Genomic DNA, 56909 nt, shown 5'->3' with positions numbered 1-56909 from the left:
TTCAGGAGGGCCTCGAACCACACGTAGACGACGTGCTCCTCATCCCACGGGATGGTGATGCCCCAGTCGAAGCTCGAGCGCGACACCGAGAGGTCTTGCAGGCCCGATCGCACAAACGAGATGATCTCGTTGCGCACGCTCTCGGGCTGGATGAAATCGGGCTGCGACTCGTAGAGGTCGAGCAGACGCTGCTGGAAGTCGCTCATCCGGAAGAAGTAGTTCTTCTCCTTAAGGATCTCGACCGGCCGCGTGTGGATCTTGCACACGAGCTGACCGGCGTAGTCGCCCGTCTCGGTCTCCATGAGATCGTCGAGTTGCTTGTACTCCTCGCAACCGACGCAGTAGTAGCCCTCGTATTCGCCCGAATAGATGAAGCCGTCGTCGTAGAGCTTCTGCAGAAAGATCGTCGCCGCGGTCTCGTGGCGCTCGTCCGTCGTGCGGATGAAGTCGTCGTTCTGGATGTTGATGGTCTCGAGCAGGGGAAGCCACGACTCCTCGACGAGCTTGTCTGCCCAGGCCTTCGGCGTCGTGTCGTTAGCGACGGCGGTGCGCAGGATCTTCTGGCCGTGCTCGTCGGTTCCCGTGAGCAACCAGGTGTCGTCACCGCTCTGGCGGTGCCACCTGGCCAACACGTCTGCCGCCACCTCGGTGTACGCGTGCCCGATGTGGGGAACGTCGTTGACGTAGAAGATGGGGGTCGCGATATAGAAAGAGTCTCCGGCGGCCATTCGACCATCCTAAAGCCGCCGAGGGGTCCGTGACGGCGGCGCCGGCGGCGGGCCGCGCCCGGGCTCGACGCGCCCCGGCTCGGCGCGCCTAGGCTCGACGCCATGAGATACCGCCGCATCGGAGACACCAAGGTCAGCGCCATCGGGCTCGGAGCGATGCCGCTCTCGACCCCCGGGAGGCCCGACCGCGACGACGCGATCGCCGTCATCCACGCGGCGCTCGACGCGGGCATCACCCTCATCGACACGGCCGACGCCTACACGAGCGCGGCCGACGGGCCCGGGCACAACGAGCGACTCATCGCCGAGGCACTCCGGGGCCGGTCGGAGACGGTGCTCGTCGCGACCAAGGGCGGCCACATCTACGCCGAGAACGGCCCGTGGGGTCAGAACGGCGATCCCGCCTACCTCGCCGACGCCGCGCGAGCCTCCGCGGCTGCGCTCGAGGTCGACACGATCGACCTCTACCAGTTTCATCGCCCCGACCCCGCCGTGCCCTACGCCGACTCGATCGGTGCGCTGAGCGACCTGCTCGACGACGGCGTCATCCGCATGGCCGGCATCTCGAACGCCGACATCGCGCAGATCGAGACCGCCCGCGGCATCCTCGGCGAGCGTCTCGTGTCGGTGCAGAACCAGTTCTCGCCCGCGTTCCGCTCGAGCGAGGGCGAATTCGACCACTGCGCCGAACACGACATCGCCTTCCTCCCGTGGAGCCCGCTCGGCGGCGCCGCGAAGGCAGCGGATGCCGGCACCGACCACTCCGCGTTCGCGACGGTCGCCGCGGAGCTCGGGGTGAGCCCGCAGCGCGTGGTGCTCGCGTGGGAGCTCGCGCTGCAGCACGTGGCCGTGCCGATCCCCGGAAGTCGCCGCCCCGCGAGCATCCGCGACTCGGCCGCCGCCGCCGACCTCGTGCTCACGGCCGACCAGCTCGAGGCGCTCTCCGTCTGACCCGCGCGGCCCCACCCCCCAAGTACCCGGTTTCCGCGAGCGTATGCCGGATCTGGCGGCCCCTCGCGGAAACCGCGGACTCTCGGGCCCGGGTCGGGGCAGGGCCGGGGCGGCGCGGGCCCGGGTCGGGGCAGAGCCGGGGCGGGCGCCGGTCAGTGCGAACTCGAGGGCTGCGGGTCGGGGTCGGCGGTGTCGTCGGCGACGGTGTCGGTGTCGGTGTCGAGGGCCTCGTCGGGCGCCTCGTCGGGGATGTCGTGGGCGTCGTCGTAATCGACAGACAGACTCGATCCCATCGCGGTCGAGAGGGGACTGTAGGCGTGCCACCCGTCCGCGGGGAACACCCGACCCTCGGCCGGCGCGCTGTACCCGCCCTCGAAAGAGGTGTGATCGTCGGAGGGAGTCGCAGTCGACTCCGGTGCCCGCCCTCCCGACCCGAGGAGTTTGCGCGTGAGGGTGGCGCGAGACGACAGCAGCTCGGCAAGGGCGGTCTCGAGGTCGGCGTCGCCCACCTCGGCGTCGCGCACGGCCGCCCGCAGCACGGCGCGGCGGATGAGCTCCTTCGCGAACGACCCGGTCACGCCGTCGGCCTCGTCGGCCGCGGCGTCGAGCGCAACGGCACTGAAGGGGAGGTCGCCCGCGTAGCGACGGAACAGACGTCGGCGCTCGGCGTCGCCGGGAAGACCGATCTCGACCGCGAGGTCGACGCGCCCCGGACGCTCGGCGAGGGCACGCTCGAGAACCTCGACGCGGTTCGTCGTCATGACGAAGGCACGTCGGCATCCCCGTCCAGACCGTCGAGGGCATCGAGGACCTCGAACAGCAGAGGCTGCGGTGACGAGTGCCGCTGCATCGCGACGAGGTCGATGTCTTCGAGCACGACGATCGAGGGCTCGAACGTGCGGGCGATCTCGGCCGCCGCACCGATGTGCGCGATGCTCGATCCCGTGAGCAGCACCGCCGTGACACCGGGCGTCAGGCCGAGCAGGTGGCGGACGGTGAGGGTCTTGCCGGTTCCGGGCGGGCCGAACAGCAGCACTCCCCTCTTGAGGTGCTGCCCGGAGCGGAGGAGAACGTCGCGATGCTCGCCGATCCCGACCACGTGGTCGACGACGGTGGCGAGCACACCCTCGGGAAGGATGATCGCGTCGGCGGGCACTTCGGGACGAGGAAGGAAGGTCACGCCCGCGCTCCCTCCGAAAGTGGACGGCTCGAAGGAGAGCACCTGCCCGCGCAAGACGCTCAGCGCGATCATCCGCCGCTTGACCTCACCGAGCACACGCTGCGTCGCCTCGGGGCTCGCCCCCATGACCTCGAGGGTGGCCGCTTCGCGCCCGAACTGCGGGTTGGCCGACCTCTGGACGATCGCGACCGGCGCCCCCTCGAAAGCGAAGAGGCGGAGCCCGAACGCGACGACCTGCCGAGTGGTCGACGGACCGGTCGCGCGCGAGACGTAGTCGACCGGACCGAGGCCGAAACTCACGTGCGGGCTCGACACGAGTTCGGGCAGGGGGGTGTGGAACTTCTGCTGCCCGCCGCCGACGCCGACCAGCTCACCTGCGCCGTCGTCCGACATCGCGTCGAGGGCGAGGTCGACGTCGACCAACCGGTGGTCGGCGATCGTCTCACTCACGACGGGCACGGTCTCGGCATCGACCCCGAGGTGGTGGGAGATGCGGTCCCCGAGCGGAGTGCGGGTGGATGTCTCCCCCGCGTCGACCGACGCGACCGCGCGGTCGAGAAATCTCTTGAACGACCGGACGAGCTGCCGATCGTTCTCCTCGTCTGTCGGCATGGGGTTCCGTTCGTGTCGGTGCTGGTGAGCGGCTGCGGAGCGGTAGCGGGTGCCGCGGGTGCCGCAGGTGATCGCGCGCCCAGCCAAGCACACGTCCCCCGAGACTGTCTCGTTTCCGCGAAAGGCCGCCGGATCCGGCATCCGCTCGCGGAAACGACGGACAGTCGGGAGCGGGAAGAGAGGCGGGCGATCTGTGTTTGTGTTGGTTTTTCTTTGAATGACTTGTTTTTGGGGGCGGGGCGGCGTAGCGTGAGCGGATCGCGAGCGGGAGCCGCGACGAGTCGAAGGAGACCGGGTGTACGCGGAAGAGCGCCAAGCGCACATCGAGGCCGTGCTCGCCTCGAGCGGACGCGTCGTGGTCGCTGAGATCGCCCGCCACCTCGACGTCACGAGCGAGACCGTTCGCCGCGACCTCGATCAGCTCGAGACCCGCGGCATCCTGCGTCGGGTTCACGGCGGGGCCGTCGCCCCCTCGCGAGCGAGCCGCGTCGAAGCGTCGCTCATCGAGCGCCGCGACCGCAACACCGCGGCGAAAGACCGCATCGCCCTCGCCGCGATGCAACTCGTTCCGCCGAGTTTCACGGGGTCGATCGCAATCGACGCCGGCACGACGACGGGTCTCCTCGCGCAGCGCCTCGTGCGCTGGACACCGGACACCCCGGGCCGCTCCCTCGTCGTCATCACCCACTCGACTCTCGTGGCCACGACCGTGAGCGAGAACCCCGCGATCGAGGTGCTCCTCCTCGGCGGCCGCCTGCGCGGCATCACGGGCGCCGCGGTCGGCGCGACGACCCTCGCCCAGCTCGCGACCGTGCGGCCGGATATCGCATTCATCGGCACGAACGGTCTGCACGCCGAGTTCGGGCTGAGCACCCCCGACACCGACGAAGCCGCGGTCAAGGGCGCGCTCACGACGGGCGCCCGCCGGGCGGTCGCCCTCGCCGACGCGTCGAAGCTCGGCGAAGCCACCCTCGTGCGGTTCGCGACCCTCACCGACATCGACACCCTCATCACCGAGGCGACCCCCGACACCGAACTGCACACCGCCCTCGACCTCGCCGACGTGGAGGTACTCGTCGCATGATCGTCACCCTCACCACCAACCCGAGCCTCGACCGCACGATCGAGCTCGCCCGCGCGCTCGACCGCGGCGAAGTGCAGCGGGCATCCGCCACCCACGAACAGCCCGGAGGCAAGGGTGTCAACGTCTCGCGGGCGCTCCTCGCCTCGGGGCTGCCGACCCTCGCGGTGCTCCCCGGCGCGACGGACGACCCCTTCGTCGTCGCGCTGCTGGCCGAGCGCATTCCGACAGCCGCCCTCCCGATCGCCGGCCGCGTGCGCTCGAACGTGACCCTCACCGAGCCCGACGGCACGACGACGAAGATCAACGAGCCCGGGCCGACGCTCGACGCCGCCGACGAGGCCGCGCTCGTCGAACTCGTCGTGACCCGAAGCGCCGGAGCCGACTGGCTCGTGCTCGCCGGGTCGCTGCCGCCCGGCCTCTCCCCCGACTTCTACGCGACGGTCGTGCGCGCCGTGCGGGCGGCCGCCGCGATCGGAACGGATGCCGCGCGCGCACCCCGCATCGCCGTCGACTCCTCCGGCCTGCCGATGGCCGCCCTCATCGCGTCGGGTAGCGGTGTGGATCTCGTGAAGCCCAACGCCGAGGAGCTCGCCGAGCTGACCGGACACACCGACCCCGCCGCGCTCGAAGCCGACCCCGCTGCGACCCTCCTCGCGGCGCAGACGCTCCTCGATGCGGGGTGCGGCGCCGTGCTCGCGACCCTCGGATCGAAGGGCGCCGTTCTCGCCACGCGAGACGGCGCCTGGCTCGCGACGATGCCCCCGATCGTGCCGCGCAGCACTGTCGGCGCCGGGGATTCGTCGCTCGCCGGCTACCTCCACGCCGACACCCACGGCGCGACGGCACCCGAGCGCCTCGCCCAGGCCGTCGCGCACGGTGCCGCCGCGGCATCCCTCCCCGGCAGCACCATGCCGTCGGCCGACCAGACCCACCCCGAGGCGGCCGACATCCGACCGCTCTCGCCGATCACCGCCGATCACTGAACACCGCACTGAACACCCTCGCCAGTCAGGAGAACACAATGTCGTCACTCATCACCCCCGGCCTCGTCTTACTCGACGTCGACCTCGGCACCGATCGCGCGGGAGTCATCCGCACGCTCGCCGAGAAGGTCGCCGAAAACGGTCGCGCGACCGACGCGTCCGCCCTGTTCGACGACGCGTGGGCGCGCGAGCAGAAAACCGACACGGGCATCCCCGGCGGTATCGCCATCCCCCACTGCCGCTCTACGGCGGTGACCGAAGCCACCCTCGTGATGGCACGACCCACCCCCGCGGTCGACTTCGGTGCGACGGATGCTCCCGCCGACCTCATCTTCTTCATCGCGGCGCCCGACGGGGCCGACCAGGTGCACCTGAAACTGCTCTCGAAGCTCGCGCGCTCGCTCATCAAACCCGAGTTCGTCGGCGCGTTGCGCGCGGCGGGCAGTCGCGAGGAGATCGTGTCACTCGTCGAGGGCGCGGTCGCGGATGAGCCGGCGCCGACAGAAGCCGCACCGGCCCCGGCCGCCGCCGATGCCCCGGCCGCGAACGCCGACCGCCCCGTGCTCGTCGCCGTCACCGCGTGCCCCACCGGAATCGCCCACACCTATATGGCTGCCGACTCGCTCGTCGCCGCCGCTGAGCGAGCGGGCGTCACCCTGCACGTCGAAACCCAGGGATCGTCGGGCGCCAAGCCCCTCGACCCCGCGATCATCGCGAGCGCTGCCGCGGTCATCTTCGCCGTCGACGTGGATGTCCGCGACAAGGGCCGATTCGCCGGCAAACCCGTGATCCAAGCCCCCGTGAAGCGCGGCATCGACGCGCCGGACGCCATGGTGTCCGAGGCGCTCGCGGCCGCGAACGACCCGAACGCGCCGAAGGTCGCCGCGGCGAGCGGCGCAGGGTCGACCGCATCCGCCGACACGTCATCGACGGGGGCGAAGGAGAGCTTCGGCGGCAAGCTCAAGAAGTGGCTTCTCACGGGAGTCAGCTACATGATCCCGTTCGTCGCCGGAGGCGGGCTGCTCATCGCCCTCGGTTTCCTGTTCGGAGGGTTCGAGATCGTCAACGACGGACTCAACACCCAGATCGTCCTCGGCAACAGCCTGCTCAACCTGCCGGACGCGACAGGCCGGTCGTGGTTCAACTTCGCCGACGGAACGAGCCTCGGCGCCTACCTCGGCGCCGTGTTCGTGACGATCGGGCAAGCGTCGATCGGGTTCCTCGTTCCCGCCCTCGCGGGATACATCGCCTACGCGATCGCCGACCGCCCCGGAATCGCGCCCGGCTTCACCGCCGGTGCCGTCGCGCTCATCATGAACGCGGGCTTCCTCGGCGGACTCGTCGGTGGACTCATCGCGGGTGGTATCGCCTTCGCGATCGGTCGCCTGAGCGTTCCCACATGGCTGCGCGGGCTCATGCCCGTCGTCATCATTCCGCTCGGCGCGTCGATCGCGGCATCCGGCCTCATGATCGTGCTGCTCGGCGGACCGATCGCGCTGCTCACGACGGGCCTCAACGACTTCCTCTCCGGTCTCGACGGGGCGTCGGCCATTCTGCTCGGTGTCATCCTCGGCACCATGATGGCGATCGACCTCGGTGGCCCCGTCAACAAGGTCGCCTACGCGTTCGCTGTCGCCGGCCTCGGTGCCGGTTCGTTCGACAACCAGGCGCCGTGGGCCATCATGGCCGCCGTCATGGCCGCAGGAATGGTGCCGCCGCTCGCCATGGCTCTCGCCTCGACCGTGCTCGCGCGTCGCCTGTTCACCCCGGTGGAGCGCGAGAACGGCAAGTCGGCGTGGTTGCTCGGTTCGGCGTTCATCTCGGAGGGAGCGATCCCGTTCGCCGCGGTCGACCCGCTGCGCGTCATCCCCGCGGGCATCGTCGGCGGAGCCCTCACGGGAGCCATCACGATGGCGGCGGGGGTCACCTCGCAAGCGCCGCACGGAGGCTTCTTCGTGTTCTTCGCGATCGGCAACTTCCTGATGTTCGCCGTCGCCGTCGCCGCGGGCACGATCGTCTCCGCCCTCATCGTCGTCGCCCTCAAGCGCTGGACGGTGCGCACACCGCGAGCGGACGACGCCGGCCGCGCGGCCGAGGCGCGCGACGCGGACGTCGTCACGCCGGTCAGCGCGTCCGCATGAGCCGGCCATAACCTGACCTGACCTGACCTGACCACGAGAGAAGGAGAACACCATGGCCGAACGCCACGCCACCATCGCGAGCAGTGTCGGGCTGCACGCCCGCCCCGCAGGACTCTTCATCGACGCCGTAAACAAGCAACCCGTGAGCGTGACGATCAGCAAAGACGGAAGCGCGCCGCTCAATGCGGCGAGCATCCTCTCGATCATGAGCCTCGGCGCGGCGCACGGCGACGTCGTGACCCTCGCGGCCGAGGGTGACGGAGCCGAAGCGGCGCTCGACGAGCTCGTGGCCCTGCTCGAGACCGACCTCGACGCCGAATAACGCCCCCCGAAGTACCTCGATTCCGCGAGCGTGCGTCAGATCCGACGTACGCTCGCGGAAACGGGATACAGGCGGCGTGGGGTTTGCGCGCTGTCGCGGGTGGCCTCAGGGTGCGGGCGGGGCCCCGTCGGAGGTCGGCCCGGGGCGGCCCGCGGCGCGCACCGCGGGGTGAGACCCGTCGGGGCTCGGCTGGCGAGCAGCCCCCTGGCTCTTCGCGGCGAGCGCGCCCTCGTAGAGGTCGCGTCGCCCGAGCCCCGTCGCCTCGGCGACCTCGACGGATGCCTGCCTGAGCTTGGTGCCCGCGGCCACGAGTGACAGCACCTCGGTGATCCCTGCCGCGAGATCCATCGCGGGTGCCACCGCGCCTTCGACGACGATGCAGATCTCACCCCGCACCCCGCTCGACGCCCACTCCCCGAGTTCGCCCGCCGTGCCGCGCTTGACCTCCTCGTAGAGTTTGGTCAGTTCGCGGCACACGGCGATGCGGCGGTCGTCTCCGAGCGCGAGTGCGATGTCGCGCACGGTGTCTCCGAGCCGGTGCGGTGACTCGAAGAACACCATCGTGCGGGGCTCCCGAGCGAGTCGCGCGAGGGCGGCGACGCGACCTTTGCGCGGCATGAAGCCTTCGAAGGTGAACCGATCGGTCGCGAGCCCCGAGAGCGCGAGGGCGGTGATGACGGCCGACGGTCCTGGCAGCGCCGTGACGGTGACTCCGGCAGCGGCGGCGGCCGCCACGAGGGGGAACCCGGGGTCGCTGATGGCGGGCATTCCGGCGTCGGTGAGCACGAGAACATCCGAGTCTCGGGCGAGCTCGACGAGTTCGACGGCTTTCTCGTGCTCGTTGTGTTCGTGCATGGCGATGAGCTGGGGGCGGTTCTCGACCCCGAGGGCGCGCATGAGGTGGATGGTCACGCGCGTGTCTTCCGACGCGATCACGTCGACACGGCCGAGCGCCTCGACGAGGCGGGTGGAGGCGTCGCCGAGGTTGCCGATGGGCGTCGCCGCGAGGATGATCACGCCCCATTGTCTCAGCCGGTCGGCCCGTGACCCGCGGCTACCATTGCCCGTGTGACCCGCGCCGCCCCCCAGCATCCCCCGGTGGTGGGCCCTCGCCCCGTGCCCGCAGCATCGCGGCGGTCGCTCTCTCGACTGCGTCCGGCGCTCCCGTGGCTCGGCCCCCTCGGCGTCGTCGTCCTCGCGGCCGTGCTGCGCCTCTGGAATCTCGGGTCGCCGCGCTCCCTCGTCTTCGACGAGACCTACTACGTGAAAGACGCCTTCTCTCTTCTGCAGTTCGGCTACGAGGGCCAGTGGGGCGAGTCGGCAGGGGGCGAGGGGGCGGATGCCGCGTTCGCGACCGGTGACACCTCGTCGCTGTCGAGCGACGCGGCGTTCATCGCGCACCCTCCCCTCGGCAAATGGATCATCGCCCTCGGTGTGCGGGTGTTCGCGGTCGACGATCCGTTCGGGTGGCGGGTGAGCACGGCCGTCGTCGGTGTGCTCGCGGTCGCCCTCGTGTGTGTGCTCGCGTTCGCGCTCTTCCGCTCGGTCGCGCTCGCGACCCTCGCGGGCGGGCTTCTCGCGATCGACGGTCTCGCGATCGTGATGTCGCGCACGGCCCTGCTCGACAACTCGCTCATGCTCGTGACTCTCGCGGGGTTCGGAGCCGTGCTCCTCGATCGACGGCAGAGCGCGCGACGCCTCGACGCGTGGGTCGCGAGTCGGGTCGATCGCGGGCTCCGCATCGATTGGGGTCCGTCGCTGTGGTGGCGACCGTGGCTCGTCGCAGCGGGGGTGCTGTTCGGTCTCGCGACGGCGGTCAAGTGGAGCGGGCTCTACTTTCTCGCCGTCTTCGCGGTCTACACTCTCGTCGTCGATGCCGTGGCGCGGCGCCGGGCGGGCGTGGCGTTCTGGGCGAGCTCGGTGGTGTTCCGCCAGGCCCCGGTCAGTTTCGTGCTCACGGTGCCCACGGCCGCGGTCGCCTACGTCTCGACCTGGGCGGGGTGGCTGCTCTCGTCAGACGCCTACGGGCGCGGCTGGGCCGACGACGAGGATGCCCTCGGCGGCGCGGCGAGCGACCGACCGTTCGCGTGGCTCCCGAACGCCCTCGAGAGTCTGTGGCGCTACCACGTCTCGATGTACAACACGAACGTGGGCCTCGAGACTCCGCACAGCTACGAGGCCAACCCGCTCACGTGGTTCCTGCTCGTGCGCCCGACGGCGTTCTTCTACGCGGGCTCGAGCGAGGGCGAGGGCGGATGCGCGGCGCCGACGTGTTCGGAGTACATCACGTCGATCGCGAACCCCGTGCTGTGGTGGCTGCTCATTGTGGCTCTCGGATACCTCGTCTACCGCCTCGCGCGCTACCGCGAGTGGCGCGTCGGCCTCATCCTCACGGGTGTCGCCGCCGGGTATCTCCCGTGGTTGCTCTACCTCGACCGCACCGTGTTCCAGTTCTACACGATCGTGTTCCTCCCCTATCTCGTGCTCGGGGCGACTCTCGTCGTGAAGCTCCTCGTCGACGGAGCGCGCGACGCGAGCGGGCGCATCCGGTGGTCTTCCCCGCCTCTCGTCGCACTGGGGGTCGCGCTGCTGCTCGTCGTCGCGACGAGCGTGTTCTTCTGGTCGGCGTGGTCGGGCATCTCGGTGTCCGGCACCTACCAGCGGTGGCACTACTGGTTGCCCACCTGGCGCTGAGAACGTCGTCGTCCTTCTCCGCCAGCGAACGGATCGAGAGACCGGGGAGTGACCGGGAGAGACCGGGTTCGCTACGCGCCGGCCGTCGCCCGCACGCGGAACCACAGGCTGAGCTCCCGCACGGCGCGCATGGTCGAGTCGAGGTCGGTGGGATCGTCGAGATCGTGGAAGGTGCTGCGGAACCCCGGGGGCGCTTCGCCCGCCGGCTCGCTCACGCGCGCGTGCCCCATCGTCCATTCGGCGAAGTGACGCTCGGTGAGCGCTTCTTCGAAGAGCACCCGCATTCCGCGGTGACGCGAGTCTTCGCCGATCGTTGCGAGGAGGCTGCGAACGGCGTCACGCGGACCCTCGAGCACTTGAAGAAACCGGCCGCCGCGATACAGGAGCATGCCCGTGATTCCGGACTCGGCGTTGTTGCGTCGACTCTGGCGCAGGAGCCCGCCCAGCTGCTCCTCGTCGAACTCGTGGTCGCCGAAGCTCGTGTAGACGACGGACAGGAGCTCGGGTGCGCCTTCGGGGAGCGCGTCGACGGCGGTCATGCCGTCTCGCCCGCTCGACCTCGGCCCGCTGGCTCGAGCTGCTCGAGCGCACGCATTGCGGTGTCGAGTTCGGCGAAGTGACCGACACCGCGCGAGAACGGGTCGCTCACGAGGTACCGGCCGTCGTCTTGCCTGTCGATGTAGCCGAGGAAGTTGCCGTCGACGCTACCGACGTAGAAGTCGTCTTCTACCTGTGCCCAGACGACATCGGCGTCGTCGCGCACCTCGTTGAGCGTGGTGTCTGTGGTCATTCTCTCTGTCTCCAACGGCCCCCGGTTGCTGGGGCCTCGCCAAGACTAGGTGACCGCCTCGGGAGAAGCTGGGTGCCTGGACATCGGGCGAGTGGGCGTGTAACGCGGCGTCACCCGAGCTCCGCGTTCGCGGCGCTCGGGTAGCGTGAGCGGATGGCTGACGCGACACCCGACTCACCCGCGAACACCGCGAACACCGCGACCTCCGACCACGAGTGGGGTTTCCGCACCCGGGCGATCCACGCGGGCAACATCCCCGACGCCGTCACGGGCAGCCGCGCACTCCCGATCTACCAGTCGTCGGCGTTCGTCTTCGACGACACCGCGGATGCCGCGGCCCGCTTCGCCCTGCAGAAGTACGGCAACGTCTACAGCCGTCTGAGCAACCCGACGGTCGCGTCGTTCGAGGAACGGGTCGCGAGTCTCGAGGGCGCGCTCGGCGCCGTGGCGACGGCATCCGGTCTCTCGGCGCAGTTCATCACGTTCGCCTCTCTCGCGGGGGCGGGCGATCACATCGTCGCGTCGGCGAACCTCTACGGCGGGTCGATCACGCAGCTCGACGTCACCCTGCGCCGCTTCGGCGTCGAGACGACGTTCGTGCAGAGCTCCGACCCCGCCGACTACGCCGCGGCCATCACCGATCGCACCAAGCTCGTCTACGCCGAGACGGTCGCGAACCCCTCGGGCGAGGTCGCCGACATCGCCGGGCTCGCGGATGTCGCGCACGCCCACGATCTGCCCCTCATCATCGATTCGACGATCGCGACGCCCTATCTCAACCGGCCCATCGAGTGGGGAGCCGACGTCGTCGTGCACTCGGCCACGAAGTTCCTCGGGGGCCACGGCACGACCCTCGGCGGTGTCGTCGTCGAGAGCGGGCGCTTCCCGTGGGCCAACGAGCACTTCCCCCTCTTCGATCAGCCCGTGCCGAGCTACGGCGGTCTCAACTGGAGCGGCAACTTCGGCGAGTACGCCTTCCTCACCCGGTTGCGCGCCGAGCAGTTGCGCGACATCGGGCCGGCCCTCGCGCCGCACTCGGCGTTCCTGCTCGCGCAGGGTGTCGAAACCCTTCCGTTCCGGATGCAGGCCCACGTCGACAACGCGCGGGCCGTCGCCGAGTGGCTCGACGCCGACGACCGCATCGAGGCCGTGTTCTGGGCCGGGCTCCCCGACCACCCGCACCACGATCGGGCACGCAAGTATCTGCCGAAGGGACCGGGTTCGGTCTTCAGCTTCGTGGTCCGCGCCACCGCGACCCAGGGGGGCCGCGAGGTGGGTCAGTCGTTCATCGAGTCGGTCGACCTCGCGAGCCACCTCGCCAACATCGGCGACGCGAAGACCCTCGTGATCCACCCCGCCTCGACGACCCACGCCCAGCTCAACGAGCAGCAGCTCGTCGACGCGGGTGTGCTCCCGGGAGTCGTGCGCATCAGTGTCGGAATCGAAGACCCCGACGACATCATCTACGACCTCGACCAGGCGCTCACCACGGCGACGAAGGGCCGCTCATGAGTTTCGACACCGGCGGAACAGCCCCGGGCATCCCCACGACGCCGCCCGCTGCCGCCCCGCGAGACACAGCCGAGGACTCGATCGACGAGAGCCAGCCGACGGATGCCGCGCCCGCCACGAATCCGAACGCCACCGTGCAGACGCAGCTCGCCAACGGGCTCACATGCGCGCTCCCGGCGAGCAGTCCCCTCGCCAAACTGCTCGCGTCGCAGCGCACGTGGGTGGGGCCGACCGCGAAACAGCGTCTCGGCATCCTCCGCCGTGCGAAGTCGATCGCGATCGTGGGCGCCTCGCCCAACCCCGCCCGCTCGAGTTACTTCGTGGGCACCTATCTGCTGCAGTCGAGCGACTACCGCGTCTACTTCATCAACCCGATGGCCGACACCGTGCTGGGCCACAAGGCCTACCCTGATCTGGCGTCGCTCCCCGAGGTGCCCGACATCGTCGACGTGTTCCGCAAGGCGAGCGACATCCCCTCGGTCATCGACGATGCGATCGCGGTCGGCGCGACGACCGTGTGGGTGCAGCTCGGCATCTGGAACCAGGAGGCGGCCGAGTACGGCGAGTCGAAGGGGCTCACGGTCGTCATGGACCGCTGCATCAAGGTCGAGCACGCCCGGTTCCACGGCGGACTGCATCTGCTCGGTTTCGACACGGGAGTGATCTCGGCGCGCAAGGTCGTGCGCTGAGCCGAGGCGCACTCCTGATCGACGCTCACATCTGCACAAACGTGCAGGCCGTTCGGCGCGGTGGGGGTCCGAGCGCTGGGTAGTGTCGATCGGGGCGCCCGGCGGGCGGCCCGAATCCCCCTCTTCACCACTCTGAGGTCTGTCACCGTGGACACGCTCGAGCGTCTCCCCGCGCAGCCGCTATCGAACGGAACGACCGTGAACCGCGCTCTCCTCACGAGAAACAGCTTCTGGCTGGCTCTCTCGCTCATCTTCTGCCTCATCTCCGGAATCGGTGCGTCACTCGTTCAGACGTCGGGCGGGTCGACCGAGGTCACCGAGCTCCGTCTCGAGACGTCGACGGGTCAAGCTCTCAGCGCTCTGCTCTTCGTGCCCGAGACGGCGACCGCCGACACCCCCGCACCCGGGATCGTCGTGAGCCACGGGTGGTGGAACAACAAGGAGATGCAGGACGCCAACTTCGTCGAACTCTCCCGGCGCGGTTTCGTCGTCATGTCGATCGACATGTACGGCCACGGCGACTCCGACCCGCTCACCTTCGGGCAGGAGCCCGTCGACGGCACAGGCATGTACAGCGCCGTCGAAGCACTCGCCGCCCTGCCATACGTCGACACCGAGCGCATCGGCGTCGAGGGCCACTCGAACGGCGCTCGCGCCGCGAACTTCTCGATGCCCATCGACAACGAGCGTGACGAACCCCTCATCTCCTCGGTCCTCCTCGTCGACAACGACGGGGTCTACCGCGACGAGACGGCGGACGGCGCCTACTTCAACCTCTACGGCGCGCGCGACGTCGGCATCGTCGCCGACCAGTACGACGAGTTCTTCTTCCGCAGCTACGACGCCGACGGCAACGCCGTGACCGCCCCGCGCGACTACATCACGACCGACAACGCCCAATCGTTCCTCGCGTTCGGCGCCGACCCGGCGGAGCTCGACGAGGAGCGTGTGGCATCGCAGTTCTACACCGACGACGTCGACGGCACCGAGGCGTTGCGCATCGTCTACACCCCGGCCGAGACCCATCCGTGGGGGCCGTTCTCGAAGACCACCACGGGGAGCGTCATAGAGTTCTTCGAGGAGTCGCTCGGCGCCCCCGCTCCCCTCGCCTCCGACGCCCAGGTCTGGCAGGTGAAGGCGTTCTTCAACGCCCTCGGACTCGTCGGCTTCGGCATCTTCCTCGTCGCCTTCACCCGGGCGATGCTCACGACTCGTGCCTTCGCCTCCCTCGCCGGCACCCCCGCGCCGCGCGCCGTCGCGAACCGCGGTCTCGGTCTCGTCTGGTTCTGGGGTGGCCTCGCCGTCTCGGCCGTGATCTCCGCGACGAGCTGGATCCTGCTGAGCCAGAACACCGCGGTCTCGGCTCTCGCCTTCAACACCGTGCCCTCGATCTTCACTCAGGGCGCAGTCACCTTCGTCGCCTTCTGGGCGCTCGTCAACGGTCTCGCCGCGATCGTCATCATGGGCCTCTCCTTCGTGCTCTTCGGTCGACGTCACGGCCTCGATCTGCGCGCGACTGGCGTGCTGCCGGGGTGGCGCAAGGGCCTCCTCGGCACGCTCCTCGGGGTGATCACGGTCGTCGCGGCGTTCGGTCTCGTCTTCGTCGTCGACTACCTCTTCACGACCGACTTCCGCCTCTGGGTTCTCGCGGTCAAGGCGTTCACGCCAGACAAGATCGGCATCGCGCTGCTCTACCTGCCTTTCTTCCTGCTGTTCTACGTCGCGAGCTCGGTGGCCGTGAACTCGTTCAACAGGTCGACGATCGCGGGGCGCGAGTGGCTCAACACGGCTGTCGTCGCCCTCGCGACAGCACTCGGTGCACTCGTGCTCGTCATCGCGCAGTACACGACGTTCGCCGCGACCGGCGAGCTCATCCCCGGCTTCGGCGGCATCTTCAGCATCTGGCTCATCCCGATCATCGTGATCCTCGCGGCGAGCGTCGTGATCACCCGCAAGATCTACCGCGCGACGGGAAACCCCTACATCGGTGGCGTCATCAACGCGGGAGTCGCGACGGTCATCTCCGTGACCAACACGCTCACGTTCACCTGATGCGGCCGGGGAGTCTCTCGTGCGCCAGCCGCACGAGGGACTCCCCGCCCGCTGGGGCGATCAGTCGTTCTCGCGCACGTCGTTGCGCTCGCCCGCGCTGTCGATCGAGCGGATCGCGTCATCGGCGACCACGTCGTTGTCTGATCCCTCGATCATGACGGTCCCGATGCTCCCATCGACCTCGACACTGTTGCGTTCGCCTCGCACCGTGACCTCGCCGAGGTCGCCGTCGACATCCACCTCGTTGTCCTGGCCCTCGATCTCGATCGACCCGACCGTCTCCGCGTCGACCTGGGTCCGCGCGCCGCGTATGACGAGCGTCTCGATGCTCTCGGCGTCGACCTCGATGTCTTCGCCCTGAACGGTCACCGTGCCGCACACACCCTCGAGTTCGAACTCCCGACCCTCGCCGGTCAGATCGATCGATTCTCCGTCGCACCGGATGTCGTCGCCGTCACGCTCGGGGTCCGACCCTCGGTCATCGTCTCGACTCGACCCACGATCCGGGCGGTCCCGGTCGTCCACGGGCGTGAGCGAGGAGGGGAGCGTGACGCACGCGGAGAGGAGGAGGGCCGTCGAGGCGGCGACGACAGCGCCGGCGAACGTTCTGCGGGTTCTCATCCCCTCACCGTACGCCGAGAGCGTTACGGTTCTTTGCAGATTCCCGACCACTGTCGGTGGCCTCTTGCTACCGTGTGCTCGTGACGACCGGACCCCTTCTCATCTCGCCTCTGGTGTCGACGCAGTGGCTCGCCGACCACCTCGGAGCCGACAAATTCGTCATCATCGATGCGACGGTGTCGTGGTCGACGGGCGTGCTCGGAGAGTTCGGCGGTCTCGTCACCGGCCACGAGCGCTACGTGCTCGAGGGGCACATCCCCGGCGCCATCTTCGCCGACCTCATCGACGGCCTCTCCGACCCTGACGGCGCGGCCCCGTTCGCCAAGCCGTCGCAAGAGAGATTCGAGGATGCCGTCGGCCACCTCGGTATCGACAACGAGACGACCGTCATCGTCTACGACACCTCGTCTGGTGAGTGGGCGTCACGCCTCTGGTGGTTGTTCCGCTCGTGGGGTTACGACTCCGTGGCCGTTCTCGACGGCGGATTCGTGCGCTGGGTCGCCGAGGATCGCGCCGTCGAGCTCGGTCACGTGAGCCCCCTCACGGCCGACTTCGCAGCGTTCGAGCGACCGAGACTGTGGGCCGACCGCGCGGAGGTCGAGAGCATCGTCGCGGGCGACACCGACACGAGACTCGTGAGCGCCCTCCCGACGACGCCGTGGCGCGGTCGAGCGCCGATCGGGGCGAGCTCCCCGAGCACCTCCTCGAGCATCCCCGCGAGCGCGACGATCCCGGTGTCGCACCTCGTCGATCCCTCGACGAACGAGTTCGTCGAGGAGGCGGCCCTGCGCGAACTGTTCGACGACGTCGTCGGGCATCGCGTCGTGACCTTCTGCCACAGCGGCATCGACGCCGCGGCCGATGCGCTCGCCCTGACCCTCATCGGCCAGGAGGATGTCGCGGTGTACGACGGCTCGCTCCTCGACTGGGACAGGGAGCACGCGCTCACCTCGCGCTGACGGCCTCTTCGGCGCGTGAGCGGGGCGCCCCAGGGTGCTCGCGACCCGCGCGGGTAGCATCGGCAGCATGTCACGCGCCCGGATCCTCCTCATCCTCGGCGCCACGGTGCCCGCCCTCCTCGCCGGCGCGATCGGCCTCACCCACCCGATGCGGCTCACCCCCGACACCGCGGGGTACTGGCGCGACATGCACATCGTGCTGCTCTTCGTCTTCCCACTCATGGGGCTCGCGCCGTGGCTCGTCGCGCGTGCGGTCGATCGTCGACTCGGCTGGCTCGGCGCGTTCTTCGGCTACGGCTTCGCCACCCTCTACACGGCACTCGACGTGCTCGCGGGAATCGGTGGGGGTGCCCTCGTCGCCGCGGGCGAACCCGACGCGACGTCGCCGATCTTCCGCATCGCCAACCTGCTCGCGACGGCGGGAGTGTGGTCACTCGTGGCCGGCACCCTCGTCGCGGGGGTCGCCGCGTTCATCCGCTCCCGGCTCGCGAGCATCCCGGGCACGCTGCTTGCGGTCGTCGGCGCCTACCTCATCGCCGAAGGACACGTGTTCTTTCCGCTCGGAACCGTCGCGATGCTCCTGCTCGCGGGCGGATACGCGATCCTCGCGGTCGTCGTCTCACGGCCCCGCGCGATAGTCGGTCAGCCCGCAGACGCGAGCTCGTGAGCGAAGGCGTCCGCCGCGGTCACAGGTAGGCGACACACGAACTCCCGGCACACGTACGCCGTCGCGAGACCGCCCTGGCTCGTCCTCCCGGCGAAGAGCTCGAATCCCGCATCGGCGAACGCCCGTGCCGAGCTCTCGCTCACGATGGCGACGACGGCACCCGCCCTGTCGACCGATCGGGCCACGCCGACGACGGAGGAACCGTCATCCGCTCCCGTGACGACGACGATCTGGGGGCCGCGAGCGGCGATCGCGAGCATCGCACCGAGCGCGGCGCCGAACGACACCGGCCGCGGGGTCGCGAGCGGAGCGACGAGCGCCATGGCCCGTTCGGCCGCGACCGCGTATGCCGCCTCGCCCGTGAGCGAGTGCAGGGTGAGCGCCGTGCGAGCGAGCGAACTCACCCCCGAGGGGTACGCCCCCTCCGAAGGGTCGGTGTCGAGCGAGAGCCCTTGCGACGCGAGAACCGGGTCGCCGCCGCCCGGGACCGCGAACGGCACCTCGGTGTCGCCCGCCGCCGCCATCGCCCCGTCGACGAGTTCGCGCGCGGCGAGAGCCCAGCGGTGGTCGCCGGAGGCGAGCCCGAGCCTGAGCAGTCCCGCCGCGAACATCCCGTAATCCTCGAGGGTCGCGCGCGCCGCCGACACCGACTGACCGATGGATGCGCGCACGAGGGTGCCGTCGTCGAGTCGATGCCGTGAGAGCACGTGCTCCGCGGCGTCGCGAGCGAGGTCGATCCAGTCGGATCTGTCGTGGCGGAACCCCGCGTCGGCGAGCGCCTCGATCGCGAGGCCGTTCCACCCCGTGAGCACCTTCTCGTCGAGGGCGGGCGGGCGCTCGCGCGATCGCTCGACCGCGCCGAGCCGGTAGTAGCCGCCCTCGGTGCGCTCACCGTCGACGGTGCTCTCACTGTCTTGCGCCGACGCGAACGCCCCGCTCTCGAGTCGCATGACCGAGCCGAGAAACTGCGCGATGCCCTCCGCGACCTCGAGGTGCTCGCTCGAGCGCGCGTAGCACCCGAGAAGCAGAGCGTTGTCGTAGAGCATGCGCTCGTAGTGCGGTTCGCTCCAGTCGCGGCGCGTGGAGTAGCGGAAGAAGCCGCCCTCGACCGCGTCGCGCAACGGCGACGACGCCATCGCTCCCAGGGTGCGACGCGCGAGCTCGCCGGCGTCGCGCGGTGTGCGCCCCTCGGTCGACGTGGACGGGAGAGACCCCGCGTCGAGGAGCAGACCGAGCACGGGCACGACCGGAAACTTCGGTGCCGTGCCGAAGCCGCCGAACTCCGTGTCTTCGAACCCGACGAGCTCGCGTACGACCCCGTCGAACGCCTCGAGCGTCGGCAGGTCGCCCCGCGCGAGGGTCGCGCTTCCGGCGATCGCTCGCGCGACCGTGTCGGCGTTCGACTCGACCTCGTCGCGGCGGTCGCGCCAGGCATCCGCGACAGCGTCGAGCACAGTGCGGAACGGCGGATGCCCCTGCACCGGTTGCGGGGGAAAGTACGTGCCCGCGAAGAACGCCTTACCCGCCGGGGTGACGAAGACGTTGAGTGGCCACCCGAGCTGACCCGTGAAGGCGCCCGCCGCCGCGAGGTAGCTCGAGTCGACCTCGGGGTGCTCCTCACGATCGACCTTGATCGACACGAAGTCCCGGTTCATCTGCTCGGCGATCACGGGATCGCTGAAACTCTCGCGCGCCATCACGTGACACCAGTGGCACGTGGAGTATCCGATCGAGACGAGCACCGGAACGTCGCGTTCGGCGGCCTCGGCGAACGCCTCGGGCCCCCACTCCCGCCAGTCCACGGGGTTGTCGGCGTGCGACCTCAGGTAGGGACTGACGGCATCGATCAGGCGATTCGGCATGCTTCCAGCGTAGGCTCGCAGTGTGCCTACGACAGCCATAACCTTCATCGGTGGACCCACCGCGCTTCTCGAATACGCGGGCCTGCGCTTCGTCACCGACCCGACGTTCGACACCCCCACGACCTACGCCGAACCGGGAACGACCACCCTCGTGAAGACCGCGGGGCCCGGAGTGACGCGAGCCGGACTCGGCACCGTCGACGTCGTGCTGCTCTCGCACCACGCGCACAAGGACAACCTCGATTGGGAGGGTCTCGAGCTGCTCGCGCAGGGCCCGCTCACGCTCAGCACCAACTCGGCGGCGAGCGACCTGTGGGGCGGAACCGTGCGCGGCTTCGACGACTGGGAGAGCATCGACGTCGACGGCGTGACCGTGACCGTCGTTCCCGCGCTCCACGGCCCGCCCGGCTCGGAATCGCGCACCGGGGAGGTCGTCGGCTTCGTGCTCGAGGCACCGGGAGAGCCGACCGTCTACGTGAGCGGCGACAACGCGTCGCTCGGCCTCGTCGAGCAGATCGCCGAGAGGTTTCCCGCCATCGACATCGCGGTCCTCTCGGCGGGGGCCGCGCGCGTGCCGGGCATCGACGCGCCGCTCACCCTCACGGCGGAGCAGGCGCGCGCGGCCGCCGACGTGCTCTCGGCGACGCGCGTCGTGGTCGTGCACACCGAAGACTGGGAGCACTTCAGCGAGACGCGCGACGACGTGGTTGCGGCGTTCACCGACTCGAGCGCGCTCGTGCCGACACCCCGCGGCGAACGCGTCGAGCTGTAGCAACGCGTCGAGCTGAAGCAACGCGTCGAGCTGAAGCAACAGGGCAGACCACCGCGGGGCCGCGAGATCAGTTGATCTCGAGCGGGTCACCGCCTACACGCTCGCCACGCTCGAGGGCCGTGATGGCCCGCATCTCGTCGTCGCTCAGCTCGAAGTCGAAGACGTCGAAGTTCTCGGCGATGCGCGCGCGCGAGTTCGACTTCGGAAACACGACGTGACCCTGCTGGAGGTGCCAGCGCAGCACGACCTGCGCCGAGGTGCGCTCGTGGGCCGCCGCCGCCGCCGTGATCTCGTCGAGTTCGAGGAGGGGGTATTTGCCCTGCCCGAGCGGACCCCACGCTTCGGTGACGATGCCGTGATCGTGACCGTAGGCGGTTTCGGCGCGGCGCTGGTGGTACGGGTGCAGCTCGATCTGGTTCACGGCGGGCACGATGTCGCACTCGCGCTCGAGTCGCTCGAGGTGCTCGACGAGAAAGTTGCTTACGCCGATCGACCGCGTGCGACCTCCCTCGCGGATCGTCTCGAGCGCGCGCCAGCTCTCGACGTAGAGGTCACGCTGCGGGGTCGGCCAGTGGATGAGGTAGAGGTCGACGTGGTCGAGGCCGAGCTTCTCGAGGCTCGCGTCGAACGCCGCGGGCGCGGTCTCGGATCCCTGGTCGGCGTTCCACAGCTTCGTCGTGACGAACAGTTCGTCGCGAGCGATTCCGGATGCCGCGATCGCGCGACCGACACCCTCCTCGTTTCCGTAGATCGCCGCGGTGTCGATGTGTCGGTAGCCGACCTCGAGAGCGTCGGAGACGATGCGTTCCGTCTCGCCGGGGTCGACCTTGAACACCCCGAATCCGAGCTGCGGGATGAGATGGGAGTCGTTGAGGGTGAGGCGGGGAACAGTCATACGCCCATGCTGTCACGCGCGATCGTCGGGTGAGCCCTACGGAACCGAGAGCTCCGCCTCGTCGAGACCCGCCTTGCGGTAGTGCCTGTTGCGCACGCTGAGGATCGCCGACCCGATGATCGCGGAGATGAACGAGCCCACGAGCACCCCGATCTTGGTGTCGTCGTCGTACTCGGAGCCCTGGCCGAACGCGAGCTCCCCGACGAGGAGCGAGACGGTGAAGCCGATTCCCGCGATGAAGGTCATCCCCACGAGGTCGATCCATCTGAATGACGGATCCAGGTCGATGCCCTTGATCCGCGTGATGAGCCACGAGCCGGCGAGGATACCGATGAACTTGCCCGCGATGAGTCCGACGATGACGCCGATCGCGATGCTCGTCTGCAGAGCGGTCGCGAGACCGGACAGCCCGCCGACCGCGACCCCCGCCGAGAAGAAGGCGAAGATCGGCACGGCGAGGCCGGCCGAGAGGGGGCTCCAGCGTTCGGCGAAGTGCTCGGCGAGACCGTGATAGCGCGGCTGGCCGTCGGGGCCGACACCGGCATCCACTCGGGCTCTCGGCGTCGCGAGAACCGGAACCGCGAACCCGAGCAGCACCCCGGCGACCGTCGCGTGCACTCCCGAGGCGTGGATGAGCGTCCAGGTGGCGAATGCGAGAGGCAGCAGGAGCCACCACGACCGCACGCCTCGCTGCACGAGCACCGTGAAGATCGCGAGCGGGATGAGGGCGAGTCCGAGCATGAGGAAATCGAGCTCGTCGGTGTAGAACACGGCGATGATCGTGATCGCGATGAGGTCGTCGACGATCGCGAGGGTCAACAGGAACGTGCGCAGCGCCGGGGGGAGGAACCGCCCGACGACCGCGATCACCGCGACCGCGAATGCGATGTCGGTCGCCGTCGGAATCGCCCACCCGCGCAGCGCATCGGCACCGTCGTCGAGGTTGATGAGGGTGAAGATCACGGCGGGAACGATGACACCGCCGACGGCACCCGCGATCGGCACCGCCGCGGCGCGCGGGTTGCGCAGTTTGCCCGCTACGAACTCCTCCTTGAGCTCGAGCCCCACGACGAAGAAGAAGATGGCGAGGAGACCGTCGGCAGCCCACGCCCCGACACTCAGATCGAGACGCCACTCGGGGATGCCGAAGGTGAAGTCGCGCACGGCGAAATACCCGTCGGCGATCGGGGCGTTCGCGAGAACGAGCGCGATGATCGTCGCACCGAGCAGAAGGGCGCCGCCGATCGCATCCTGACTGAGCACGCGCGCGAGGCGATACCAGGTGCTCGTCTTCTGCTGGCCGGACGGCCTCGGGTCGGTTTCAGTCGCCATGGGAGCTCTCGCAATCGCGGTCATCAACTCGAGGGGTGTGCGGCACCACCGCGAGATCGGCCGCCGGACCATCGTAGGCGACCCGGCGACGTACGATGGAATGCTCATGACCGACACCTCCGCCGCGCCGCCGCTCGAGATCAGCTACCCCGAAGAGCTGCCGGTCAGCAGGATGCGCGACGAGATCGCCGACATCGTGCGTGACAACCAGGTCGTGATCGTCGCGGGCGAGACCGGGTCGGGCAAGACCACGCAACTGCCGAAGATCCTGCTCGAACTCGGCCGCACGAGCATCGGACACACGCAACCCCGACGCATCGCGGCACGCACGATCGCCGAGCGCATCGCCGAGGAGCTCGGCACCGAACTCGGCGGCGTCGTGGGCTACCAGGTGCGGTTCACCGATCGCGTCGGCAAAGACACGCGCATCAAGCTCATGACCGACGGGATCCTGCTCAACGAGATCCACCGAGACCGGCTGCTCAAGAAATATGACGCGATCATCATCGACGAGGCCCACGAGCGCAGTCTCACGATCGACTTCCTCCTCGGCTATCTCAAGCAGCTCCTCCCCCGCAGGCCCGACCTCAAAGTCGTCATCACCTCGGCGACGATCGACCCGGAGAGCTTCGCGAAGCACTTCGCGGATGCCGCGGGCAACCCCGCGCCGATCGTCGAGGTGTCGGGCCGGACCTTCCCCGTCGAGGTGAGGTATCGCCCACTCGTCGCCGAGATCGCCGAGACCGACGATCTCGACGACCGCCCGGCCCCGAGCATCGACCCCATCGACGGCATCAACCAGGCCCTCGACGAGCTCTCGCGGGAGTCGTCGGGAGACGTGCTCGTGTTCCTGAGCGGGGAGAACGAGATCCGCGACGCCGAGGAGGCGATCGCGGGGCGCTCCCTCCCCTTCACCGAAGTGCTTCCCCTCTACGGTCGACTGAGCGCGGCCGACCAGCACCGCGTGTTCCGCCCGTCGACGACCGCCGGAACGCGCCGTCGCATCGTTCTCGCGACGAACGTCGCCGAGACGAGCCTCACCGTGCCCGGCATCCGCTACGTGATCGACGCGGGAACCGCGCGCATCTCGCGGTACAGCGTGCGGGCCAAAGTGCAGCGACTGCCGATCGAGGCGATCTCGCAGGCATCCGCCAACCAGCGGTCCGGGCGCTCGGGTCGCACGAGCGACGGCATCGCGATCCGGCTCTACTCCGAGGAGGACTTCGCGTCACGCCCCGAGTTCACCGAGCCCGAGATCCTGCGCACCAACCTCGCGGCGGTCATCCTGCAGATGATCTCGCTCGGGCTCGGAGACATCGCGGCGTTCCCCTTCTTGCAGCCGCCGGACTCCCGCGGCATCAAAGACGGCCTCGACCTGCTCACCGAGCTCGGCGCCGTGACCGCCGCGAAGGGAACGGACGAGCGCCGCATCACAGCGATCGGCAAGCAGCTCGCCCAGTTGCCCATCGACCCGCGACTGGGCCGCATGGTCATCGAGTCGAAGCAGCACGGCACGACACGCGAGGTCATGGCGATCGTCGCGGCGCTGAGCATCCAGGATCCGCGCGAGCGCCCACTCGAGAAGCGCACGCAGGCCGACCAGCAGCACGCGCGCTTCGTCGACCCGACGAGCGACTTCCTCGGCTTCGTCAACCTGTGGAACCACCTGCGCGAGAAGGAGGCCGAGCTCAGTAGCAGCGCCTTCCGGCGCCTGTGCAAAGCCGAATACCTCAACTACCTGCGCGTGCGCGAGTGGAGCGACGTCTACCGCCAGCTGCAGAGGATGGCGAAGCCCCTCGGCCTCACGATCGGCGAGCCGCACGTCGACCCCGTCGGCATCCACAAGTCGCTTCTCGCGGGGCTCCTGAGCCAGATCGGAATCAAAGACCGCCAGAAGAAGGACTACGTCGGCGCGCGCCAGGTGCGTTTTCTCGTTTTTCCGGGGTCGGCCCTCGCCAAGAAGCAGCCCGACGCGGTGATGAGCGCCGAGCTCGTGGAGACCAGCAGGCTCTTCGCGCGCGTCAACGCCGCGATCGACCCGGCCTGGGCCGAACCCCTCGCGAAAGACCTCGTCAAGCGCAGCTACAGCGAGCCGCGCTGGGAGAAGAAGCAGGGGGCCGTCGTCGCGTGGGAGAAGGTGACCCTCTACGGCGTGCCGATCGTCGAGAAACGACGCACCCAGTTCTGGCGCATCGACCCCTCGTATGCGCGCGACCTCTTCATCCGCAACGCTCTCGTCGAGGGCGACTGGGACATCGACCGCATCGACAAGCGCCTGTCGCAGTTCGATCGCGACAACCGGGTGCTGCGGAAAGAGCTGGCCGAGCTCGAGGAGCGCACGCGGCGCCGCGACATCCTCGTCGACGACGAAACCATCTTCGAGTTCTACCACCGCAGGATTCCCGCCGACATCTACTCGACCCGCGCGTTCGAGTCGTGGTGGCGCACAGCGCGCGCCGAGACGCCCGACCTCCTGACGATGACCGCCGAGAACCTCCTCGACGCCGAAGAGTCCGACGCGGGCATCGACGAGACGCGCTTTCCGAGCGAGTGGCGCCAGGGCGACCAGTCGCTCGGGCTGAGCTACCGGTTCGAGCCCGGAGCCGACGACGACGGCGTCACCGTGAGGGTTCCGCTCGCTCTCGTCGCGCGGCTCTCACCCGCCGGTTTCGACTGGCAGGTGCCGGGGCTGCGCGAAGAACTCGTCACGGCGCTCATCAAAAGCCTGCCGAAAGCGATCCGCCGCAACGTGGTTCCCGCGGCCGACTGGGCCAAGCGCCTACTCGAGAACGCGCACGGGCTCGAGACCGACGAGCTCGAAGAGACGAGCATCGTGGGCTACCTCGCCGAGATGATCCAGCGCAAGACCCACACCCCGGTGGATGTCGACGACTTCGAGCTCGAGAGAGTGCCCGCGCACTTGCGCGTGACGTTCTCCGTCGTCGACGACCGTGGCAGGGTCGTCGCGAGCTCGAAAGACCTCGAATCGCTGCAGCACAAGCTCAAGTCGCGGGCTCGCGACTCGGTCGCTCGCGTCGTCGCGGCCACCCCGCACGCGCTCGAGCGCCGCGGTCTCACATCGTGGGACTTCGAGGAGCTGCCGAAGGTCGTCGACACCCGCCAGGGGGGAACGGTCGTGCGGGGCTACCCCGCGCTCAGCGACGACGGTGCGAGCGTGTCGATCAGGATCATGAGCACACCGGCCGACCAGAGTGCGGCGATGGTGGGCGGCATCCGTCGGCTGCTGCTCCTCGCGATCCCGTCACCCCTCTCGTGGGTGCGCGACCACCTGAGCCAGAACGAGAAGCTCTTGCTCGCGACGAGCCCGTATCAGAACGTCAACGCGCTCTTCGACGACTGCTTGCTCGCGGTGGTCGACGCCGCGCTCCGGGAGCGCACCCCCGACGGACTGTTCTGGACCCGCGGAGAGTTCGACGCGGCGCGCACCGCCATCTCGGCCGGGCTCATCGACGCCCTCTACGAGACGGTGACGGTCGTGACGTCGGTGCTCGCGGCAGCGCGAGACGTCGAGCGCTCGATCAAGGCGACGACGAGCATGGCGCTGCTGCCCGTGCTCGCCGACGTTCGCACCCAGGTGGCCGGGTTGCTGTTCCCCGGTTTCGTGTCGGCGACGGGCGTCGAGCAGTTGCGCCACCTCCCCCGATATCTGCGCGCCATCGTCGCGCGGTTCGAGAGGCTGCCGACCGCGGTCGCGCAAGACCGCGTCGCACAGAACGAGGTGCACGCGGCGATCGGCCGGTTCGAGAACGCGGGAGGGCGCATCCCGCTGCCCGCCGACGCCGAGGCACGACTCACGCGCGTGCGGTGGCTGCTCGAAGAACTGCGGGTGAGCCTCTTCGCGCAGCAGCTGCGCACCGCGGAGCCCGTGTCGATGCAGCGCATCGTCAAGGCGCTCGCGGAGCGCTGACGCTCGCCGCGTACACTCGCGGCATGAACAGCGCTGTCATCGTCGACGCCGTGCGCACCCCGTCGGGCCGGGGCAAACCCGGGGGCACCCTCGCCCACTGGCACCCCGTCGACCTCCTCGCGACCACCCTCCGCGCACTCATCGATCGCACCGGAATCGACCCGGCCCTCATCGACGACGTCATCGGCGGGTGCCTCGCCCAGATCGGGTCGCAATCCGTCAACGTCACGCGCAACGCCGTGCTCGCCGCGGGGTTTCCGGAGTCGGTGCCGGGAACGACGATCGACCGGCAGTGCGGGTCGAGCCAGCAAGCGGCGACCTTCGCGGCTCAGGGGGTGATGGCGGGGTCGTACGACGTCGTCATCGCGTGCGGTGTCGAGCTCATGAGCGCGCATCCGATCGGGTCGGCGACCCTCGGAGACGACCCCTACGGGTCGGCCGTCGCCGCGCGATACCCCGAAGGCCTCGTCGGCCAGGGCGTCTCGGCCGAACTCGTCGCCGCGCGATGGAACCTCTCGCGACGCGACCTCGACGAGTTCGCCGCGCGATCGCACCGGCTCGCGGCATCCGCCGACTTCTCTCGGGAGACGATCCCGATCGACGGGCTCACGACCGACGAGACAGTGCGCCCCGGCACGACCGTCGAGGCTCTCGCGAGTCTGTCGCCGGCCTTCGTCGACGACGCGCTCGGCCGCCGCTTCCCCGAGATCGACTGGCGCATCACGGCGGGCAACTCCTCGCCGCTCACCGATGGGGCGTCTGCCGTGCTCATCATGAGCGAAGAACGCGCGGCGCTCCTCGGCCTCACCCCCCGAGCCCGGTTCCGCGGGTTCGCCGTCACGGGTTCCGACCCCGTCGAGATGCTCACGGGCATCATGCCGGCCACACGGCGCGTGCTCTCTCGCACGGGCCTCGGGCTCGACGACATCGACGTCGCCGAGGTCAACGAGGCGTTCGCGAGCGTGCCGCTCGCGTGGCAGCGCGAGTTCGACGCCGACCCCGAGCGCATCAACCCGAAGGGCGGCGCGATCGCCCTCGGGCACGCCCTCGGCTCCTCGGGCACGCGACTGCTCACGACACTGCTCGGCGCCCTCGAGGAGCGAGACGGCACCTTCGGGCTGCAGACGATGTGCGAGGGCGGCGGCATGGCCAACGCGACCGTGATCGAGAGGCTCTGATGGATGTCGCGGGGTCGGTCGCGCTCGTCACCGGCGGCGCCTCGGGGCTCGGGTTCGCCACCGCGCTCGCGCTGCGCGACTCCGGCGCGCGCGTCGTCATCGCCGACCTGGCCTCGTCGAACGGTGCGGACCTCGCGCGCGAGCACGGTCTGACCTGGGCTCCCGCCGATGTCGCCGACGAAGCGGCGGTGCGCGACGCCGTCGCGATCGCCGCGGCGCTCGGCGACCTCCGGCTCGTGGTCAACTGCGCGGGTATCGCGTCGCCGGGGCGGGTGGTCGGGCGCGACGGCCCGCATTCGCTCGAGGCGTTCGAACGAGTCGTCCGCGTCAACCTCGTCGGCACATTCAATGTCATCCGCCTCGCCGGAGCGGCGATGATCGAGGTCGCGATCGCGGGTGAGGAGCGCGGTGTGATCGTGTCGACGGCGTCGGTCGCCGCCTTCGACGGGCAGATCGGTCAGGCGTCGTACTCCGCATCCAAGGCCGGTGTCGCGGCCATGACGCTGCCGATGGCCCGCGAGTTCGCGGCGCACCGCATCCGCGTCATGACGATCGCTCCCGGGCTCTTCGAGACACCCATGCTCGCGGCCCTGCCGCAGAACGTCCGTGACTCGCTCGCCGCCCAGGTGCCTCACCCCGCGAGGCTCGGTGACCCCGCCGAGTTCGCTGCCCTCGTGCTCCACATCGCCGCGAACCCCCTGCTCAACGGCGAGACGATCCGTCTCGACGGCGCGGTGCGGATGGGGCCGAGGTAGCGCATCGCACTGCCCCCTGGCCGCAGACTGCAGGAGATCGCGGCATCCGGGGCACAGAATCTCCTGCGAGGCGCGCGCGATGAACAGAATGTCCTGCAATCCGCAACCGCGAACCCGAAACCCAGACCCCGGGCTCCGAACCACAGACCCCGCGACCCTCAGCCCAGGCGCTTCTCGAAGCAGATCGAGTTGGTCACGGGCTTGTACGGATCGTAGGTGGGGATGAGCTCGTAGCCGATCTTGCCGTACATCGCGACGGCGTCGGGCTGCCGGTCGCCCGTCTGCAGGATGACCGTCTCGGCACCGAGCCTCAGCGCCTCGGCCTCGATCGCCGCCATGAGGGTGAGGCCGACGCCCCGACCGCGCGCGTGCGGGGCGACGACGACGCGTTTGATCTCGAATCGCCCGTCGAGCGTGCGGAGGGCCGCGTGCCCGATGGCCTCACCCGCGTCGTCGAGCGCGAGCACGACGGCGAGGATGTCTGCGGGGTCGACCGCGAAGGCCACCGCGGCTTTCACGGCGAAGTCGGGGTCGTCGTCGTGCCGCCCCGTGTAGCGCTCGGTCATCTCGCGGTCCATCGCCGCGCGCAGCTCGACACCCCGGGCGTCGGCCCAGTCGACGACGACGGTGCGGATCGCGCCGGCGCTGAAGGGGGTGCTGGAGGGGGTACTGAAGGTGTCGCTCGACGTCATTCCTCCGACGATACCGCCACGCGTTGTTCCGGCCCCGCCAACGCCGGAGGGCGCCGACCGTGCGGTCGACGCCCTCCGGGGTGGTGCGGTGGTGCTGTGGTGCTTCGGCTCAGCGCGCCCCGACGGTCGCCGACGCGTTCGACTCGTACGACGTGTTGGTCGACTCGAAGAAGTTGACGAGCTGGAGCGTGTCGTTCGCCGCAGCCATCCACTTCGCCGGGTTCGTGACGTTGTACTCGGCGTCGAAGCCGAGCTCCTCGAGACGACGGTCGGCGAGGTACTTCACGTACTGGTTGATGTAGTTCGAGTTGAGGCCGAGGATGCCGCCGGGGAGGAGGTCGCGGTTGTACTCCTCCTCCATGGCGACGGCGTCGAGGATCATCTGCTTGATCTCGGCGGCGAACTCCTCGGTCTGCAGGTCGGGGTTCTCTTCGAGCACCGTGAGGATGAGGTTGATGCCGAACTTGAGGTGCAGGCTCTCATCGCGCACGACCCAGTCCATGAGCGAACCGAAGTTGCGCAGAAGGTTGCGCTGGCGGAAGCTCAGCGCGACCATGAAGCCCGAGTAGAACCAGATGCCCTCGAGCACGACGTTGTACGCCACGAGGTTGCGCACGAAGTCTTTCTTGCCCTCGGTCGTCGAGATGTCGAGCGTCTGCTCGGTCATCCGCTTGATGTACTTCATCTCGAACTCTTCTTTGCGTGCCATCGACGGGATGTCGACGTGCGAGTTGTACGCCGCCTCCCGGTCGATCGGGAAGGTCTCGAGAACGTACTCGAACGACATGCAGTGGTTCGCTTCCTCCCACATCTGCTTCGCGAGGTAGAGGCTGCACTCGGCCGCCGACACGTAGGGGTAGACGCCGAACGCGAGCGCCTTGTTCACGAGGAGCTCGTTCGGGTTGAAGTAGCTCATGAGGAACGTCACGGCGTGGCGCTCTTCGTCGGTCATCTTCTTGAAGTCGGCGATGTCTTCGCCGAGCTGGATCTCGTTGGGGAACCAGGTGTTGGCGACAGCCTGGTCGTAGAGGTCCATTGCCCACTGGTACTTGATCGGCTTGAGGAGGAGTCCGTCTTGCAAGCCGGTGCCGAGGATGCCCATTGTCTAGCTCTCTTTCGTGTGGTCGTGCGTCGTCGTGTTCGTTGTGGATGCCGCGGTGCCCGGAGGCGTCACTGGCAGCTGTCGCAGTGCAGGTCGTCCATCGGGTCGACCGGAACGTAGTAGTCGAAGCTCGTGTCGTTCTGCTGGGTGTCCATCAGTTGCTCGCCTTTCCGAAGCCGAAGCCCTTCTTGGGTGCCGAGGGAGCGGCGCTCTCGGCGGTCGCGGGAACAGCGGCGGACTCGGCCACCGCCGGTGCGACGGGTTCTGCCGCCGGGTGTGCCGAGACGGATGCCGGCGCCGTTCCTGCCGAGGCGCCGAAGCCCTTGCGGGCTCCCGAACCGATCTGCTCCGACTTGTTGACCTTGACCGTGGACTGCTCCGCGGTGTGGCGAGGCTTCATGTGCAGGTAGTACGTGGTCTTGACGCCACGCTCCCACGCCGACATGTAGATATCCATCATGTCGCCGATGTCGCGGGTCTCGAGGTACATGTTGCGGCTGATGGCCTGGTCGATCCACTTCTGAGCGCGAGCGGCGACCTCGAGGAAGGCGTACGGCGAGAGCTGGAAGCTCGTCTTGTATGTCGCCTTGATCTCGTCGGGGATCGCGTCGATGTTCTGGATGTCTCCCTGGCTGCGCAGGATCGTCTCACGCGTGGTGTCCCAGAGTCCGAGCTTCTGCAGGTCGGTCACGAGGTTGCGGTTGACCTCGAGGAACTTGCCGTTGGATGTCGCGCGGCTGAAGATCTGCGAGAACTGCGGGTCGAGACCGGGGGTCGTTCCCGCGACGAGTCCGATGGACGCCGTGGGCGCGATGGCCATGAGGGTCGCGTTGCGCATTCCGCCTTTGACCTTGGTGCGCAGGGCGTCCCAGTCGAGACGCGTGGTGCGGTTGACCTGGATCTCGCTTCCGCGGTCGGCTTCGGTGAGCGCGATGCTGTCGAGCGGCACGAGGCCCTGCGACCAGCGCGAGCCCTCGAAGTTGGGGTAGGCGCCGCGAACCTGGGCGAGATCGGCGCTCTCGTCGATCGCCGCGTAGGAGACGTGCTCCATGATCTCGTCGATGAGGGCGTAGGACTCTTCGCTCTCGTAGCTGATGCCGAGGCGCTCGATGATGTCGGTGAAGCCCATCACTCCGAGGCCGACCGCACGGTTCTGCTGGTTCGAGAAGTCGGCTTCCTGCACCGACGAGCGCGTGATGTCGATGAGGTTGTCGAGCTGACGCACCGCGAGGCGAGCGCTCTCGGCGATCTTCGCGAAGTCGACTCCGCCGGGGCGGCCGTCGACGTCGGGCAGGAGGTGACGCGAGAGGTTGATCGACGCGAGGTTGCACACCGACACGTTGTCTTCGTCTTGCGGGAGCGTGATCTCGGTGCAGAGGTTCGAGAGGTGGATCGTTCCCGAGTTGTTGTTAAGCGCACGGTTGTTGATCGTGTCTTTGAAGGTGAGCCACGGGTGCGACGTCGTCTGAAGCGAGATGAGGATCGACTTGAACTGCTCGCGCGCCTTGATGCGCTTGTGCATGCGCATCTGGCCGGCGTCGGCGAGGGCGACGTACTCGTTGTAGCGCTCCGAGAACGCCTTGCCGTAGAGCTCGTTGAGGTCGGAGACCTCGAGCGGGTCGAAGAGGTACCAGTCCTGGTCGTGCTGCACGCGCTTCATGAACTCGTCGCTGATCCACACGGCGGTGTTGGCCGTGCGGGTGCGGCGGTAGGGGTCGCCCGAGTTCTGGCGGAGGTCGAGGAACTCCGGGAAGTCGAGGTGCCAGTTCTCCATGTAGAAGCACAGGGCGCCGAACTTCTTGCCGCCCCGGCTCACCGCGCGCAGGATCGAGTCGATCGTGTGCATGAACGGGATCGGTCCCGTCGACGTGGTGTTGTTGGAGCGGATGGGCGAGCCCTGGGCGCGCAGCTTCGAGACCGAGAGGCCGATGCCGCCGGTTCCCTTGGTGAGCCACATGACGTCGCGCGTCGTCTTCGCGATGTGCTCCATGTCGTCTTGCATCTCCATGACGAAGCAGTTCGCGAGCTGCGGGTAGATCGTTCCGGCGTTCACGAGGGTCGAGCCTGCGGCGAGGTACTCGAGTTTCGCCATCTTCTCGTAGAACGCGATGGCCGTGCTCGTGGGGTCGGCCTCGTTGAGCGACAGGCCCATCGCGATGCGCATCCAGAAGTACTGCGGAACCTCGAGGGCGTCGCCGTTGCGGCCCTTGATGCCGTAGCGGTTGTTGAGGGTCACGACGCCGATGTATTTGAGGAGCTCGTCGTGGGCGGGCTCGAGCGCGGCGGCGAGGGTGTCGAGGTCGAACATGTCGACGAGGCGGGGGTCGAGGAGCTTCTCTTCGACGCCGCGCGTGATGTTGGCTCCGAAGTGAGCCGCGTGGAGCTGCTTGAGCTCCTCGGCGGTCGTGTAGTCGCCGAGCACGCGCTTGTAGATGGTCTTGAGCAGAAGCCGGGCGGCCACGGTGTCGAACGCCGGGTCGTCTTTGACGTTCTGCAGTGCCACCTGGATGACGGCTTCGTCGAGCTGCTGCGTCGTGATGCCGTCGAAGAGCGTGATCTCGAGTTCCGACGCGATCTGCGTGACCCACGCGATGTTGTCGTCGAGACCGGCACTCGCGTGCTCGATGGCGAGGTTGATCTTGTTGGCGTCGTATGGCTCCCGCTCGCCGTTGCGCTTAACTACCGTAATCTCCACGAAAATCTCCCTTGCGACCCCACGTTGTGTTGACCCCCGCGCCGCGCGTGATGTTCGCTCGCGGCGTGTGATCCGTCGGCTGGGTTAGATCACCAGCTCGGCGGTGTGATCACTATATAGCGGGCCTCCGACATCGGAAGAACCCTAGATGTAGTGGGCGTGTCATCCACAGATGTGCATAACTCGGCGGACTTCTCCACACCCTGTGGAACCGGATGACCCTGTTTTCGAGGCTGTTTCCCAGGGCTAGGCTGAGCCATTGTGAGTAGGTACGGCGATCTCTTGCGCGCCCCGGGGGTCGCGCGCATCATCAGCGCGCAATTGACCGCGCGTTTCCCCAACGGGATGCTCTCGCTCGCCTATCTGCTGCACATCGAGGGCATCACCGACTCCTACGGTTCCGCCGGACTCGTGCTCGCGGCGACGAGCGTCGGGCAGGCCGTCGCCGGTCCACTCACGAGCAGATGGATGGGCATCTGGGGGATGCGCAGAGTGCTCACCCTCACCCTCATCGTGTGCGCCCTCTCGATGGCGGGGATCGCGTTTCTCACCGTGCCCGTGTGGGCCTACATGCTCATCGGCCTCGTGGGAGGCCTCGCGACTCCCCCCGTGCAGCCCGCCGTGCGAACCATCTACCCGAAGATGGTCAACTCACGGCAGTTGACCCCGCTCTTCTCGCTCGACGCGTCGGCGCAGGAGATCATCTGGATCGCCGCGCCCGTCGTCACGACCTTCATCGCGACCCAGGTGTCGACGGTCGCGGCGATCGTCGTCGCCATGGTCTTCCTCGTGGGCGGCGGGGCGTGGTTCATCGCGTGCCCCGAGGTCGGGCGCGTGCGCATCCCCCGCAGCCGGCGCCGCATGGGCCTCGTGCTCGCCCGGCGCCCCGTCCTGCTCGCGACGATCACCGGATTCCTCCTCGTGGGGGCGTGCGCCGCTGTCGAAGCCGCCGTCGTCTCGAGTTTCGGTGAGGGCTCGGCGCAATCCGGGTTCGTGCTCGCCATCTGGGCCGTCGCCTCGCTCATCGGCGGACTGTCGTTCGGGCACATCCCGGTGGGTCCGTGGGCGCTCGCCCGCCGCATGTTCGTCGTGTTCGTGGGCATGGCGCTCGCGATCTTCGCGTTCGACTTCTGGTCGCTCTCGGCCGCCCTCGTGGTCGCGGGCATCACTCTCGCGCCCGCCCTCGCGGTGATGTTCGCGATCGTGTCGGCGAGCGTACGCTTCAGCGACACGGCCGAGGCCTACGGCTGGGTCGGCACGGGTCAACTCATCGGCGCCGCGCTCGGCTCCGCGGTCGCCGGGTTCCTCATCGACGCCCAGGGTTCCGTCGGGGGGTTCTGGGCGGCCGCCGCGTTCGCGGGCGTCGGGTTCATCGTGCCGACGGTCTTCCGGCGCTGGCATCCCGACTTGCGCGGGCGCGACGCGAGCCCGATTCCCGACACCGAGCCGATCGCCGTCCAGCCGAGCTGACACCGCAGGATGCGCGCCCCGCTTAGGCTGACGACATGAACTCCTCGAGCGCGAAGAATGCAGCGAAAGACGCTGGAGACAGCACCCAGGACGCCGCCCGCGATGTGAGTCGGAGCCGCGGTTTCCGGCTCGTCGCTCGCTCCGGTTATGCCGTCAACGGGATACTCCACGCCCTCATCGGGGGCATCGCGATCAGCATCGCGCTCGGCGAGGGCGGCAGCGCCGACCAGTCCGGCGCGCTCGCGGGGCTCGCAGCGACGCCCGGCGGGGTCTTCGTGCTGTGGTTCGCCGTCGTCGGGCTCGTCGGGCTCGGGGCGTGGCAGGTCGTGCAGGCGATCATCGTTCCGCCGCAAGACGAGAAACGCAAGTGGGCCGAGCGCGCGAAGGAGTTCGGCAAGGCCGTGGCCTATCTCGCGGTCGCGTCGACGGCCTTCACCTACGCGAGGGGCGGGTCGTCCGACTCGTCGAGCGACTCGACGAGCGTCACGGCGACGCTGCTCGAGTCTCCGGTGGGTGTGGCGCTCGTGGTCGCGCTCGGTCTCGCCGTGATCGCCATCGGGGGCTACTTCGTCTTCAAGGGCGCGACGAAGAAGTTCCACGAGGATGTCGCGATCCCGGGGGGCACCCTCGGGCGCGCCGTCGACGCCGCGGGTGTCGTCGGCTACATCGCCAAGGGGGTCGCCCTCGCGGTCGTCGGGATCCTCTTCATCGTCGCGGGTGTGACGCACGACGCGAGCGAAGCGACGGGCCTCGACGGCGCCCTCAAGTCGCTCACCGAGCTCCCCTTCGGCCAGGTCATCCTCTGGGTGGTCGGCGCCGGTCTCATCGCGTTCGGCGTGTACTGCTTCGCGCGCGCACGCTGGACCAAACTGTGAGACGCGACTCGTGACCGGTGCGTTCTCGCCGCTCCTCCCGCTCAGCGACGGCCACACCATTCCGCAGCTCGGCCTCGGGGTGTACAAGATCGACGACGCCGAGGCCGAGGCCGTCGTCGAGACCGCGATCTCGCTCGGCTACCGGCACATCGACACCGCGACCCTCTACGGCAACGAGCGCGGTGTCGGCGACGGCATGCGAGCGTCGGGGGTCGATCGCGACGACCTCTTCGTCACAACGAAGGTGTGGCAAGACGACCACGGTTTCGACGCGACACTGCGCGCCTTCGCCCGGTCTCTCGAGCGGCTCGCGCTCGACTACGTCGACCTCTACCTCATCCACTGGCCGGCCCCGCGGCAGGACCGCTACGTCGACACGTGGCGCGCGCTCGAACGGCTGAAGGCCGACGGCGTCGTGCGATCGATCGGCGTCTCCAACTTCCACCCTCATCACCTCGAGCGACTCCGGATCGAGACCGAGACCTCCCCCGTGATCAACCAGGTGGAACTGCACCCGTGGTTGCCCCAGCACGAGACGCGACGCTACGGCCGGGAGCACGGCATCCTCACCGAGGCGTGGTCGCCGCTCGCGCGGGGCCGCGTTCTCGACGATCCCGTGCTCGCCGGGCTCGGCGAGAAGCACGGGGTCTCGCCCGCTCGCGTCGTGCTGCGCTGGCACATCCAGCAGGGACTCGTCGTCATCCCCAAGTCGGTGTCGGCCGACCGCATCCGCGACAACGCCGACGTGTTCGGTTTCGAGCTCGACACCGACGACCTCGCCGCTATCGCGTCTCTCGAGAGCGGCGAGCGCACGGGACTCGACCCCGACGACAACGGCTGAGCGGCACCCCGGTTCACCAGCGGGGCGGGACGTCACGACACGTCACCAGCGAGGGTGCACGGCCTCACGGAAGTAGCGGTCGTAGATCTCCTTCACGGCGGCGGTGAACCCGTCGGAGAGAGGCGCGGCCTCACCCGCCGCGGCGTTCGATCGCGCTTGCTCGACCGAGCGCGCACCGGGGATGACCGAGCTCACGCCGTCGAGCTGGGCGACCCACGCGAGCGCCGCTTGCGACGTCGAGAGGCCCGTGCCCGCAGCGAGTCGCGCGAACTCCTGGGCGGCGGCGACGCCCCGATCGAAGTCGACCCCCGAGAACGTCTCGCCGACGTCGAACGCCGACCCGTCGCGGTTGTAGTTGCGGTGGTCGTTCTCGGCGAACGTGGTCTCGGTCGTGTATTTTCCGCTCAGGAGCCCCGAGGCGAGCGGCACCCGCGCGATGATCCCGACGCCGGCCGCTTTCGCCGCGGGGAGCACCTCGTCGAGAGGCTTGAGCCGGAAGGCGTTGAGGATGATCTGCACCGTCGCGGTTCCGGGGCGCGCGATCGCGGCGAGCGCTTCGTCCGCGGTCTCGACGCTCACGCCGTACGCCGCGATGGCGTCGTTCTGAACGAGGGTGTCGAGGGCGTCGTAGACGGCGTCGGTCGAGAAGACGGCGGTCGGCGGGCAGTGCAACTGCACGAGGTCGAGCGTGTCGACCCCGAGGTTGAGCCTCGAGCGGTCCGTCCACTCGCGGAACCTCGCGAGCGTGAAGTTGGCGGGGTCCTGCGCGTCGCGGCGCCCCATCTTGGTCGCGACCGTGATGCCGTGGCCGGGGTTGTCGGCGAGGTAGGAGCCGATGAACTTCTCGCTGCGCCCGTCTCCGTAGACATCCGCCGTGTCGAAGAGGGTCACTCCCGACGAGACCGCGGTGTCGAGGATGTCGCGGGCCGCCGTGTCGTCGACGTCGCCCCAGTCCGCTCCGAGCTGCCAGGTGCCGAGTCCGATGGCCGAGACGGTGCGGCCCGTGCGTCCGAGTGTTCGAGTATCCATGCTTCGAGCGTACCCGCGCGGTAACGCGCGAAAGGCGGGGAAGGTTGGGTGGTGGCGCGCCGAGGCCCGTCGTTAGCGTGACGACCATGGCGATGACGGGCACGGGAACATCAGGCACAGCGAGATCAGGCACAGCGACGACTCGAGCGCGAGCGGTCGCAGTCGTGGTCGGCATCGTGGTTCTGCTCGCGGGGTGTTCGGCGCGCGACGCGTCCGACGAGCAGACGACGGGCGGGGCATTCAGCTCCGGGTCGAGTTCGGCGGAGGGCGAGGCGTTCGACCCGTCGTTCTCGAGCGACGTCGACGCCGAAGCCGAAGCCGCTGGCGAGGGAGTCGCCCGCGAGACGGCCGCCGACGCGCGGAGCGTCATCACCACGGGGTCGCTCGCGCTGACCGTCGCCGATCCCCTCGACGCCGCCGACGAGGCCGTGCGCATCGTCGAGGCTGCGGACGGCCGCATCGACGAGCGCACCGACAACCCGGTCGAGGCGCGTGAGGATTCGAGCGCGACCCTGACCGTGCGCATCCCGTCCGACGACCTCACGACGACGATCGACCGGGTCGAGGCTCTCGGCGTCGTGCGGTGGTCGACGCACTCGAACACGGATGTCACGTCGACCGTGCGCGACCTCGACGCGCGCATCACGGCGCTCGCGAGGTCGACCGACCGCTTGCTCGACCTCATCGACACCGCGACGGACACCGACGATCTCCTCTCGATCGAGCAGGCTCTCTCGCAGAGGCAAGCCGACCTCGAGAGTCTCGAGTCCGAACGACGCTCGATCGGCGACAGCGTCGATCTCGCCACGGTGACGATCGATCTCGCGTCGGAGGAGACCGCACCCGCCGACTCGCCCGAGACGTTTCTCGGCGGCCTCGCCGTCGGCTGGGAGTCGATCATCACGGTCGCGAGCGGCGTCCTCGTGGCGCTCGGGGTTCTCCTCCCGTGGCTCGCGGTCGCCGCGATCGTCGCCGCGGTCGCCGTCGCGGCGGTGCGAGCGCGCGCCCGTCGGAGAGAATCGGCTCCGAGCGCAGACACGCGAAACGGCCCGACTCTCGATGCTTCGGGAGCATCGTCGGTGAGAATGGACGAATGACGTCGAAGAACTGGGCCGGAAATCTCACCTACCGCGCGACATCCCTCGTCGAGCCGACCTCGCTCGACGAGTTGCGCGACGTGATCGGCGCTCAGCGCTCGGTCACGGCGCTCGGCAGCAGGCACTCGTTCAACGACATCGCCGACACCGAGCACACCCAGGTCTCGGTGCGACGGATGCCCGCGGAGATGACGATCGACGCGAGCGCGCGCACCGTCACGGTCAACGCCGGTGCGCGCTACGGCGAGTTCGTCGAATCCCTCGACGCCGCGGGGTGGGCACTCCACAACCTCGCGTCGCTCCCCCACATCTCCGTCGCGGGCGCCATCGCCACCGGCACCCACGGCTCGGGTGACGGCAACGGGAGCCTTGCGAGCGCTGTCGCCGCGATGGACTTCGTGCTCGCCGACGGTTCGCTGCTCTCGGTGCGGCGGGGGGAGACCGACTTCAAGGCGATGGTCGTCGCGCTCGGCGCGCTCGGCGTCGCCCACCGCGTGACCCTCGACATCTCGCCGGCGTTCGAGATCCGCCAGTCGATCTGGGAGCGCCTCTCGTGGTCGTCGCTCGCCGACGACTTCGAAGCCATCACGTCGAGCGCCTACAGCGTGAGCCTCTTCACCGATTGGGGCGACGACGGCATCACGCAAGCGTGGCTCAAGTCGACGGCCGACGACCCCCGCGCCCTCGAGCGCGACGAGTTCTTCGGGGCGACCCCCGCATCCACACCCCTCCACCCGCTCCCCGACGTCGACCCGCAGTTCACGACCGACCAGCTCGGTGTCGCGGGTCGGTGGTGGAACCGCCTGCCGCACTTCAAGCTCGAGTTCACGCCGAGCAACGGGGAGGAGATGCAATCGGAGTACCTCGTGCCCCGCAGCCACGCCCTCGCCGCGATCGACGCCGTGCGACAGCTCGCGCCGCGCATCCGTCCCCACCTCTTCGTGTCGGAGATCCGCACGATCGCGCGCGACGACCTGTGGTTGAGCCCGAGCCACGGCGTCGACTGCGTCGCTCTGCACTTCACGTGGCAACCGCACATCGCCGAGGTCGACGCCCTCCTCCCCCACCTGGATGCCGCGCTCGCTCCGTTCGAGGCCCGACCGCACTGGGGAAAACTGTTCGCGACCGACCGTGACCGGTTGTCCGAGGTGTATCCGCGATTGCGCGCCTTCGACGCTCTCGCGTCGACCCTCGACCCCGAGGGGAAGTTCCGCAACGACTTCCTCGACCGCTGGATCTTCTCCCGCTGATCTCGGCGTGCCGTCCTACCGCATCACCGTTCCTCTCGGTCGGCTCGCGCCGGGAGTCGACCCTGCCGTCGTTCTGCCCGCCGTGGCCGATCGGGTCTCGCAGACGGCGACCGTCGAAGCGACCGATGTGAGCGTCGTGAGGTCGACGGCGCGCATCACCGTGCGCTTCGGAGCCGAAGACGACGCCACGGCGGAGACGATCGCGCGATCGGCTCTCGCGCGATCGCTCGAGCTCGCCGCCGTCGCGGGATCGGCGACCCTGACGAGGCGGGTCCGGTCGGTCTGGGAGCCCGTCTGCGCGCTCTAGCGGCACCAGAACACTCCTTTTCTCCACCGCGCGCGTATACCCCCGAGTGGGGGTGACCGATAGGGGCTTGAGTGCCGAAGTCGGGGCGCGGAGGCTGACTCCTGACACGCGGAGAGCCGAGGACCGATCGGTTCTCACACACCGCATGGAAGGAATTCACATGACGAACACCTATCCCCCGACCGCGAGCGCACCGACCTCGGACGCACCGAGCTCGAACGCACCGACCTCGAACGGCACCGTCGACTCGGCGAAGGAGCAGGCTGCGAACGTCGGCGGCTCGGCCGCGGACGCCGCGGGTCGCGTCGCCGGCGTCGCGAAAGACGAGGCGTCGAACGTCGCCCGCGAGGCGAAGAGCCAGATCTCGAACCTCGTGGGTGAAGCGCAGTCACAATTGCGAGACCAGGCGGGAACGCAGCAGACGCGCGTCGCCTCCGGGCTGCGCTCGATCGGCGACGAACTCACCGGAATGGCCGACTCCTCCGAGCAGAGCGGTGTCGCGACCGAGGTCGTGCGCCAGGTCGCCTCGCGCGCCGACGGCGTCGCGACGTGGCTCGACGACCGCGATCCCGGGTCGCTCCTCGACGAGGTCACGAGCTTCGCCCGTCGCCGCCCGGGCACGTTCATCGCCATCGCCGCCGTCGCCGGCATCCTCGCGGGGCGCCTGACGCGCTCCCTCAAGGCCGACGCGGCAGATTCGGCGAAGGCGGCCGAGACCGCGACTCCGACCGCACCCTCGACCTCGACAAGCACACCCGTCGCCGCCGAGCCGACGCCCAACCCGGCTTTCTCGCCCGCTGCGACGGGAATCTACGACGACACCGTGCGCGGGTCGGGCGACCCCCTCGCCGACGCCATCGGCGAGCCGCGCTCATGACCGACACTCCGACTCCCTCGGAAGAGAGGGCGGCGACGACCTCGCTCGGCGAGTTGCTCGGTGACGTCACGCGCGACCTCTCGACGCTCATGCGTCAGGAGATCGAGCTCGCCAAAGCGGAGCTCACCGAGACCGGTAAGCGCGCGGGTAAAGGCGCGGGCCTCCTCGGCGGCGCGGGATACGCGGGCATCATGGCCGTGTTCTTCCTCTCCGTCGCCCTGTGGTGGGCGCTCGGCTACTGGTTCGACAACCTCGCCTGGGCCGCCGTGGTCGTCGCGGTGCTGTGGGGGATCATCGCGCTCGTGATGTTCCTCGTCGGCAAGAAGGAGCTGAAGCGCGTTCCCGGCGCACCCCGCACGGTCGACTCCGTGAAGAAGATCCCCGAAGCAGTGAAGAGGAATGAGGAGAACCGATGAGCAACCCCGATCAGATCCGCGCAGACATCGAGGCGACGAGGAACGAACTCGGCAGCGATGTCGACGCCCTCGCCGACAAGGTCACGCCCTCGAAGGTCGTGCACCGCCAGACAGACAAGGTCAAGAGCGCGATCGGCGGCGTGAAGGATCGCGTCATGGGCGCGGCACACGACGCGCAGGACTCCGTGCACGGATCCGCGTCCTCCGCGGGGGGCAGCGTGAGCGGTGCCTCCCAGCAGGCCGTCGACAAGGCGAAGGGCAACCCGCTCGCCGTCGGAATCGTCGCGTTCGGCGTCGGGCTGCTCGTCGCGTCGCTCATCCCCGCGAGCGCCAGGGAGAAGCACGCGGCGTCGTCGATCAAGGACGCCGCCGAGCCTCTCGTGACCGAGGTCAGCGACGCCGCCAAGGGTGTCGCCGAGAACCTTCGCGAACCGGCCCAGCACGCCGCCGAGCAGGTCAAGGATGCCGCGACAGACGCCGCCGAGCACGTCACGTCGGAGGGCCGCTCGGCCACCGGTGACGTCAAGAGCGACGTCGATGCGGCGAAGGACACCGTGCAGAGCTCTTAGTCGAGCTCGTCACGACGAGTACCATCGAGCACCAGACCGCTCCGGCGGCGCCGGGGCCGCACACGACCTGTTCGTGTGCGGCCTTCGGTGCGTCCCACCCCTCTCGAGAAAGACCGCACCATGGCCGACAAAGGCACCAGCCACGATCTCGCTGACGCACCGAACGTCGACGACCCCCGCAAACCCGACTCCCCTCGCGACGTGTCGAAGCCGTCGTGGAAGTACGTCTTGCGCAAGACCCTCCGCGAGTTCACCTCGGACCAGTGCACCGACATCGCCGCCGCGCTCACCTATTACGCTGTGCTCGCGATCTTCCCCGCACTCATCGCCCTCGTCTCACTCCTCGGCGTCTTCGGCCAGACCGCCGACGCGCTCCTCGAGATCCTCGAGGATTTCGCCCCGCAGTCCGCCGTCGAGGTTCTCCGCGGCCCCATCGAGCAGTTCAGCTCCTCGCCCGCGGCGGGCGTCGCGCTCGTCGTCGGAATCGCGCTCGCCATCTGGTCGGCGTCGGGTTACGTCGGCGCATTCAGCCGGGCGATGAACCGCATCTACGAGATCGACGAGGGGCGCACGTTCTTCGCCCTCAAGCCCGTGCAGTTGCTCGTGACCCTCGTCGGCATCGTGATGATCCTGCTCATGACGATCATGCTCGCGATCTCCGGGCCGGTGACGGATGCGATCGGCAGCACCCTCGGGCTCGGTGAGACCGTGCGCACCGTGTGGGACATCGCGAAATGGCCGGTGATCGCCCTCATCCTCGTGCTCATGATCGCGATCCTCTACTACGCGACCCCCAACGTGAAGCAGCCCAAGTTCCGCTGGTTGAGCACGGGGGCGCTCATCGCGCTCGTCGTGCTCGTGATCGCCTCGGTCGGGTTCGCGTTCTACGTCGCGACGTTCGCCAACTACGACAGCAACTACGGGTCGCTCGGTGGTGTCGTCGTCTTCCTCCTGTGGTTGTGGATCGCCAACATCGCCCTCCTCTTCGGCGCCGAGTTCGACGCCGAACTCGAGCGGGGGCGCCAGCTCCAGGGCGGCATCGCGGCGGAGGAGAACATCCAGTTGCCGCCTCGCGGCACGAAGAAGAGCGAGAAGGCCGCCGCGCTCGAGCGCAAAGACGTCGAGCTGGGTCGAGACATCCGGCGCAAGAGTGCCGCGGAGCAGTCGCTGCGCGAGACGGGGGCCGCGCGCGCGGCCGACGACGAACGCAAGCACTCGTGAGCGACACCGGCACGGCTGCTCCGGGCGCGTCAGCGGATGCGCCCACCGAGGGCGGCTCGACGCCGCTCCGCCGCGCCGTCACCGGTCCCCTCCTCTTCGTCTTCATCCTCGGCGACGTGCTCGGCGCAGGGATCTACGCGCTCATGGGCGTGCTGTCGGATCGCGTCGGGGGCGCCCTCTGGGTGCCGCTCGTCGTCGCCCTCGGCCTCTCCCTCCTCACCGCGGGGTCGTACGCCGAACTCGTGACGAAGTATCCGAAGGCCGGGGGCGCCGCGGTGTTCGCCGAGCGCGCGTTCAAGACGCCCGTCGTGGCGTTCGTCGTCGGGTTCAGCATGCTCGCCGCGGGCGTCGTGAGTTCGGCAGGCCTCGCCCTCGCATTCGCGGGGGACTATCTCGCGACCTTCATCGACGTTCCCCCGACGGCCGCAGCGATCGTGTTCCTCGGCCTCGTCGCCGCTCTCAACGCACGCGGTATCCGCGAGTCCCTCATGAGCAACGTCGTCATGACGGTCATCGAGGTGAGCGGCCTCGTGATCGTCGTCGTCGTGGTCGCGATGCTCGTGGGCGGTGGGGGCGGCGACGTCTCGCGGGTCACCGAGTTTCCGAGCGACACGGCTCCCGCGGTCGCGACTCTCAGCGCCGCCGTCATCGCCTTCTACTCCTTCGTCGGATTCGAGACCTCGGCGAACCTCGCCGAGGAGGTGCGCGATCCGAGCCGCGTGTATCCGAAGGCGCTCTTCGGGTCGCTCGCCGTCGCGGGCGTCGTCTACGTGCTCGTGGCCATCGCGAGTTCGATCGCGCTGCCGCCCGACGAGCTCTCGGACTCGAGCGGACCGCTCCTCGCGGTCGTCGCGGCGAGCGGGGCCGGAATCCCCCCGTGGGTGTTCAGTCTCATCGCACTCGTCGCCGTCGCGAACGGCGCTCTCCTCACCATGATCATGGCGAGTCGCGTGACCTACGGCATGGCCAAGCAGGGGCTCCTTCCGTCGGCCCTCGGCCGCGTGCTGCCCCGCCGGCGCACACCGTGGGTCGCCATCGTCGCGACGACCGGCGTCGCGATGGCGCTCACCCTCGTCTCCGACCTCGAGACCCTCGCGTCGACCGTCGTGCTCCTGCTCCTCGTGGTCTTCATCAGCACCAACGTGGCCGTGCTCGTTCTCAAGCGCGACACGGTCGAGCACGCGCACTTCCGGGTGTGGCCCGTCATCCCCGTGCTCGGGGTGCTCTCGTGTATCGGACTCATGACCCAGCAGCCGGGCCAGGTGTGGCTCTTCGCGGGCATCTTCGTCGCGATCGGTGTGGCGTTGCACTTCGTCGCACGGCTCGCCCGCCGCACACCGGGAAGCAGCACCCGCGGCTGAGTGTGCCGCACGGTGACAAGACGAAAGCCCCGGCCATCCGGCCGGGGCTTTCTCGCGTGGACCCTAGGAGATTCGAACTCCTGACCTCCTCGATGCGAACGAGGCGCGCTACCAACTGCGCCAAGGGCCCGTGCGACTGTCCACGATATCAGGATTTCGGAGGCCCGATGTGCGCGGGCGCGACGTCAGAGCGCGACGGCTAGACAGCGCGGCGACGGCGGAGCGCCGCGTCGAGGTCGGGGGCCCGAGTGTCTCCCGCGTCGACGATGCCCATGCGCGCGAAGCGGCTGTCCGCCGCGCCGGGCTCGGTCTGACGGGCTGGCGCGGACTGCCGGATGGGCGTGACCTTCTCGGCCCGCTCGGCGGCGATGGCGGCTCGCTCCGCGCGGTCCGCCTCCTCGAGAACTCGGGTGCGCTCGGCGATGACGCTCGCCTCGGAGACGATCGCCTGCGGTGCGGGCTTCGACAGGTAGAGGGGCTTCGGCAGGGGCACGGGAGTCCACGCGGCGGGTTCGTGCGGCGCGACGACCTCGGGTGCGACGGTGCGGGCGGCAACCGCGGGCGCGCTCACCGACGAGACACGGGCTGCCGCGAGCATCCGCTTGCGCGACACCGTGGCCATGACGACGAGCAGGGAGACAGCCGCGACGGCCCCGAGAGACGCGAGCACGACCACTGCCGACGCGACCCCCGCGAGAAGCGGAGTGAACGTCGCGGCGATCGTCGCGAGGCACAGCGCGAGGAAACCGGTGGTCAGGGCACGCGATCGCCTCAAGCGCGCGGCAGCGCGAGAGTGGGCGAGGATCTCGGTCGCCGGAACGGGCGTGAGGCTCGCGAGGGTCCTGGTCGCGGCGCGACTCATCGCGGCCGCTCGGGCACGCTCGACGGCGCGCTGACGCTCGAACTCCTGGCGCAAGACCCGCTGCTGCGCGGCGATGCTCTTCGCGGTCGACTCGACGTGGATGGGCTCGGGAACCTCGGCCGTCTCGGCGAGGATGCGCAGCGTCTGCTGCAGCCGCACCGCGTTGCGTTCCGTCGCGACGTACTCGCGTCGGCGGAACCAGGTCGGCATGAGATAGACGAGCCAGAGAACAGCAGCGAGAGCGATGACCACGCTCGATCCGACACCCTCGATCCCCATGCGTTCACGGTAGACCCCGCGCCGGCGCTAGCTCGCGATTGTGCGGGGTGTGTTCGGCGCGACGATCGCGTGTCGTCTCGTGCCCTCGGGTCAGAAGGTGCTGCCGAGCCGCATGGGCGACGCGGCGGCCGCTCGATCGGCGGCGGGGATCTCGGCGTTGCTCGCGGGCACGCGTCCGTCGCGCCACCGTCGGAGAACGCCCGTCGGCAGCTCTTCGACCACGAGCGCGAAACAGAAGTGGTCGCGCCAGTCGCCGTTGATGTGGATGTAGCGGCGCCGGAGCCCCTCGTAGCGGAACCCGAGTTTCTGCACGACCCGCAGCGACGCCTCGTTCTCGGGACGGATGCAGATCTCCATGCGGTGCAGCCCCGCCTGGAAGAAGCAGTAGTCGGTCGCGAGCGCGACCGCGGTGGGGGTGAGCCCCTTGCCCGCGAACCTCTCCGACACCCAGTAGCCGATTGTCGCCGACCCGAGCGACCCGTAGGTGATCGACGACACGTTGAGCTGACCCGCGAGCTCGCCCTCGTATTCGATGATGAACGGCAGACCGAAACCGCCGCGCGCGTTGGCCTGGAGCCCGCGGATGCTCGCGCGCGTGTCGAAACTGAGCGGACCGTGGGGGTTGGTCGCCTCCCACTTGCGCAACCAGCCTCGGTTGTCGAGGAGTTCGCGCTCGAGAAGTCGAGCGTCGCGGAGGCGGATGGGACGGATGGTCACGGCGCCGTCGCGCAACGTGGGGATCGCCGCGGGCATGGGCTCAGTCTAGGTCGCCGGCACACCCCGCCGGCATCGATGCGCGACGGCGGGGCGTGCGACGACCGGCCCGGTCGGGATCAGTCGAGACCGGCCGCGAAGTCTTTGAGCCACGGGCGCAGTCCGGCGCCGAGGTCTTCGCGATCGACCGCGAGTTGCACGATCGCCTTGATGTAGTCGAGACGGTCACCCGTGTCGTAGCGACGACCGCGGAATACGACACCGTAGACGCCACCGGTCCACTCGGGGGCCGCCGCCATCTTCTCGAGAGCGTCGGTGAGCTGGATCTCCCCGCCCTTGCCCGGCTCGGTGTGCTCGAGCACGTCGAAGACCTCGGGGCGCAGGATGTAGCGACCGATGATCGCGTAGTTCGAGGGTGCCGTGCCCGGTGCGGGCTTCTCGACGAGTCCCGTGATGCGCACGACCTCGTCGTCGTCGGTCTTCTCGACCGTCGCGACGCCGTACATGTGCGCGAGTTCGGGGTCGACCTCGAGCAGGGCGACGACGCTCGCGTTGCGCTTGCCCGCCTCCGCGATCATGCGCGTGAGGAGCACGTCGCGGTCGTCGATGATGTCGTCACCGAGCAGCACGGCGAACGGCTCGCGCCCGACGTGCATCTTGGCGCGCAGCACCGCGTGCCCGAGTCCCTTCGGGTCACCCTGGCGCACGTAGTGCATGTCGGCCAGATCGGTGGAGTAGTTGACCTTCTGCAGACGATCGGTGTCGCCCTTCTTGAGGAGGGTCGCTTCGAGCTCTCCCACGCGGTCGAAGTGGTTCTCGAGGGCGTTCTTGTTGCGGCCCGTGATCATGAGGACGTCGCGGAGTCCGGCGCCGACCGCTTCTTCGACGACGTACTGGATGGCCGGCTTGTCGACGACCGGAAGCATCTCCTTCGGCATCGCTTTGGTGGCGGGCAAGAAACGCGTACCGAGGCCTGCGGCCGGGATAACAGCTTTGGAGATAGAGAAGACCATGACCACAGGCTAGCCTCTGCGAGGTTTCGAGCGGGTGAACTGGCCCCGTTTAGAATTGCCGCATGACGGCCGATGTGAGCCACCAGAAACGCGCCCTCCGTGCCGAGTTGCGTCAGCGGCGCCGGCAGCTCGGCGAACGCGACCTCGCCGCAGCGACGGACGCACTGCTCGATCACCTCACCCGTCTGACGACCGAGCTGGGCGCGACATCCGTGGCCGCCTACCTCCCGGCGTCGGATGAGCCGGACGTGCGGCCATACATCGACTGGGCTCTCGCGCGAGGCATCCGCGTGCTCCTCCCGATCTCCCGCGACGACGGCCTGCTCGACTGGGCGGTCGCGACGGGGGGCGCCGAAGAGATCGGCCTGTTCGGCATGCCCGAACCGGTGGGCGACGTGCTCGGACCCATCGCGATCAACGACGTCGACCTCATCGTCGTGCCCGCCGCGAGCGTCGACCGCAGCGGCATGCGCATGGGGTGGGGGCGAGGATATTTCGACCGCACCCTCGGATCGATGGAACGGTGCCCCCCGGTCTATGCTGTGATCTTCGACACCGAGCTCGTCGACTCCGTGCCGACCGAAGTGCACGACAAGCGAGTGGACGGCGTCGTCACCCCCAGCGCCGTCGTCACCTTCTGACCCGGCCGCGCCGTTCGCTCCTCCGGAGGACCCCGTGCCCACCTACTCCTATCGCTGCACCGAGTGCGACAACGCCTTCGACATCCACCAGGCGTTCACCGACGACTCGCTCACCGTGTGCCCCGTGTGCTCGGGCAAGCTGCGCAAAGTGTTCACCGCGATCGGCGTGAGCTTCACCGGATCGGGGTTCTACCGCAACGATTCGCGCGAGGCATCCGGTTCGGGCGGCGCGAAATCCGGAGCCTCGACGTCGTCGAGCGACTCGTCGAGCACGACAGAGAAATCCTCGACCCCCGCGAAGACCGAACCGAGCGCGGCGAAGTCGGACTCCGGCTCCGGCTCCGGCTCCGGCTCCAGCTCCAGCTCCAGCTCGAGCCCGGCCGCATCGAGCCCATCGTCGAGCAGCTCTCCGTCCAGTTCCGCTTCCTCTTAACCCGTTGACCCGGCCCTCGACCTCGACCACCAGGAGACCACCATGTTCACCGGCTTCAAAGAATTCATCCTGCGCGGCAACGTCATCGACCTCGCGGTCGCCGTCGTCATCGGGGCCGCCTTCACGTCGATCGTCAACGCCCTCGTCACGAGCATCTTCAACCCGGCGATCGGTGCGCTCTTCAACGCCGCGAGCCTCAACGAGGCACTCCCCGTCTACATCCCGACGACGAGCGGCGGCACCGCCACCCTCGCGTTCGGCGCGGTCATCGCCGCCGTCATCCAGTTTCTGCTCGTCGCGTTCGTCGTCTACTTCGTGCTCGTCGTGCCGATCAACCGGCTCAAGCGCGTGGCCTTCCTGAACCAGAAGAACGAGGAGGAGGCGTCGCCCGTCGACGTGCCCCCCACCGAGACCGAGCTGCTCATCGAGATCCGCGACCTCCTCGCGGGCCGCCCCTCCCCCGAGGGCAACCACACGCTCCCCGGCGCGATCGCCACGGACGGCACCTCGCCGCGGCACTGAGCCGCGCGCTCACCCCCAGTGCGGCGGCTTGTCGGCCTTCAGTCGCTCGTCGTTCTCGCGCCCGGTGTGGCGCTCGGGCTCGGGTTGCGGCGACGGATCCGACCCTGCGACCGGGTCGGTCGTGACCCGGCGGCCACGACGGCGGACGCCGGGCGGTGTTCCGGCGCCCGCATCCCCGGCGCTCGTCTCCCCGGCGCCAGTCTCCCCCTCGCCCGGGTGGCCGGTCACGAGGGGATGACGGCGATCGGCTCGGTGCGCGGGTGCGCCGGGGCGAGACCGAGCATCGTCGCGATGCGGTCGGCGACGGCATCCGGCTCGCTGAAGAGCTCGAACGAGTGCACGCGCAAGTAGTGCCACCCGAGGCGGCGCAGCATCTCGGGGCGCAGGCGCAGCGACTCGCGGAGGCTCGTCGGTTCACCGGCGACGCTCGAAAGCATCGTGTCGGTCTCGATCGTGAGGCACATGCCGCCGTTGGCGACCACGAGTCCGAGCTTTCCGCGGTGCCCGAGCGCCACACGCAGCCCGCGCGACCGCAACCGGCGCGCGAGGTCGACGAGCATGGGGTCGCCGTGATCCTCGGTCGCGTCGGCCGGCGGTGTGCGCGCGGCATCCGTGAGAATCTCCGAGAGCGCGACGGCGCCGTAGTTCATGCGCGACTCGTCGATGTCCGCCGCCTCGAAGCACGTGACGATGACCATCGATCGGCGCGCTCGCGTCATCGCGACGGCGAGCAAGCGCTCACCCCCGGGGGCTCCGAGCGCACCGAAGTCGCTCAGCACTCGACCGTGCGGGGTGCGCCCGTATCCGATGGAGAAGATCACGCGGTCGCGGCTCTCGGCGACGGCCTGGTCGAGAGTGAGAACCGTGAAGGGTTCGGGGCGGTCGCTCAGGATGAACTCGTTGAGTTCGGGCCGCGTCGCGACCGCAGTGAGCACCGCTTGCTGCACGCGCACGACGTGCTTGGCGCTCGCGGTGATGACCATGAGGGATTCGCGCGGCCTCGTCGCGGCGTGATCGAGCACGAGCTCGACGACCCTCGCGACCTCGGCGTCGACACTCTCGACGGCTCCCGAGACGGGGTCGGGCATGCCGTGGCCGCCGCGCACGTGGTCGAGACGCAGGCTCGGGTGACCGAGGAAGGTTCCGGCCCACGGGAGTGACTGGATCTTGCCCGCGTAGAAGCGACGGTTCACGAGCTCGGCGAGGTCTTCGCCGCCGGCACGGTAGCTGCGGGTGAGCGCGAGGGTTGGCAGGAGGGTGCCGAGTCTCGCGAGAGCGGAGTCCGCGTGGATCTGCTCGAGTTCGGCGTCGATGAGCGGCCGGTCGCGCTTCTCGAAGTCGTCGGCGATCGCGATCGTGAAGTCGGCGGGGGTCTGCGTCACCGGGTCGCCGAACGCGACGGTCTGCTTGGCGCGACGGATGGCGCCGACGCTCTCGGCGAGCGTCATGGCGCCCGCGTCGACGAGAACGACGGCGTCGATCTGCATCGAATCGGTGATCGTGTCGATCTCGTAAGGCGAGGCGAGCCACACGGGCGCGACGGCGCGCGAGAGGTGCGGCGCGGCACGCTGCAGCTCGGCCGAGGTGATCGTCGCCCGACGCAGCGCGGTTTTGAGGGCGACGGCCTCGTCCGGCCAGTCGACGAGCCCGATGTTCCAGTTCTCGGCGAGCTGCCACCCGAGCAATTGCGCGCTCCCGGCGGCGTGCGCCTCGTCGACGAGGCGGAAGTCGGCCTCGAGCCGGTCGAGCACGGCGGTGTTGGCGTTGAGGAGGGCGCGATCGTCGTCGAGGAGCGCCTCGAGGGCGGACTGCCACCATCCGAGTTCGAGTTCCGACGCGACGAGCTCGGCCGGGACGTGCCTCGAGGCGAGGTCGGCGATGAGGCCGTCGAGCTCGAGGGTGCGGAGCATCTGACGGATCTCGGCGCGCTCCTGCAGGTTGTGCAGCACGTCGGACTCCTCGGCGAGGGCCGCGACCCTCTCGCCGAGCTCGGCGATCGGGAGGTTCACGAGCTGCTCACTGAACTCGACGGTGTTGAGCGGGCGGTCGAGGGTCGTGAGGTCCTGATCGACCCGCTGCCACGCGGCCTGCAGGTCGGCGATGCCGACGGGGATCTCGGGCGGCGCGCCCGCGGCGACGAAACGCTGCCAGAGGATGCGCTGCTGCTGGATGCGCGCGAGGCTGTCGTGCAGGTCGGAGACGTGCACCCCGGGGCGCACGTACTCGCGCGCGAGCCTCTTGAGTCGGCGACGGTTCGCCCCCGACATCTCCGGCGAGTCGCGGCGCGATGCGGTCGCCGCGACGAGTTCGCCGAGCGAGCGGTCGAAGACCACGGGGAGGAACTTGTCGAGGGTGTCGCGGATGTCGGTGAGTAGACGCAGATAGACGCCGAGCTGCGTGATGCTCTCGAACGGGCGCATGTGGGTCGCGCCGATGACCTCGCCCGCACGCACGAGGAGGTGCGGGAGGTCGGTCTCGTGGAGGCGCTTGGCGAGAGCGTGGGCATCCGTCGCCTCCTCGCTCGTCGCGAAGGTCGCGCCGTACCAGGGGGAGTCGCCCGGGCCGTACTTGAACTCTCCGAGGGTCGCCGCTTGCACCATGGCGTCGGCGGCCTGCTCGCGCGAGTCGGCGAGGGCAGCGAGCGACGAGCGCGTCAACCGCACGGTCGTCGACGGCGGGGTCGGCAGGAGGGCGAGCCGCGAGAGCTCGGTGAGGCAGTCGAGCACCGAGATGCCGAGGTCGCCGTCGACTCGCGCGATCGCCGTGCGGTAGTCGAGCAGCACGCGGCGCAAGCGCACGAGAGCCTCGTCGACCTCGCCGACGTGGGGCTGTTTGGCCTTCTCGTTGCGGGCGATCGAGCGGATGAGGTCGCGGCGGAGCGTCGAGGGTGAGACCGCGAAGCCCGCGAGGCCGATGTCGCCGAGTCGTGTCGCGATGCCCGTGAGGGTCGCGCGGCGGGGGCTCACGACGAGCACCCTCTTGTTCTGCGCGACGAGGCAGCCGACCGCGTTGACGATGGTCTGCGTTCCGCCCGTTCCCGGCAGCGTCTTGACGACGACCGAGTTGCCCGCGGCGATCTGCGCGACGACGTTCTCCTGCTCGGCGTCGGCGTCGAGCAGGAGGGTGTCGGTCTCGGGCGAACGCGCGTCCTGATGCTGGGGTTCGACGGGCGCGAACCCCTCCTCCACCGCCCACTTGGCGTTCGCGTTGCCGGCGAGGGCGTCGAGGATGGGGTGATCGAGGTTGGCGGCATCGGCGGCGAGCCGCGTGCCGACATCCGCGAACGACGAGACGACGAGTCGCGGCTGCACGTTGAACCAGTCGAGGTGCGACGTGAGCCCGCGGAGGCGATCGATCACGGGGTTGGGCTTGAACGAGCCGTCGGATTCGGCGAGCGCCGCGAACGACGCGCTGTCGAGCTCGATCGAGAACTGCTCGCGCAAGGCGCGCGCGAGCTCGGGGTTGAGGTAGGCGGCCCCGCGCAGACGGATCTCGAAGTCGCGGCCGTAGCGACGGATCGCGAGAGGGCGGAGCAGGATGGGAGCGCAGAAGTCCTCGTCGCCGAACTGCCATTCGGCGAGACCGATTCCGAGGTGCACCGAGTCGATGCCGCGCGCGGTGGCGAGCTCGACACCCTTCGACGCGATCTCCCCCGCGGCCGTCTTCGCGGCGCGCAGAGCGAGGTCGTCGCGGATGAGGCTCGAGAGCAGCGTCGTCTTGCCCGTGATGAAGCGGGCGAGGCCACCGGGGTGCGTCGTGCTCAACTCGATGCGCGTGCGCGGCGCGTCGACGAAGTGCAGGAGGGGGGAACGCCCGCCGAGAGTGGCGAGCTCGGCCCGCCACCCCTGCCAGGTCGGTTCGGCGACATTGCCGAGCCGGTAGCTCGGGTCACCGAGGCTGAGCGCGTGCGGAGCCGTCACTTGATGCTCCGCTCGCGCGGGGGTCTCTTCGGAAGTCGACGGGAAATCCACCGTCTCTTCTCGTCTGTCTGCACGCCACACACCGTCACCTTAAGCGGATATGCGCGCGTATCCGGGGACCAGGCGTGGAGTTTCGCCCGAACGACGCTCGGTAATATCGCGACCATGTCACTCGCGTCCTCTCTCGTCGTCGTGGCCGTGACGGTCGGAATCGTCGTCGCCGGAGCGCTCATCCTCGGTTTCGTGTTGCTCGTGCGCCGCGGACGGGGCGACACGGCAGCGCGTGGCGTGACTGTCGATGATCGCGACACCCGCGCACGCGTCGCGCTCGTGCGCCTCGACGACGAGGTGCAGGAGGCGGCAGACGAGCTCGCGTTCGCCGTCGCGCAGTTCGGCGAGGAACGGTCGCGCGCCCTCTCCGACGCTCTCACCGCCGCCCGACTGTCGCTCGTGGAGTCGTTCGCGCTGCAGCAGAAGCTCGACGATGCGACCCCAGACACGGCGACGCAGCAGCGCGAGTGGCGCGCTCGCATCCTCTCCCGGTGCGAGACGGCGAGCTCCACTCTCGCCCGCGAGCGGCGGCAACTGGACGACGCGCGTCGTCTCGAGCGCCGAGCGCCCGACGAGATCGACCGACTCACGGCCGAACTCGAGGCCATCGAAGGTCGGGTGGGCGAGGCCGACCGTGCCCTCGCCCGGCTCGTCGAGTCGTTCGCGCCCGCCGCCGTCGCCCCCGTCGTCACGAAGCCCCACGAGGCGCGCACTCGGCTCTCCGACGCCCGCGCGCGGCTCGAGGATGCCCGCGCGGGAGCCGACGTGGGCGGAGCGAGCTCGATCTCCGGCGCGGTCGCCGACGCGGAACGGATGCTGCGCGCCGCCGATCGGGCCGTGAGCGAGGTCCACGAACTCGACGCATCCCTCGCGCGGTCGACCGAGCACCTCGCGACGGTGCTCGCGGAGGCTCCCGCGATGATCACCTCGGCGTCGACCGTGCGCGACTCCCCACCCGACCCCGAGACGGGTGCGCGTGTCGGCGAGGCCGTCATCGCCCTCGAGAGCGTTCTCGCGCGCGACCCGCGATCCACTCGCCGTGACCCCGATGCGGCGACGGCCGACCTCGAGTCCGCGCTCGCGGCACTCGACGCCGCCGTCTCGCGTGCCCGCTCGGAACAGCAGCGGCTCGACCACGCACGCGCGGCTCTCGCGGGGGCGCTGCTCACGGCGCGGAGTCAGATCGCCACGACGGCGGCGTACATCGGCCATCGCCGCGGCACGGTCGGCGGCGAGGCGCGCACCCGTCTCGCCGAGGCCGAGCGCCTACTCTCGATCGCCGAAGCGGAAGCCGACCCCGTCGTCGCGCTCGACACCGCGAGGAGTTCGGCGACCTACTCCCGCGATGCCGACGCCCTCGCGCGCTACGACCTCGGCCGCTGAGGTCGCTGAGACGGGCGAGCGCGGCGACGGAGCGTCACGACGACCGGAATCTCCGCAACCGCAGACTGTTGGTGACGACGAACACCGACGAGAACGCCATCGCCGCTCCCGCGATGAGCGGGTTGAGCAGCCCGGACACGGCGAGCGGGATCGCCGCGACGTTGTAGGCGAAGGCCCAGAAGAGGTTGCTCTTGATGGTCGCGAGGGTTCGTCGCGCGAGCCGCACGGCATCGGAGACGACCACGAGATCGCCGCTCATCACGGTGACGTCGCTTGCGGCGATCGCCGCATCCGTTCCCGCGCCCATCGCGATGCCGAGGTCGGCGGCAGCGAGGGCCGCGGCGTCGTTGACACCGTCTCCGACCATCGCGACGACTCGACCGCTCGCCTGCAACTCGCGGATGACGTCGAGCTTGCCGCGAGGGGTGACACGCGAGCGGATGTCGTCGATGCCGACCGCGGAGCCGACGGCAGCCGCCGCCCCGGCGTTGTCTCCCGTGAGCAGCACGGGCGTGAGCCCGAGTGCGCGCAACCGCGTGACACCCTCGGCGCTCGACGGTTTGACCGTGTCGACGACCGTGACGACACCGCGGGTGACCCCGCCCCATGCGACGACCATCGCGGTCTCGCCGCGCGCCTCGGCGACGCGCAGGGCCTCGGCGAGGTCGTCGCCGAGGGCGCTCGCACCAGACTCCCGCACCCACTCGGCCCGACCGACGAGCACACTCTCCCCGTCGACGGTCGCACTCACCCCGTTGCCGTGCGACGCCGCGAAGCTCTCGGCCGGCGGCACGGCACTCCTCGCAGCGTCACCGCGCGCGCTCGCCGCCTCGACGATCGCGCGCGCGACCGGGTGCTCCGACCCGTGCTCGACGGCCGCGGCACGCGACAGAACGGTAGCCGCGCTCACGCCCGACGCGGCCGTGACGGTGCCGAGCGACATCCGCCCGGTCGTGACCGTTCCCGTCTTGTCGAGCACGACGGTGTCGACGCGCCTGGTCTGCTCGAGCACGTGCGGGCCCCGGATGAGGATGCCGAGTTGCGACCCCCGGCCGGTTCCGACGAGGAGGGCGGTCGGAGTCGCGAGACCGAGAGCGCACGGGCACGCGACGACGAGGGTCGCGACCGCGGCGGTCAGCGCGATCTCGATCGACCCGCCGACGAAGGTCCACACGAGGAAGGTCACGAGGGCGATCACGAGCACGACGGGCACGAAGACGCTCGAGACGCGGTCGGCGAGTCGCTGCACGTCGGCTTTGCCCGCTTGGGCGTCTTCGACGAGGCGGCCGAGTCGCGCGAGTTCGGTGTCGGCTCCGACACGGGTGACCTCGACGACGATCCGTCCGCCGACGTTGATCGTCGCACCGACGACGCGATCGGAGGGCGAGACATCCACCGGAACCGACTCGCCCGTGAGCAGGCTCGTGTCGACCGACGACGAGCCCTCGACGATGATCCCGTCGGTCGCGATCTTCTCCCCCGGGCGCACGACGAACAGGTCACCCACGGCGAGGCTCGCCACCGGGATGGCGCTCTCGACCCCGTCGCGGATGACGACGGCTTCTTTCGCCCCGAGCTCCAGCAGTGCGCGGAGCGCCGCGCTCGAATCGCGTTTGGCTCGAGCCTCGATGTAGCGCCCCGCGAGCAGGAAGAGCGTGACCGCCGTCGCGACCTCGAGGTAGATCTCGTGGGCTCCCCCGCCGGGCTCGGTGATGAAGTCGAACGACATCGTCATGCCGGGCATCCCCGCCATCCCGAAGAAGAGCGCGTAGAGCGACCACCCGAAGGCCGCGATGACGCCGATGCTCACGAGGGTGTCCATCGTGGTGCCGCCGTGCCGTGCCGCCGACCACGCCGCGCGGTGGAACGGCAGCGCCGACCACACGACGACGGGCGCCGCGAGCGTGAGCACGAGCCACTGCCAATTGACGAACTGCAGCGGAGGCACCATCGAGAGAACGACGACGGGAAGGGTGAGGATGGCGGTGACGATGAGGCGCTGCCGCAATCGCGCGGTCTCGGTCGTCGCGGTGGCAGCGCCTCCACCGGAGTTCGCTGACTCCGCCGACCCCGGCACCTCGGTCGGTCGCCGGAGCGTGCCGGTGTATCCCGCGGCGGCGACGGCCGCGAGCAGCTGATCGGTCGTGATCGAGTGGGGCGCGGTGATCGTCGCCTTCTCGGTCGCGTAGTTGACGCTCGCGTCGACGCCGTCGAGTCTGTTGAGCCCTCGCTCGACCCGGTTAGCACACGAGGCGCACGTCATGCCCCCGATGTCGAGTTCGACCCCGGCCGTCGCGCCCACCCCCGTCGTCGTCGTCGTCATCGGCTCACGAGCGCGGGGCGTCGAGGGTGTAGCCCGCTTCGTCGATCGCCGCGCGCACCTGGTCGATGTCGAGGGGCTCGGCGCTCTGCACCGTCACTGTGGAGGGGGCACCGACCACGAGATCGACCGTGATGTCGGTCACGCCGTCGAGGGCGCCGACCTCCTCGGTCACGCTCGAGACGCAGTGGGCGCAGGTCATTCCGCTGACGGAATAGTCGGTCGTGGTCATGCGGGGAGTCCTTTCACGGAGTGAGTGGAG

General features: G+C 69.3%; 50 protein-coding genes and 1 tRNA gene (1 of these 51 running past the window's edge). 30 read left to right on the top strand and 21 right to left on the bottom strand.

Translation table 11 applies throughout. The features are described from left to right. On the bottom strand, nucleotides 1-728 hold the 5' portion of the coding sequence (gene metG / locus ACLHIH_RS00515) for a methionine--tRNA ligase (protein ID WP_411314770.1). It extends 871 nt beyond the left edge of the window; the window shows 728 of its 1599 coding nt (coding positions 1-728); its start codon is at nucleotides 726-728; the stop codon falls past the left edge of the window. Between the two features lie 102 nt (nucleotides 729-830). Here metG and ACLHIH_RS00510 point away from each other — a divergent pair, with 102 nt between their 5' ends. Continuing rightward, entirely contained in the window at nucleotides 831-1679 is an 849-nt protein-coding gene (locus ACLHIH_RS00510; protein WP_411314769.1) for an aldo/keto reductase, read from the top strand. A 152-nt stretch (nucleotides 1680-1831) separates the two neighbouring features. Here the strand turns inward: ACLHIH_RS00510 and ACLHIH_RS00505 are convergent, their stop codons facing one another. Continuing rightward, nucleotides 1832-2440 (bottom strand): hypothetical protein, encoded by a 609-nt coding sequence (locus ACLHIH_RS00505; RefSeq protein ID WP_411314768.1) that lies wholly within the window; start codon nucleotides 2438-2440, stop codon nucleotides 1832-1834. Next, on the bottom strand, nucleotides 2437-3471 hold the full coding sequence (locus tag ACLHIH_RS00500) for an AAA family ATPase (protein WP_411314767.1): 1035 nt from the start codon (nucleotides 3469-3471) through the stop codon (nucleotides 2437-2439). The genes ACLHIH_RS00505 and ACLHIH_RS00500 overlap by 4 nt, the downstream gene beginning before the upstream one ends. 295 nt (nucleotides 3472-3766) lie before the next feature. Here ACLHIH_RS00500 and ACLHIH_RS00495 point away from each other — a divergent pair, with 295 nt between their 5' ends. From ACLHIH_RS00495 to ACLHIH_RS00480, 4 genes are read left to right on the top strand one after another with little or no spacing between them, the layout of a single operon-like run. Beyond that, on the top strand, nucleotides 3767-4555 hold the full coding sequence (locus ACLHIH_RS00495) for a DeoR/GlpR family DNA-binding transcription regulator (RefSeq protein WP_411314766.1): 789 nt from the start codon (nucleotides 3767-3769) through the stop codon (nucleotides 4553-4555). Then, nucleotides 4552-5538, top strand: coding sequence for a 1-phosphofructokinase family hexose kinase (locus tag ACLHIH_RS00490; RefSeq protein WP_411314765.1), 987 nt, complete (start codon nucleotides 4552-4554; stop codon nucleotides 5536-5538). The genes ACLHIH_RS00495 and ACLHIH_RS00490 overlap by 4 nt, the downstream gene beginning before the upstream one ends. Nucleotides 5539-5576: 38 nt before the next feature. After that, complete coding sequence (locus tag ACLHIH_RS00485) at nucleotides 5577-7679, top strand: fructose-specific PTS transporter subunit EIIC (protein ID WP_411314764.1); 2103 nt, start codon at nucleotides 5577-5579, stop codon at nucleotides 7677-7679. 52 nt (nucleotides 7680-7731) lie between these two features. Next, nucleotides 7732-8001: an HPr family phosphocarrier protein gene (locus ACLHIH_RS00480; RefSeq protein ID WP_411314763.1), complete on the top strand. Its 270-nt coding sequence runs from the start codon at nucleotides 7732-7734 to the stop codon at nucleotides 7999-8001. Between the two features lie 105 nt (nucleotides 8002-8106). Here ACLHIH_RS00480 and rsmI read toward each other — a convergent pair whose 3' ends face one another. Then, nucleotides 8107-9018, bottom strand: coding sequence for a 16S rRNA (cytidine(1402)-2'-O)-methyltransferase (rsmI, locus tag ACLHIH_RS00475; RefSeq protein WP_411314762.1), 912 nt, complete (start codon nucleotides 9016-9018; stop codon nucleotides 8107-8109). Nucleotides 9019-9069: 51 nt separating this feature from the next. Between rsmI and ACLHIH_RS00470 the strand changes: the two genes are divergently transcribed. Continuing rightward, nucleotides 9070-10695 (top strand): dolichyl-phosphate-mannose--protein mannosyltransferase, encoded by a 1626-nt coding sequence (locus tag ACLHIH_RS00470; protein WP_411314761.1) that lies wholly within the window; start codon nucleotides 9070-9072, stop codon nucleotides 10693-10695. Nucleotides 10696-10766: 71 nt separating this feature from the next. On the opposite strand, the gene ACLHIH_RS00465 is transcribed toward ACLHIH_RS00470, so the two are convergent. Together ACLHIH_RS00465 and ACLHIH_RS00460 are read right to left on the bottom strand one after the other, a co-directional pair. Beyond that, complete coding sequence (locus ACLHIH_RS00465; protein WP_411314760.1) at nucleotides 10767-11234, bottom strand: BLUF domain-containing protein; 468 nt, start codon at nucleotides 11232-11234, stop codon at nucleotides 10767-10769. After that, a complete protein-coding gene (locus tag ACLHIH_RS00460) occupies nucleotides 11231-11485 on the bottom strand; it encodes a hypothetical protein (RefSeq protein WP_411314759.1) in 255 nt (84 codons plus the stop codon). The genes ACLHIH_RS00465 and ACLHIH_RS00460 overlap by 4 nt, the downstream gene beginning before the upstream one ends. A 153-nt stretch (nucleotides 11486-11638) precedes the next feature. Here ACLHIH_RS00460 and ACLHIH_RS00455 point away from each other — a divergent pair, with 153 nt between their 5' ends. The 3 genes from ACLHIH_RS00455 (at nucleotide 11639) to ACLHIH_RS00445 (ending at nucleotide 15738) form a co-directional block, all read left to right on the top strand. Beyond that, a complete protein-coding gene (locus ACLHIH_RS00455; protein ID WP_411314758.1) occupies nucleotides 11639-12997 on the top strand; it encodes an O-acetylhomoserine aminocarboxypropyltransferase/cysteine synthase family protein in 1359 nt (452 codons plus the stop codon). Between the two features lie 134 nt (nucleotides 12998-13131). Next, nucleotides 13132-13686, top strand: coding sequence for a CoA-binding protein (locus ACLHIH_RS00450; protein ID WP_411316269.1), 555 nt, complete (start codon nucleotides 13132-13134; stop codon nucleotides 13684-13686). A gap of 198 nt (nucleotides 13687-13884) precedes the next feature. After that, on the top strand, nucleotides 13885-15738 hold the full coding sequence (locus ACLHIH_RS00445) for an alpha/beta hydrolase family protein (RefSeq protein WP_411314757.1): 1854 nt from the start codon (nucleotides 13885-13887) through the stop codon (nucleotides 15736-15738). A 60-nt stretch (nucleotides 15739-15798) separates the two neighbouring features. Here the strand turns inward: ACLHIH_RS00445 and ACLHIH_RS00440 are convergent, their stop codons facing one another. Beyond that, a complete protein-coding gene (locus ACLHIH_RS00440) occupies nucleotides 15799-16359 on the bottom strand; it encodes a DUF3060 domain-containing protein (protein ID WP_411314756.1) in 561 nt (186 codons plus the stop codon). Nucleotides 16360-16439: 80 nt separating this feature from the next. Between ACLHIH_RS00440 and ACLHIH_RS00435 the strand changes: the two genes are divergently transcribed. Further along, nucleotides 16440-17318, top strand: coding sequence for a sulfurtransferase (locus tag ACLHIH_RS00435; protein ID WP_411314755.1), 879 nt, complete (start codon nucleotides 16440-16442; stop codon nucleotides 17316-17318). Between the two features lie 67 nt (nucleotides 17319-17385). Next, nucleotides 17386-17985 carry a hypothetical protein gene (locus ACLHIH_RS00430; protein WP_411314754.1) on the top strand — a complete coding sequence of 200 codons (600 nt, stop codon included), beginning with the start codon at nucleotides 17386-17388 and terminating at the stop codon, nucleotides 17983-17985. On the opposite strand, the gene ACLHIH_RS00425 is transcribed toward ACLHIH_RS00430, so the two are convergent. Continuing rightward, nucleotides 17961-19847 carry a thioredoxin domain-containing protein gene (locus ACLHIH_RS00425; RefSeq protein WP_411314753.1) on the bottom strand — a complete coding sequence of 629 codons (1887 nt, stop codon included), beginning with the start codon at nucleotides 19845-19847 and terminating at the stop codon, nucleotides 17961-17963. The two genes, ACLHIH_RS00430 and ACLHIH_RS00425, sit on opposite strands and share 25 nt — an antisense overlap. A gap of 22 nt (nucleotides 19848-19869) precedes the next feature. Here ACLHIH_RS00425 and ACLHIH_RS00420 point away from each other — a divergent pair, with 22 nt between their 5' ends. Beyond that, entirely contained in the window at nucleotides 19870-20619 is a 750-nt protein-coding gene (locus ACLHIH_RS00420; protein ID WP_411314752.1) for an MBL fold metallo-hydrolase, read from the top strand. A gap of 67 nt (nucleotides 20620-20686) precedes the next feature. On the opposite strand, the gene ACLHIH_RS00415 is transcribed toward ACLHIH_RS00420, so the two are convergent. Both ACLHIH_RS00415 and nhaA read right to left on the bottom strand, forming a co-directional pair. Then, complete coding sequence (locus ACLHIH_RS00415) at nucleotides 20687-21514, bottom strand: aldo/keto reductase (protein ID WP_411314751.1); 828 nt, start codon at nucleotides 21512-21514, stop codon at nucleotides 20687-20689. Nucleotides 21515-21550: 36 nt separating this feature from the next. Then, nucleotides 21551-22846, bottom strand: coding sequence for a Na+/H+ antiporter NhaA (nhaA, locus tag ACLHIH_RS00410; protein WP_411314750.1), 1296 nt, complete (start codon nucleotides 22844-22846; stop codon nucleotides 21551-21553). Nucleotides 22847-22952: 106 nt separating this feature from the next. Here nhaA and hrpA point away from each other — a divergent pair, with 106 nt between their 5' ends. Genes hrpA through ACLHIH_RS00395 form a run of 3 tightly spaced genes read left to right on the top strand, consistent with a single transcriptional unit; the run spans nucleotide 22953 to nucleotide 28707 of the window. Next, entirely contained in the window at nucleotides 22953-26774 is a 3822-nt protein-coding gene (gene hrpA, locus ACLHIH_RS00405) for an ATP-dependent RNA helicase HrpA (protein ID WP_411314749.1), read from the top strand. A gap of 23 nt (nucleotides 26775-26797) precedes the next feature. Next, nucleotides 26798-27952 carry a thiolase family protein gene (locus tag ACLHIH_RS00400; protein ID WP_411314748.1) on the top strand — a complete coding sequence of 385 codons (1155 nt, stop codon included), beginning with the start codon at nucleotides 26798-26800 and terminating at the stop codon, nucleotides 27950-27952. Beyond that, a complete protein-coding gene (locus ACLHIH_RS00395) occupies nucleotides 27952-28707 on the top strand; it encodes an SDR family NAD(P)-dependent oxidoreductase (RefSeq protein WP_411314747.1) in 756 nt (251 codons plus the stop codon). Before ACLHIH_RS00400 ends, ACLHIH_RS00395 begins: the two co-directional genes overlap by 1 nt. 158 nt (nucleotides 28708-28865) lie before the next feature. Here the strand turns inward: ACLHIH_RS00395 and ACLHIH_RS00390 are convergent, their stop codons facing one another. The 3 genes from ACLHIH_RS00390 to ACLHIH_RS00380 all read right to left on the bottom strand — a co-directional run bounded on the left by ACLHIH_RS00390 (nucleotide 28866) and on the right by ACLHIH_RS00380 (nucleotide 33196). Beyond that, entirely contained in the window at nucleotides 28866-29399 is a 534-nt protein-coding gene (locus ACLHIH_RS00390) for a GNAT family N-acetyltransferase (protein ID WP_411314746.1), read from the bottom strand. Nucleotides 29400-29508: 109 nt separating this feature from the next. Next, nucleotides 29509-30501, bottom strand: coding sequence for a ribonucleotide-diphosphate reductase subunit beta (locus ACLHIH_RS00385; RefSeq protein WP_411314745.1), 993 nt, complete (start codon nucleotides 30499-30501; stop codon nucleotides 29509-29511). Nucleotides 30502-30655: 154 nt separating this feature from the next. After that, a complete protein-coding gene (locus tag ACLHIH_RS00380) occupies nucleotides 30656-33196 on the bottom strand; it encodes a ribonucleoside-diphosphate reductase subunit alpha (RefSeq protein ID WP_411314744.1) in 2541 nt (846 codons plus the stop codon). 261 nt (nucleotides 33197-33457) lie between these two features. Between ACLHIH_RS00380 and ACLHIH_RS00375 the strand changes: the two genes are divergently transcribed. The 3 genes from ACLHIH_RS00375 to ACLHIH_RS00365 are packed head-to-tail and all read left to right on the top strand — an operon-like array spanning nucleotide 33458 to nucleotide 36382. After that, a complete protein-coding gene (locus ACLHIH_RS00375) occupies nucleotides 33458-34666 on the top strand; it encodes an MFS transporter (protein ID WP_411314743.1) in 1209 nt (402 codons plus the stop codon). Nucleotides 34667-34701: 35 nt separating this feature from the next. Then, complete coding sequence (locus tag ACLHIH_RS00370) at nucleotides 34702-35541, top strand: DUF1206 domain-containing protein (protein WP_411314742.1); 840 nt, start codon at nucleotides 34702-34704, stop codon at nucleotides 35539-35541. 10 nt (nucleotides 35542-35551) lie between these two features. Then, nucleotides 35552-36382 (top strand): aldo/keto reductase, encoded by an 831-nt coding sequence (locus ACLHIH_RS00365; protein WP_411314741.1) that lies wholly within the window; start codon nucleotides 35552-35554, stop codon nucleotides 36380-36382. Between the two features lie 42 nt (nucleotides 36383-36424). On the opposite strand, the gene ACLHIH_RS00360 is transcribed toward ACLHIH_RS00365, so the two are convergent. Next, the gene (locus ACLHIH_RS00360; RefSeq protein ID WP_411314740.1) at nucleotides 36425-37411 is read right to left on the bottom strand and encodes an aldo/keto reductase; all 987 of its coding nucleotides are present in this window, start codon (nucleotides 37409-37411) and stop codon (nucleotides 36425-36427) included. 164 nt (nucleotides 37412-37575) lie between these two features. On the opposite strand from ACLHIH_RS00360, the gene ACLHIH_RS00355 reads away from it, so the two are divergent. The 8 genes from ACLHIH_RS00355 (at nucleotide 37576) to ACLHIH_RS00320 (ending at nucleotide 44509) form a co-directional block, all read left to right on the top strand. Further along, nucleotides 37576-38508 carry a DUF4349 domain-containing protein gene (locus ACLHIH_RS00355; RefSeq protein WP_411314739.1) on the top strand — a complete coding sequence of 311 codons (933 nt, stop codon included), beginning with the start codon at nucleotides 37576-37578 and terminating at the stop codon, nucleotides 38506-38508. Next, nucleotides 38505-39758: an FAD-binding protein gene (locus ACLHIH_RS00350; RefSeq protein WP_411314738.1), complete on the top strand. Its 1254-nt coding sequence runs from the start codon at nucleotides 38505-38507 to the stop codon at nucleotides 39756-39758. The genes ACLHIH_RS00355 and ACLHIH_RS00350 overlap by 4 nt, the downstream gene beginning before the upstream one ends. A 7-nt stretch (nucleotides 39759-39765) precedes the next feature. Further along, a complete protein-coding gene (locus ACLHIH_RS00345; protein ID WP_411314737.1) occupies nucleotides 39766-40065 on the top strand; it encodes a hypothetical protein in 300 nt (99 codons plus the stop codon). Nucleotides 40066-40225: 160 nt separating this feature from the next. Beyond that, on the top strand, nucleotides 40226-40942 hold the full coding sequence (locus ACLHIH_RS00340; protein ID WP_411314736.1) for a hypothetical protein: 717 nt from the start codon (nucleotides 40226-40228) through the stop codon (nucleotides 40940-40942). Further along, complete coding sequence (locus ACLHIH_RS00335) at nucleotides 40939-41358, top strand: phage holin family protein (RefSeq protein WP_411314735.1); 420 nt, start codon at nucleotides 40939-40941, stop codon at nucleotides 41356-41358. The genes ACLHIH_RS00340 and ACLHIH_RS00335 overlap by 4 nt, the downstream gene beginning before the upstream one ends. Then, the gene (locus tag ACLHIH_RS00330; protein WP_411314734.1) at nucleotides 41355-41927 is read left to right on the top strand and encodes a DUF3618 domain-containing protein; all 573 of its coding nucleotides are present in this window, start codon (nucleotides 41355-41357) and stop codon (nucleotides 41925-41927) included. The genes ACLHIH_RS00335 and ACLHIH_RS00330 overlap by 4 nt, the downstream gene beginning before the upstream one ends. 120 nt (nucleotides 41928-42047) lie before the next feature. After that, on the top strand, nucleotides 42048-43148 hold the full coding sequence (locus ACLHIH_RS00325; protein WP_411314733.1) for a YihY/virulence factor BrkB family protein: 1101 nt from the start codon (nucleotides 42048-42050) through the stop codon (nucleotides 43146-43148). Continuing rightward, on the top strand, nucleotides 43145-44509 hold the full coding sequence (locus ACLHIH_RS00320) for an APC family permease (RefSeq protein ID WP_411314732.1): 1365 nt from the start codon (nucleotides 43145-43147) through the stop codon (nucleotides 44507-44509). Before ACLHIH_RS00325 ends, ACLHIH_RS00320 begins: the two co-directional genes overlap by 4 nt. A 57-nt stretch (nucleotides 44510-44566) precedes the next feature. On the opposite strand, the gene ACLHIH_RS00315 is transcribed toward ACLHIH_RS00320, so the two are convergent. The 4 genes from ACLHIH_RS00315 to galU all read right to left on the bottom strand — a co-directional run bounded on the left by ACLHIH_RS00315 (nucleotide 44567) and on the right by galU (nucleotide 47377). After that, nucleotides 44567-44639, bottom strand: a tRNA-Ala gene (locus ACLHIH_RS00315). Between the two features lie 69 nt (nucleotides 44640-44708). Continuing rightward, nucleotides 44709-45650, bottom strand: a complete 942-nt coding sequence (locus ACLHIH_RS00310; protein ID WP_411314731.1) for a hypothetical protein — start codon at nucleotides 45648-45650, stop codon at nucleotides 44709-44711. Between the two features lie 90 nt (nucleotides 45651-45740). After that, nucleotides 45741-46403, bottom strand: a complete 663-nt coding sequence (locus ACLHIH_RS00305) for a GNAT family N-acetyltransferase (protein ID WP_411314730.1) — start codon at nucleotides 46401-46403, stop codon at nucleotides 45741-45743. An 80-nt stretch (nucleotides 46404-46483) separates the two neighbouring features. Continuing rightward, nucleotides 46484-47377 (bottom strand): UTP--glucose-1-phosphate uridylyltransferase GalU, encoded by an 894-nt coding sequence (gene galU / locus ACLHIH_RS00300; protein WP_411314729.1) that lies wholly within the window; start codon nucleotides 47375-47377, stop codon nucleotides 46484-46486. A gap of 62 nt (nucleotides 47378-47439) precedes the next feature. Between galU and ACLHIH_RS00295 the strand changes: the two genes are divergently transcribed. The 3 genes from ACLHIH_RS00295 to mscL are packed head-to-tail and all read left to right on the top strand — an operon-like array spanning nucleotide 47440 to nucleotide 48973. After that, on the top strand, nucleotides 47440-48018 hold the full coding sequence (locus tag ACLHIH_RS00295) for a 5-formyltetrahydrofolate cyclo-ligase (protein ID WP_411314728.1): 579 nt from the start codon (nucleotides 47440-47442) through the stop codon (nucleotides 48016-48018). A gap of 34 nt (nucleotides 48019-48052) precedes the next feature. After that, nucleotides 48053-48451, top strand: a complete 399-nt coding sequence (locus tag ACLHIH_RS00290; protein ID WP_411314727.1) for an FmdB family zinc ribbon protein — start codon at nucleotides 48053-48055, stop codon at nucleotides 48449-48451. A gap of 42 nt (nucleotides 48452-48493) precedes the next feature. After that, nucleotides 48494-48973 carry a large conductance mechanosensitive channel protein MscL gene (gene mscL, locus ACLHIH_RS00285; RefSeq protein ID WP_411314726.1) on the top strand — a complete coding sequence of 160 codons (480 nt, stop codon included), beginning with the start codon at nucleotides 48494-48496 and terminating at the stop codon, nucleotides 48971-48973. A 224-nt stretch (nucleotides 48974-49197) separates the two neighbouring features. Here mscL and ACLHIH_RS00280 read toward each other — a convergent pair whose 3' ends face one another. Beyond that, nucleotides 49198-52974, bottom strand: coding sequence for an AAA family ATPase (locus tag ACLHIH_RS00280; protein ID WP_411314725.1), 3777 nt, complete (start codon nucleotides 52972-52974; stop codon nucleotides 49198-49200). An 84-nt stretch (nucleotides 52975-53058) separates the two neighbouring features. Here ACLHIH_RS00280 and ACLHIH_RS00275 point away from each other — a divergent pair, with 84 nt between their 5' ends. Next, nucleotides 53059-54327 carry a hypothetical protein gene (locus ACLHIH_RS00275; protein WP_411314724.1) on the top strand — a complete coding sequence of 423 codons (1269 nt, stop codon included), beginning with the start codon at nucleotides 53059-53061 and terminating at the stop codon, nucleotides 54325-54327. A gap of 34 nt (nucleotides 54328-54361) precedes the next feature. Here the strand turns inward: ACLHIH_RS00275 and ACLHIH_RS00270 are convergent, their stop codons facing one another. Together ACLHIH_RS00270 and ACLHIH_RS00265 are read right to left on the bottom strand one after the other, a co-directional pair. Then, nucleotides 54362-56650 (bottom strand): heavy metal translocating P-type ATPase, encoded by a 2289-nt coding sequence (locus ACLHIH_RS00270; protein WP_411314723.1) that lies wholly within the window; start codon nucleotides 56648-56650, stop codon nucleotides 54362-54364. Between the two features lie 4 nt (nucleotides 56651-56654). Further along, entirely contained in the window at nucleotides 56655-56879 is a 225-nt protein-coding gene (locus ACLHIH_RS00265) for a heavy-metal-associated domain-containing protein (RefSeq protein WP_411314722.1), read from the bottom strand. Nucleotides 56880-56909 lie beyond the last annotated feature (30 nt).

It is taken from the genome of Marisediminicola sp. LYQ134 (assembly GCF_046599635.1).
GTDB lineage: Bacteria > Actinomycetota > Actinomycetes > Actinomycetales > Microbacteriaceae > Marisediminicola.
This window is presented reverse-complemented; position numbering and strand designations above follow the sequence as displayed.

Excerpts from the sequence above, each read along its gene's own strand:
- nhaA (WP_411314750.1), bottom strand. The coding sequence starts at position 22,846 with ATGGCGACTGAAACCGACCCGAGGCCGTCCGGCCAGCAGAAGACGAGC.
- mscL (WP_411314726.1), top strand. The coding sequence starts at position 48,494 with ATGTTCACCGGCTTCAAAGAATTCATCCTGCGCGGCAACGTCATCGAC.
- ACLHIH_RS00390 (WP_411314746.1), bottom strand. The coding sequence starts at position 29,399 with ATGACGTCGAGCGACACCTTCAGTACCCCCTCCAGCACCCCCTTCAGC.
- ACLHIH_RS00465 (WP_411314760.1), bottom strand. The coding sequence starts at position 11,234 with ATGACCGCCGTCGACGCGCTCCCCGAAGGCGCACCCGAGCTCCTGTCC.
- ACLHIH_RS00330 (WP_411314734.1), top strand. The coding sequence starts at position 41,355 with ATGAGCAACCCCGATCAGATCCGCGCAGACATCGAGGCGACGAGGAAC.
- ACLHIH_RS00370 (WP_411314742.1), top strand. The coding sequence starts at position 34,702 with ATGAACTCCTCGAGCGCGAAGAATGCAGCGAAAGACGCTGGAGACAGC.
- ACLHIH_RS00385 (WP_411314745.1), bottom strand. The coding sequence starts at position 30,501 with ATGGGCATCCTCGGCACCGGCTTGCAAGACGGACTCCTCCTCAAGCCG.
- ACLHIH_RS00335 (WP_411314735.1), top strand. The coding sequence starts at position 40,939 with ATGACCGACACTCCGACTCCCTCGGAAGAGAGGGCGGCGACGACCTCG.
- hrpA (WP_411314749.1), top strand. The coding sequence starts at position 22,953 with ATGACCGACACCTCCGCCGCGCCGCCGCTCGAGATCAGCTACCCCGAA.
- ACLHIH_RS00340 (WP_411314736.1), top strand. The coding sequence starts at position 40,226 with ATGACGAACACCTATCCCCCGACCGCGAGCGCACCGACCTCGGACGCA.
- ACLHIH_RS00295 (WP_411314728.1), top strand. The coding sequence starts at position 47,440 with ATGACGGCCGATGTGAGCCACCAGAAACGCGCCCTCCGTGCCGAGTTG.
- ACLHIH_RS00500 (WP_411314767.1), bottom strand. The coding sequence starts at position 3,471 with ATGCCGACAGACGAGGAGAACGATCGGCAGCTCGTCCGGTCGTTCAAG.
- ACLHIH_RS00305 (WP_411314730.1), bottom strand. The coding sequence starts at position 46,403 with ATGCCCGCGGCGATCCCCACGTTGCGCGACGGCGCCGTGACCATCCGT.
- galU (WP_411314729.1), bottom strand. The coding sequence starts at position 47,377 with ATGGTCTTCTCTATCTCCAAAGCTGTTATCCCGGCCGCAGGCCTCGGT.
- ACLHIH_RS00325 (WP_411314733.1), top strand. The coding sequence starts at position 42,048 with ATGGCCGACAAAGGCACCAGCCACGATCTCGCTGACGCACCGAACGTC.
- ACLHIH_RS00490 (WP_411314765.1), top strand. The coding sequence starts at position 4,552 with ATGATCGTCACCCTCACCACCAACCCGAGCCTCGACCGCACGATCGAG.
- ACLHIH_RS00265 (WP_411314722.1), bottom strand. The coding sequence starts at position 56,879 with ATGACCACGACCGACTATTCCGTCAGCGGAATGACCTGCGCCCACTGC.
- ACLHIH_RS00310 (WP_411314731.1), bottom strand. The coding sequence starts at position 45,650 with ATGGGGATCGAGGGTGTCGGATCGAGCGTGGTCATCGCTCTCGCTGCT.
- ACLHIH_RS00430 (WP_411314754.1), top strand. The coding sequence starts at position 17,386 with ATGTCACGCGCCCGGATCCTCCTCATCCTCGGCGCCACGGTGCCCGCC.
- ACLHIH_RS00400 (WP_411314748.1), top strand. The coding sequence starts at position 26,798 with ATGAACAGCGCTGTCATCGTCGACGCCGTGCGCACCCCGTCGGGCCGG.
- ACLHIH_RS00480 (WP_411314763.1), top strand. The coding sequence starts at position 7,732 with ATGGCCGAACGCCACGCCACCATCGCGAGCAGTGTCGGGCTGCACGCC.
- ACLHIH_RS00360 (WP_411314740.1), bottom strand. The coding sequence starts at position 37,411 with ATGGATACTCGAACACTCGGACGCACGGGCCGCACCGTCTCGGCCATC.
- ACLHIH_RS00275 (WP_411314724.1), top strand. The coding sequence starts at position 53,059 with ATGTCACTCGCGTCCTCTCTCGTCGTCGTGGCCGTGACGGTCGGAATC.
- ACLHIH_RS00270 (WP_411314723.1), bottom strand. The coding sequence starts at position 56,650 with ATGACGACGACGACGACGGGGGTGGGCGCGACGGCCGGGGTCGAACTC.
- ACLHIH_RS00415 (WP_411314751.1), bottom strand. The coding sequence starts at position 21,514 with ATGACTGTTCCCCGCCTCACCCTCAACGACTCCCATCTCATCCCGCAG.
- ACLHIH_RS00395 (WP_411314747.1), top strand. The coding sequence starts at position 27,952 with ATGGATGTCGCGGGGTCGGTCGCGCTCGTCACCGGCGGCGCCTCGGGG.
- ACLHIH_RS00510 (WP_411314769.1), top strand. The coding sequence starts at position 831 with ATGAGATACCGCCGCATCGGAGACACCAAGGTCAGCGCCATCGGGCTC.
- ACLHIH_RS00455 (WP_411314758.1), top strand. The coding sequence starts at position 11,639 with ATGGCTGACGCGACACCCGACTCACCCGCGAACACCGCGAACACCGCG.
- ACLHIH_RS00485 (WP_411314764.1), top strand. The coding sequence starts at position 5,577 with ATGTCGTCACTCATCACCCCCGGCCTCGTCTTACTCGACGTCGACCTC.
- ACLHIH_RS00460 (WP_411314759.1), bottom strand. The coding sequence starts at position 11,485 with ATGACCACAGACACCACGCTCAACGAGGTGCGCGACGACGCCGATGTC.
- ACLHIH_RS00425 (WP_411314753.1), bottom strand. The coding sequence starts at position 19,847 with ATGCCGAATCGCCTGATCGATGCCGTCAGTCCCTACCTGAGGTCGCAC.
- ACLHIH_RS00350 (WP_411314738.1), top strand. The coding sequence starts at position 38,505 with ATGACGTCGAAGAACTGGGCCGGAAATCTCACCTACCGCGCGACATCC.
- ACLHIH_RS00505 (WP_411314768.1), bottom strand. The coding sequence starts at position 2,440 with ATGACGACGAACCGCGTCGAGGTTCTCGAGCGTGCCCTCGCCGAGCGT.
- ACLHIH_RS00440 (WP_411314756.1), bottom strand. The coding sequence starts at position 16,359 with ATGAGAACCCGCAGAACGTTCGCCGGCGCTGTCGTCGCCGCCTCGACG.